Below are 49,630 nucleotides of genomic sequence, written 5' to 3' on the forward strand. Positions count from 1 at the left end.
AGGTACTCGGTGTAGACCGTGCGGAAGGGCGCCCAGGTCGGCTGTGAGAACTCGCAGATCACGACCCGGCCGCCGGGCTTGGTCACCCGGTACATCTCGCGCAGCGCGGCGTCCGTGTCGTGCACGTTGCGCAGCCCGAAGGAGATGGTGACCGCGTCGAAGACGTCGTCCCGGAACGGCAGCCGCGTCGCGTCGCCCGCCGTGAACGGCAGCCAGGTGTGCTTCCGCTTGCCGACCTGGAGCATGCCGAGGGAGAAGTCGCAGGGCACGACGTAGGCGCCGGTGCGGGCGAAGGGCAGGGAGGACGTGGCCGTGCCGGCGGCCAGGTCCAGGACCTTCTGGGCGGGGCGGGCGTCGACGGCGGCGGCCACCTCCCTGCGCCACACCCGGTCCTGGCCGAGCGACAGCACGTCGTTGGTCAGGTCGTACCGTTCCGCGACGTCGTCGAACATCGAGGCGACTTCGTGCGGCTGCTTGTTCAGGGAAGCGCGGGTCACGGGCCCATTGTTGCAGTACGTCCCCGGGCTTCCCGGCTCAGGGGAGCAGGCGCGGCCGCTTCTTCGCGGCCACGTCCTCCACCCAGCCGCACAGCAGGACGGACACCGCGATCAGGATCCAGCCGACGCCGAACATGAACCACTGGCTCTCCAGCGGCAGGTACGCCTCGAAGGCCGGCACCTTCCAGAACTGGTCGATCAGCGGGACCGCCAGGATCAGCGCGATCTGGTGCCAGAGGTAGATCGTCACGGCCCGCGCGTTGAACACCGTGACGATCCGGTCGAGGCGGCGGAAGCGGGCGAGCCCGGCGAAGTCGACGCGGAAGCGGGCCTTGGCCCACATCAGCAGCATGACGAACCCGGCCGACCAGAAGGCCTGCGCGAGGGGAATCTCGTCGAGGTCGTACGTACCGGACTCGGCCTGGTGGGACAGGGCGTACCAGCCGCCGTAGCCGAGCGCGGCGAGCGAGAGCACGACCACGACGGCCGGTTTCATCCGCTGGAGGACGCCGTCGCGGTGGGCGAAGCCGAGGATCCAGCAGAAGAGGTACGTCGACAGGTCCCACAGCGCGATGCCGAACCGGTTGTCCGGGCCCGGCCAGAGGAAGGTCAGGACCAGGATCGGGGCGAGGGACAGGAGCAGCACCGGGACCGGGGCGAGCCGGAACAGCCGCAGCAGGAGCGGGGAGAGCAGGACGAACCAGAGGTACGTCCTCAGGTACCAGAGGATCTCCCAGGCCTGGGTGCCCCACGCGTTGCCCGGCGGGTCGCCGAGCGGCACGATCCAGTAGACGATCTGCCAGCCCGGCATCCAGCCGTGGATCAGCATCGCGACGACCACGAAGACGCCCCAGAACCAGAACGGGGGCAGGAGCCGGCGGAGCCGGCTCCTCACCACCGTGTGCGCGGGACGCTCCAGGGACTTCGCCATCAGGGTCCCGGCCAGGCCGAACATGATGCCCATGGAGGGGAAGACGAGGCCGGCCCAGGCCCAGCCGAAGGTGTGGTAGGCGACGACCCGCACGAGCGCCACGGCCCGCAGGGTGTCGAAGTACCGGTCGCGGCCCGCGGGCCTCACCCGCGGCGGCGGAGCCGTGTCCGCGACGGGAGCCGGCCGCACCGCCCCCTTGCTGTGCGCCCCCATCAGCTCGCGCCCGCGGGAGTGCCGACCTCGCCCGTCCGCTTCAGCTTCTGCCAGCGCAGCCGGCCGCCGGTGAGGGCGGTGATGCAGGAGTGGATGAGGACGAGGTACATCATCTGGCGGTAGGCCAGCTGTTGCAGCGGCATCATCAGCAGGTAGCGGTACTTCTCGCGGTCGAGGCGGAAGGCGTATGCCGCGCAGGCCAGCTGGACGCCCAGCACCGCGCACCACGCCAGCAGGGCCGCCTCGAAGTCGACGAAGATCATCGAGTAGACGGTGAACACGTCGATCAGCGGGGCGAAGACCGGCGTGACGATCTGGAAGATCACCACCAGTGGCATGCCGACCCGGCCGAAGCGGCCCGAGGGGCCCGTGTCGGTCAGGGACTTGCGGTGCTTCCACAGCGCCTGCATCGTGCCGTAGGACCAGCGGTAGCGCTGCGACCACAGCTGCTTGAGGGAGCCCGGCGCCTCGGTCCAGGCGCGCGCGTGCTCCTGGTAGACGACCCGCCAGCCCTGCCGGTGCATGGCGATGGTGATGTCGGTGTCCTCGGCGAGGGTGTCCTCGCTCATCCCGCCGGCCTGGAGCACCGCCTCACGGCGGAACGCGCCGATCGCGCCGGGGATGGTCGGCATGCAGCGCAGCAGGTCGTACATCCGGCGGTCGAGGTTGAAGCCCATCACGTACTCGATGTGCTGCCAGGCACCGATGACCGTGTCGCGGTTGCCGACCTTGGCGTTGCCGGCGACCGCGCCCACCGCGGGGTCGGCGAACGGCTGCACCAGCCGGCGTACGGTGTCCGCCTCGAACACCGTGTCGCCGTCCATCATCACGACGATGTCGTGGCGCGCGCTGCGCACCCCGTTGTTGAGGGCGGCCGGCTTGCCCGCGTTCTCCTGGCGGATGACGCGGACGTTCGTCATGCCGAGCGAGGCGGCCGCGTCGCGCGCGATCTCGGACGTGCCGTCCGTCGAGCCGTCGTCCACGACGATGACCTCGATCGGGTGGGTGCTCAGCGCCAGCGACTTGAGGGTGTTGGCGATGCACTCCTTCTCGTTGTACGCCGGGACGATCACGCTCACCGGCCGGGTGACCGGCTCCCCCCAGCTGAACCGGCGTCTGTTGCGCTGCCGGTGGTGGCGGCGGGCGAGGATCACCATCATCCCGAAGCGGCCCAGGACCGCCACGCCGACCACGGCCAGTCCGACCGACAGCGTGGGCACCGCCCACTCGGCGACGGCGACGGCCATGACGAGGGCCTTGCCCTCGTAGAGGGTCGCGCCGGTGGCCTCGCGGTGCGCGGCCTGGAGCGGGGAGACGGCCGAGCCGCCGAGACCGCCGGCGGGCTGCTCCCCGGGGACAGGAACGGCGGACTGCTCCCCAGCCGCCTGCCCGCCGGTCCCGTTCGCGTCCGCGCTCCCGTTCCCGCTCCCGTTCCCGCTCGCGCTCCCGTTCGCGCTCGTGTCCGCCTGCCGCATGACCCCGCTGATGGTGGTGAAGGTGTACCCCTTCGCCTTCATCTTCTTGATGTACGTCGGCAGCGCCTCGACCGTCTGCTCGCGGTCGCCGCCCGCGTCGTGCATGAGGACCGACGCGCCCGTGGTCCCCTTCGGGGTGGCCCACTTGACGATGTTCGAGACGCCCGGCTTCTTCCAGTCGTCGCTGTCGGTGTCGACGAAGACGCTGGTGTAGCCGTCGGCGCCGAGCGCCTTGTAGACGGGCCAGCTGTAGTTGTCGATGGCGTCCGTCTGCGAGGAGTAGGGCGCCCGGAACAGCGTGGTCGTGATGCCGGCCGCGCCCGCCAGCGCGAGCTGGGTCTGGGTCATCTCGCGCCTGATCCGGGCGTCGCTCTGATAGGACAGGTCGACGTGGGTGAACGTGTGGATGCCCACCTCGTTGCCCTGCTCGACCATGTCCTGCACGATGTCCGGGTAGCGCGAGACCATCGACCCGACCAGGAAGAACGTGGCGGGGACGTCGTACTTCTCCAGGATCTTCAGGATGTCGGGCGTGTACGTCGGGTTCGGGCCGTCGTCGAAGGTGAGCGCGATCGTCTTGTCCGGGACGGAGATCGTGGTCGCCTGGCCGCTCCGGAAGGAGATGATCGGCCCGCCGTTGAGGATCTTGTCCGGCACCTTGCCGGCGCTGGCTCCGTCGCGCACTCGCTGGTCACCGCCGACCTCGGCGCGCAGATAGCCGTCCAGCAGCATGACGCTGGTCAGGGCGAGCAGGAGCAGCAGGGCGAGGATGACGCGCGGCTTCTGGAGCGCCGCGGCCCTGCCCGCCGCCCGTTCGATCCGGGAGGGGGCCCGCCTGCGGCGGCGCGAGGGGGGCGTCGTCGGGTTCATGAGGCCGCCGAGGCGGTGGGCGGCGCCGTGGGCAGCGCCGACGGGGTGCCGCTGGGGCGGACGGCCGGGTCGCCGACGCCGCCCAGCGGCTGGTAGCCGGCGGGGCCGCCGCCGCCCGGTCCGCCACCGCTTCCGCCGCCGAAGGGGACCAGCGAGGAGGGGTTGGCCGAGATGCCGATGCCCATGAACGCCATGCCGAGCACGACCGCGTACCCGAGACAGACGACACCGACGAGGAGACCGATCCGGCGCAGCAGCTTGGACCGGCGACCGGAGTTGTCAACGAACACGGGTCCCTCGACGGACCCGCTGCCGCGTTTGCGGCGGCGGCCGCGCTGAACGGCGGCGCGGTTTTCGATGGCAGGCTCGGAATGCATTCCCCGGATATTAGGGACTCTTTATGTGGCACAAACTCGGGCTTTCTTGTGAGAGGCCCATGAGAAACTCCCCAACCTGTCCTTCTCCTGAGAGATTCCAGGAAAGCCCGCACGACCCGGGGCCGAGGGAAAGGGGCTGAATGCCCGAATAGAACAGACTCTGCGCACCTTTTGACCGCTTCTGTCTGTGCGGTTTCCATGGGGTCGCTGTTCCCGCGCGGCACGTCCGCGTGTGAGACATTTCCACTCCGGAAACACTTTTTGTTTCCGTCCTGAGACAGAAATCACGAGAGAGGGTGTACACGCCATGCGGAGTCTCCTGAAGCCGGCGTCCGGGCTCGCCTGCCTGTTCCTGCTGGCCACCGCGGGCTGCTCCGCGGAGTCCGACGACACATCGGACGCGACCCCCGAGGCCTCCCGGCGGACGACCGCGTCCCCGGGCGAGGAGGCGTCCGCGGCCACCGCGTACGCCCCCTACGTCAGCGCCACGGAGGCGTCCGACCTCGACTCCACGGGCTCCCCCACGACCTACAACCTGGCCTTCGTGATCTCCGACGGCAGCGCCTGCACCCCGAAGTGGAACGGCACCACGGCCATCGGCGACACGTCGGTGGCGTCCCGGATCGCGCGGCTGAAGGAGGACGGCGCCACGGTCCGCGTCTCCTTCGGCGGGGCCTCGGGCGAGGAGCTGGCGGCGACCTGCGACAGCGCGGCCGAGCTGGCCGAGGCGTACGGGGAGGCACTGGACGCGGCCGGCTCCACCCGGGCCGACTTCGACATCGAGGGCGACGAACTGACCGACTCCGGCTCGGTGGACCTGCGCTCCGAGGCCATCGCCGCGTTGCAGGAGGAACGCGCCGGCCTCCAGGTCTCCTTCACCCTCCCGGTCATGCCCTCCGGCCTCGACGCCGACAGCCTCGCCCTCCTGGAGTCGGCCAACGCGCACGACGTACAGGTCTCCACCGTCAACCTCATGACGATGAACTACGGCGAGTCGTACGACGGCGACATGGGTGACTACGCCCTCACCTCCGCGAAGGCCGCCCACACCCAGCTCAAGGACGTGTTCGGGCTGTCCGGCGCGGACGCCTGGCGGGGCATGGCGCTCACCTCGATGGTCGGTGTCAACGACGTCGACGGCGAGACGTTCACCCTCTCCGACGCGGCCCAGGTGAGGAGGTTCGCCGAGGAGAAGGCGGTGGCCTGGGTGTCGATGTGGTCGACGTTCCGGGACCAGCAGTGCGAGGACGATGACTCCGCGTCCGACGATCCGTCCACCAACTGCAGTGGGGTGAGGCAGAGTTCGGGCGCGTTCGCGAAGGCGTTCGCGGGCTGAGCGGGCCGGGGCGTCACCGGCGCCGGTACACCAGGCGCCCGTCCGCCACCGTGGCCACGCACGTGCTCGCGCCGCGTTCCGCCAGCTCGGCCTCGTCCCGGACGTCGAACAGGGCGAACCGCGCGGCGGAGCCCCGTTCCCTCGGGGGCGCGAACTGCACCGGGAGGCCCGAGGCGCAGGGGTCGAGCGCGGGCGCCCCGCCGGGACGCCCGAGGCGGCCCACCACCGCGAGACCGGAGCGCCGCACGACGTCCCGCACCGCCCGGCTGCGCAGGTCCTCGCAGGCCGCCGCGACCGTGCCGTGCGCCAGCATCCGCTGCACCCCGCGCCGGGCACTCGCGCCCCGACGGGCCTCGTCCTCGAGGAGTGCCGCCGCCGCGTCCCCGGTGAGCGGCTCGATGCCCAGCTCGGCGGCCTCCCGCGGATCGGGGTGGTAGGTCTGCTCCAGCAGCTCCGTGCCGTGCGGGTTGACGAGTCCCGGCGTGAGGATGCCGGGCCACTCGCGCACCCGTGCCCCCGGGTGCGCGGCCACGAGCTCCGCCAGCGTCCCGGCGCCGGCGATCCACGCGCCCTCGACGACGAGCGCCCGCCCCCGCGCATCCGCGTGGATCGTCAGCACGGCGGCCCTAGTTGGACGCGAGCAGCTTCAGTTCGGGATGAGCCGTGCCGCCCTCGATCGCCGTGGACGAGATGTGGGACATCACCCGCTCGTCGACGGGGTCGTTCGCCGGGTCGTCGTGGACGACGAGGTGCTCGTACGTCGTCGCGCGCTGCGCCGGGACCCGTCCCGCCTTGCGGATCAGGTCGATGATCTCCATCCGGTTGGAGCGGTGCCTGGCACCGGCCGAGGAGACCACGTTCTCCTCCAGCATGATCGAGCCGAGGTCGTCGGCGCCGTAGTGCAGGGACAGCTGGCCGACCTCCTTGCCGGTGGTCAGCCACGAGCCCTGGATGTGGGCGATGTTGTCCATGAACAGCCGCGCGACGGCGATCATCCGCAGATACTCGAAGAGCGTCGCCTGCGTGCGGCCCTTGAGGTGGTTGTTCTCGGGCTGGTAGGTGTACGGGATGAAGGCACGGAAGCCGCCGGTGCGGTCCTGCACGTCACGGATCATGCGCAGGTGCTCGATGCGCTCGGCGTTGGTCTCGCCGGTGCCCATCAGCATGGTGGACGTGGACTCCACGCCCAGCCGGTGGGCGGCCTCCATGATCTCCAGCCAGCGCTCGCCGGACTCCTTCAGCGGCGCGATGGCCTTGCGCGGACGGGCCGGCAGCAGCTCGGCGCCGGCGCCCGCGAAGGAGTCGAGACCGGCGGCGTGGATGCGCTGGATCGCCTCCTCCACGCTCACCCGGGAGATCCGGGCCATGTGCTCGACCTCGCTCGCCCCCAGGCTGTGGATGACCAGCTGCGGGAAGGCCTGCTTGATGGCGGAGAAGTGCTTCTCGTAGTACTCGACGCCGTAGTCGGGGTGGTGGCCGCCCTGGAACATGATCTGCGTCCCGCCGAGCTCGACGGTCTCCGCGCAGCGGCGCAGGATGTCGTCCAGGTCGCGGGTCCAGCCCTTGGCGGTGTCCTTCGGCGGCGCGTAGAAGGCGCAGAACTTGCACGCCGTGACGCACACGTTGGTGTAGTTGATGTTCCGCTCGATGATGTACGTGGCGATGTGCTCGGTGCCCGCGTACCGGCGGCGGCGTACGGCGTCGGCGGCGGCGCCCAGCGCGTGCAGCGGGGCGTCGCGGTAGAGGTCGAGAGCCTCCTCGGGGGTGATCCGTCCGCCGTCGGCGGCACGGTCGAGCACAGACTGGAGGTCGGCCTTCTCGGTCACCGAAGCGTCCCTTTCGTCAAGGGTTGTGGACAGACCGAACCAGCCTACGCCAGGCCTGTTCCGGGAAAGACGTCAGGCCGCGTACGCACCGATCAGCAGTCCGGCGTACGCGCCCGCGAGCAGGAACGGCCCGAACGGGATGGCGGTCCTGCGGCCCGCGCGCCGCGCGACGACGAGGGCACCGGCGTACAGGACCCCGAACAGGAATCCGGCGAAGGTGCCCAGCATGACCGTCGGCCAGCCGTACCAGCCCAGCAGCGCGCCCGTCCCGAGCGCCAGCTTCACATCGCCGAAGCCCATGCCGCCGGGGTTGACGATCCACAGCACGAAGTAGCCGCCGCCGAGGGCCGGGGCGCCGAGCAGCGCGCTCCCCCAGTCCCCCGCGTGCTCCGGCACCAGCGCGGCCAGGCCGAGCAGCAGCAGCGCGGCGAGCGCGAGCGGCAGGGTCAGCACGTCGGGCAGCCGCCGCACCCGGAGGTCGACGGCGGCCAGCAGCACCCCGGCCGGCGCGAGCAGCAGCCAGACGACGACTTCGGGCCGTGGGCCGGTGGCGGCGGCGAGGCCGGCGCAGAGCAGGGCGGTGACGAGGGAGACGAGGGGGGTGCCGGGACCGTAGGCGGGCCGCGGTACGACGGTTCCGGCGTCGCGCGCGGCGACGGCCCCGCCCGCGCACTGCGGGCACCGCGCCCGCCCGATCCACCCCCGCGCCGGCCCCCGGAGCGGATGCCCGCCGGGGCACAGCCGGCGCCAGTGCTCCTCCTGCGGGACGGAGAACCGGTAGGCCGCGCGCGGGACCAGCGTCCCCGCCGCCGCACCCCACAGCGCGGCGAGGGCGATCAGCAGGCCGGTCATCCCGGGAGGTCCTTCATCCGACCTTCGACAGCCGTGCCCCGGGCCGCCCCGAACCCTCGCTGTCCGACTGGTAGTCGAGGTCGTCACCGACCGGCGTGAGGCGGACCGTGTGCGCGGCCTGGTTGCACACACTGCGGTTCGACTCGGCTCCGACGGCGGACGCGACGACCTGTTTTCCGGTCACCTGCTTGACGGTCAGGACGTCGTCGCAGACGCCGCCGAGCACGTCCGTGTGCCGGAGCGTGCCCAGTTCCCCGCCCACGGCGGCCCGGTGGACGGTCAGCCGGAAGGTGCCCATGGGCAGCGTGCCGTCGAGGGCGGCGGCCTGGCCCTCCCAGGTGCCGAGGTAGGCGGCGGGGACGGCGGCCGGGCCGCCCGGGGCCGTGTCCTGGCCCGTGCTGGTCGAGGCGCTCGGCGCCGGGGAGTACGCGCCGTCGTCGTCGGAGGCGCTCGGATCGTCACGGCCGTCGCCCGGCAGCAGGTCGGACAGGAACACCGACCCCAGGGTCACCGCCGCCATCGCCCCCGCGACCGCCAGCGCCACCGTGCAGCTCAGCCGGCGTCCCCGGGTACCGGGCCCGGTCTGCGAGGTCGCCGAGACGGAGACGGAGAGCCGGCCGGGGCCACGGCGGTCGGCGGACTCGGCGGGAGCGGCGGGAGCGGCGGGAGCGGCGGCGGGCTCGGTACCGGGCGGGCCCGCATGCGGACGCCGGTCGCGGGGCTCCGGGACGGGGACCGGCAGCACCCGGGGAGCCGGCGCACTCGGCGTCCCCGACCCGGCCATCACCGGCGGCGGCCCGAACTCCCCGAGCCCGGCGGCCGCCACCGAGGGGCTGCTGAACCCCACCGGCCCCGAGGGCGCCTCCCGCCCGCCCTGTCCCGCGTCCAGGTTCAGCAGCGACACGGCGCTCCGGCTCACCTGCTCCACCAGCGCCCCCGGCAGCCATCCGCCCGCCACCAGCCGGGCCGCCCCCTCGGGGGCCAGGCGCCGGGCCAGCTCGCCGGGGGTGGGCCGGGCGTCCGGGTCCTTGGCCAGGCACGCCGCCACCAGCTCGCGCGGCTCCCCGTCCAGCGGGCCGAGTTCGGGTTCCTCGTGGACGACCTTGTAGAGCAGGGCGGCCGAGGAGTCACCGGGGAAGGGGGCCGCGCCGGTCGCCGCGTACGCGAGCACCGCGCCCAGGGAGAAGACGTCCGCCGCTCCTGTCGCGCCCTTGCCCAGGATCTGTTCGGGAGACATGTAGCCGGGCGAGCCGATGGAGACGCCGGTGGAGGTCAGGGACGCCGTTCCGTCGGTGGCCCGCGCGATGCCGAAGTCGATCAGCAGGGGGCCGTCGAGGGTCAGCAGGACGTTGGACGGCTTCACGTCCCGGTGCACCAGCCCCAGGTCGTGCACCGCCGCCAGCGCTTCCGCGAGGCCCGCGCCCAGGGCTCGTACCGTGGGCGCCGGCAGCGGGCCGCCGTCCGTGACCGCGACCGACAGGGACGGGCCCGCCGCGTACCCCGTGGCCACCCACGGCACCGGCGCCTCGGGGTCCGCGTCCAGGACCGGCGCGGTCCAGGCGCCGCCGACCCGCCGGGCCGCCTCGACCTCGCGGCGGAAGCGGGCGCGGAACTCCTCGTCCAGCGCGAAGTGCGGGTGCACGATCTTGACCGCGACCGTGCGGCCACCGGCGCTGCGGCCGAGGTAGACCCGGCCCATACCGCCGGAGCCGAGCCGGCCGAGCAGCCGGTAGGGCCCCACGGTGGTGGGTTCGTCGATCCCGAGCGGCTGCATGGCGCCCCCTCCCCCGCGTCCCCCGCGCTCCCCGCGCTGCCCCATGTGGCTAGCCAGCAGCGTAGTGGGCCGGGGCGCCGGGATCACGGCTGCAGCAGATCGACCTTCACGTCCGCCGGGAAGCCGGTGGTGGGGCCGACGCGGCGGGCGAACTCCGCGACCGCCTCCAGCTGGGGCGCGCCGAAGCGGAAGTCGAGGGTGGTGAAGTACCGCTCCAGGACCTCCTCGTCGAAGTCCTCCCAGCGGGCCGCCTGCTCGGCGACCTTGCCGACCTCCTCCAGGGAGAGGTTGCGGGAGGCGAGGAAGGCCTCGTGGACCGTGCGGGTGATGACCGGCTCGCGCTCCAGGTAGTCGCGGCGGGCCGCCCACACCGCGAAGACGAAGGGCAGGCCGGTCCACTCCTTCCACAGCGCACCGAGGTCGTGCACTTCGAGGCCGTGCTTCGGCCCGTCGACCAGGTTCGCCCGCAGTGCCGCGTCTCCGATGAGTACGGCCGCCTCCGCCTCCTGCATCATCAGGCTGAGGTCGGGCGGGCAGGTGTAGTAGTCGGGCCGGACGCCGTAGCGGTCGGACAGCAGCAGCTGCGCCAGGCGTACGGAGGTGCGCGAGGTGGAGCCGAGGGCGACCCGGGCTCCGTCCAGCTCCTCCAGCGGGACCTGCGAGACGATCACACAGGACATCACCGGGCCGTCGCAGCCGACGGCGATGTCCGGGAAGGCGACCAGGCCGTCCGCGTTCCTGAGGAACTCGACGAGGGTGACGGGACCGATGTCGAGGTCCCCGCGCACCAGCTGCTCGCTCAGCTTCTCCGGCGTGTCCTTGGTGAGCTCGAAGTCGAGCAGCGTGCCGGTTCTCGCGAGCCCCCAGTACAGGGGCAGGCAGTTCAGGAACTGGATGTGGCCGACGCGCGGCCGGGTGCGAGAAATGTCCACATCGCGAGACTAGCTCCACTGGAGTAGGCTCCGGAGTCCACCCCCGAGGTCAACCTCCGCTCGGCCCTTCAAACATCCGGGTGACGTGATCTTGGCCTCTATCGCTTTCGGCTGCCCGCATGCTAGGCTCGCCGCAAGTTGCAGTTTGGTTTCCCTTGCAGTACAGAGCCTGCGGAGCATGTGACCGCGGGCTCCAGTCGTTTTCAGACGTATGCAGTTGTGCGGCATCTTGTTTTCACACTTGCAGGGTTCTGGAGCAGGGCAACCCTTTGGGCCCAAGGAGGGCTTATGGCTACCGGAACCGTGAAGTGGTTCAACGCCGAAAAGGGCTTTGGTTTCATCGCCCAAGAAGGCGGCGGCCCCGATGTCTTCGTCCACTACTCCGCGATCAACGCGAGCGGCTTCCGCTCGCTGGAGGAGAACCAGCAGGTTTCCTTCGACGTGACCCAGGGCCCGAAGGGCCCGCAGGCGGAGAACGTCACCCCTGTCTGAGTTCATGAGCCCGAAGCTCTGATCCGGAACCGACCGCAGTACCCAAGGAGCCCCGCGCCGCAAGGCGGCGGGGCTCCTGCCTTTCCCCGGGCCCGCTCCGGCGGTCGCGCCGGCACCGGCCCGTTGTCGGTGCGGGCCGATAGGGTCCGCGGCCATGACCGACATGGACTTCCTGAGCAGCACCCAGGTGTTCTACGACGCCATCGCCGAGGACTACGCCGCACTCTTCCGCGACCCGCTCACGGCCAGGCCGCTGGACCGGGCGATCCTCACCGCGTACGCGGAACTGGTGGCCGCGGGGACGGTCGCCGACCTGGGCTGCGGCCCCGGCCGGGTGACCGCCTACCTCGCCGCGCTGGGGCTGGACGTCTACGGCCTCGACCTGTCGGAGTCGATGCTGGCGATCGCCCGCCGGGAGAACCCGGGGCTGCGGTTCGAGCAGGGCTCGATGCTGGAGCTGGACCTTCCGGACGGGGCGCTGGGCGGGGTCGTCTCCTATTACTCCTCCATCCACACCCCGGTGGACCGGCTGCCCGCTCTCTTCGCCGAGTTCCACCGGGTGCTGGCCCCGGGCGGTCCGCTGCTCGTCGCCTTCCAGGTCGGGGACGAGCCCCGGCGCCATGAACGGCCCTTCGGCCACCCGGTCACGCTCGACTTCCAGCGGCGGCAGCCCGACCATGTCGCCGGCCTGCTGACGGCGGCCGGGTTCACCCTCGACTCCCGGACGGTACGGGCTCCGGACGAGGCACTCGGGGAGCCGACCCCGCAGGCGTTCCTGATCGCCCGCCGCCCCGCCTGAGCCCGGCCCGGTCCCCGGCCGGCGAGGCCGCCGGGGACCGGGCCGGCACCGTGTACGGCTCGGTGTCAGAGGGTTCCCGCCAGGTCCCGGGCCGCGATGTACCCGAACGTCATCGCCGGGCCGATCGTCGAGCCCGCGCCGGCGTAGCTGTGGCCCATCACGGCGGCGCTGGCGTTGCCTGCGGCGTACAGGCCGGGGATGACCGAGCCGTCGGGGCGCAGGACGCGGGCGCGGGCGTCGGTGCGCAGGCCGCCCTTGGTGCCGAGGTCGCCGGGGACGATCCGGAAGGCGTGGTACGGGGGCAGCCACAGGGGCGCCAGGCAGGAGTTCGGGCGGACGGCCGGGTCCGTGTAGTAGTGGTCGTACGCGCTGTCGCCGCGCCCGAAGTCGGTGTCGTCGCCCTTGGCCGCGAGGGAGTTGAAGCGGTCCACGGTGGTCCGCAGGGCGGGCCCGGGGACGCCGATGGCGGTGGCCAGGGCGTCGAGGGTCCAGGCCTGGTGGGCGGCGCCGGAGGTGTACCAGTCGTCCGGGAACGGGAAGGCCGGCGCCACGTCCTTGAAGAGGTAGCGGTTGCGGTAGTTCTGGTCGGTGATCAGCCAGGCCGGGATGTCGGGGTCGGTCGGGTTCCGCTCGTACATGGTGTGGACGACGTCGCCGTAGGGCGCGGCCTCGTTGACGAACCGGCGGCCGGCCGCGTTGACCAGCAGGCCGCCGGGGAGGGTGCGCTCGGCGAGGCAGAACCAGGGCTGGCCGGGGAGCGGGATCGCCGGGCCCCACCAGGCGTCGTCCATCAGGTCGAGGGCGGCGCCGAGGCTCGCGCCGGCGCGGATGCCGTCGCCGGTGTTCTCCTTGGCGCCGACGGTCCAGTCGGTGCCGATGGGCTGTCGCTGGTACCGGGCCCGCATGGCGGCGTTGTGCTCGAAGCCGCCGGAGCCGACGATCACCCCGCGCCGGGCGCGGACCAGGCCGGGGACACCGTCACGGGTGACCACGGCCCCGGTGACGGCGCCGCTCTCGACGTACAGCTCGGTGAGCGGGGTGCCGAGCCAGACCGGGACCCCGGCGGTGCGCAGCCCTATACGCAGGCCCGCGGCGAGCGACTGGCCCATGGTGAGCGGCTTCTGTCCCAGCGCGGCGGCCTTCGTGCCGCGGGCCAGGCACTCGGCGGCGACGGCGGCGCCCCTCGCGCTCACGGCGGCCAGGGCGAGCCACTTGTAGTCGGCGCTGAAGACGACCAGACCGGCGGGGACGTCCAGGTAGGGCGGGTTGAGGCGGGCGAGTTCGGCGCCGAGGAGGGTGCCGTCGAGCTGGTCGGGCTCGATGGAGCGGCCGTTCGCCAGACCGCCGGGGAGCTCGGGGTAGTAGTCGCTGTACCCCTCCATCCAGCGGAACGCAGCGGGCTGTGGGCCATGACGAAGGAGATCATCACCGGGCCGTGGGCGAGGAAGGCGCGCTGCCGGTCGGCGGGGACGTCCGGGCCGACGACGGCGGCGAGGTAGGCGGCGGCCTTGGCGGGGGTGTCGGGGACGCCGGCCGCGAGGATCACCGGGTTGTTCGGGACCCAGATCCCGGCGCCGGACCGGGCGGCCGAGCCGCCGAAGGTGGCCGCCTTCTCGACGACGACACAGCTCAGCCCCTGCCGGGCGGCGGTCAGCGCGGCGGTCAGGCCGGCGGCGCCGGACCCGATGACGACGACGTCGTACGTCCCGAGCGGGGGCAGGCCGGCGGCGTGGGCGCTGTGCCGCACCCCCGCCGCGACCGCGAGCCCGGCACCGGCCGCCCCCGCCAGCAGGCGTCTTCGGGACGGTGGTTCGCTGCGTCCTGCGGAGTCCGTGCTCGTGGTCATGGCAACTCCAGCCCACCGGGAACGAATGCGGGGACGGGAATGTCGCGCGGGGACCTTGGGAAGTCAAGGGCCGGCAGGGCTTCCCCTGCCTCTCGTCGAGTTCCCTACTTCTTCCCTACTTCTCGTACAGCCCCTCGACCGCGTCGGTGAAGTCCCGCAGCACCGTCTCCCGGCGCAGCTTCATCGACGGGGTGAGGTGGCCGGCCTCCTCCGTGAAGTCGGTGGGCAGGACGGTGAAGCGGCGGATGGACTCGGGGCGGGAGACGAGTTTGTTGGCCTCGTCGACGGCGCGTTGCAGGATGCCGCGCAACTCCTCGTCGTCGACCAGGAGTTCGGCGGGGACCGGGTGCTTGCCGTTCATCCGGCGCCAGTGCGAGACGCCCGCCATGTCCAGGGTGATCAGGGCGGAGATGTAGGGGCGGCGGTCGCCGAGGACCATGCAGTGGGAGATCAGGGGGTGGGAGCGCAGGTAGTTCTCCAGCGGGGCGGGGGCCACGTTCTTGCCGCCCGCGGTGATGAGGATCTCCTTCTTGCGGCCGGTGATCGTCAGATAGCCCTCGTCGTCGAGGCGGCCGATGTCACCCGTGGGGAACCAGTCGTCGGCCGACGCGGGGATCACTCCCCCGCCGTACGGGTCCCAGTAGCCGCGGAACACCTGGCCGCCGCTGAGCAGGATCTCGCCGTCCGACGCGATGCGGATCCTCGTCCCGGGCAGGGGCCAGCCGACGGTGCCGAGGCGGGGCTTGAGCGGGGGCGTGCACGTGGCCGCGCCGGTCGACTCGGTCAGGCCGTAGCCCTCGTAGATCTCCATGCCCGCGCCCGCGTAGAACGCGGCGAGCCGGCGGCCGAGGGGTGAGCCGCCGCAGATGATGTGGCGGACCCTGCCGCCCATGGCGTTGCGGATACGGCGGTAGACGAGGGAGTCGTAGAAGGCGCGGGACGTCTTCAGGGCGGCGCCGGGGCCGGAGCCGGTGCCGGACTGGCGGGCCTCCATCGCCTCGCCGTAGCGGATCGCCACGTTCGTCGCGCGGTCGAAGGCGCTCGCCCGGCCGCCGCTCTCCGCCTTGGCGCAGGCGCTGTTGAAGACCTTCTCCAGCATGTACGGGATGGCCAGCAGGAACGTCGGCCGGAACTCGCCGAGTTCGGCCACCAGGTCCTCCGCCTTCAGGCTCGGCGCGTGGCCCAGCCGGACCCGCGCGCGGACACAGGCGATCGCCACCATGCGGCCGAAGACGTGGGACATGGGGAGGAAGAGGAGGGTGGCGAGTTCCTCGTCCGACTTCGACCTGAAGACGGGGTGCAGGAGTTCGATCGCGTTGTCCACCTCGGCGAGGAAGTTGCCGTGCGTCAGGACGCAGCCCTTGGGGCGGCCGGTGGTGCCCGAGGTGTAGACGACGGTGGCGAGCGTGTCCGGGCCCAGCATCCCGCGCCGTACGGCGACCTCCTGGTCCGGGACCGGATCGCCGAGTTCCGCCAGGCGCTCCAGATGGTCCTTCTCGATGATCCACAGGTGGCGCAGGTCGGGCAGCCGGCTGAGTTCCGGGCCCAGCGCGGAGGCCTGGCCCACGTGCTCCGTCACCAGGGCCACCGCGCCGGAGTCCTGGAGGATCCACCGGGTCTGGAAGACCGAGGAGGTGGGGTAGATCGGCACGGTGACCAGGCCGGCGGCCCACGCGGCGAAGTCGAGGAGCGTCCACTCGTAGATCGTCCGGGCCATGACGGCGATCCGGTCGCCGGGCATGAGCCCCTCCGCGATCATGCCCTTCGCCAACTTCAGGACCTGGTCCGCGAACTGAGCCGCCGTCACATGCGTCCATGTCCCGTCCGGCGAGCGGCGGCTGAGCACCCGGTCCTCGGGCGCCGCGTCCGCGTTGTCGAAGGGCAGGTCCGCCAGGGAGCCGTGGGTCACCGGCGGGGCGATCGGCGGCACGGACACCTCCCGCACCTCTCCGTCCAGCCGCCGGATCTCCGGTTCCACCAGCACGGGCGCGCCGTCGTAGTCGTGGCCGGACGAGTAGGTCGGGGAGGACATGGGCAGCTCCTGAGGCGTGCGGCTCGGTTCCGCTCTGCTGCGTGTGGTACGCGCGGGACGTACCGGGACGTTCACCGGCGGGTGCGGCTGACGGGAATCTGTCGGACAAGTCCCTGGGTCACCGCAGGCGAGGGGGGTGATCGTACGGGGTTCACGTGGAAGGTTCGTGCGGGTTGGGAGGTGGTCCCGCGCTGGCCGTGTGCAACCTCGGAGGTTACGTGAGGAAGGTTCACGTCCGCTCCAGGACCGCCGTCACCCCCTGGCCGCCCGCCGCGCACACGGAGATCAGCCCGCGCCCCGGGGAGCCTCGTTCGGCGAGCAGCTTGGCCAGTGTCGCCACGATCCGCGCGCCGGTCGCCGCGAAGGGGTGTCCGGTCGCCAGGGAGGAGCCGGCCACGTTCAGACGGGCGCGGTCCACCGGGGGCAGGCCCCGCTTCTCCCAGGCGGCGAGCGTCGCCAGCACCTGGGACGCGAACGCCTCGTGCACTTCCAGCAGGTCGAAGTCCGCCAAGCCGAGTCCGGCCCGCTCCAGCATGCGCGGGACGGCGTACGCGGGCGCCATCAGGAGCCCGTCCTCGCCGCCCGCGACATCGCCCGCCACGAAGTCGACGGCCGCCGTCTCGTGGGCCGTGAGATACGCCAGCGGCTCCAGCCCGCGCGCCTCGGCCCATTTCTCCGACGCCAGCAGCACGACGGCGGCCCCGTCCGTCAGCGGCGTCGAATTGCCCGCCGTCATGGTCGGGTCGGGGCCGTCGAGCCCGAACACCGGCTTCAGCGTGGCCAGTTTCTCCGCCGTGGAGCCGGGGCGCAGGTTCTGGTCGCGGGCCAGCCCCCGGAACGGCACCACGAGGTCCTGGAAGAAGCCGCGTTCGTACGCCGCCGCCAGCCGCCGGTGACTGAGGGCGGCCAGCTCGTCCTGGGCCTGCCGGGTGATCCCCCAGGCCCGGGCGGTCACGGCCGCGTGCTCGCCCATGGACAGCCCGGTGCGCGGCTCGGCGTTGCGCGGGATGTCGGGGACCAGATGCGCGGGCCGGATGCGGGCCAGGGCCTTCGCCCGGCCGCTCAGCGACGTCGCCCGCCGCGCCGCCAGCAGGATCCGGCGCAGTTCGTCGTTGACGCCCAGCGGCGCGTCGCTCGCGGTGTCCGCGCCGCCCGCGACCGCCGACTCGGTCTGGCCGAGGGCGATCTTGTTGGCGGCGGCGATCACGGCCTGGAGTCCGGTCCCGCAGGCCTGCTGGACGTCGTACGCCGGGGTGCGGGCGTCCAGGGCCGAGCCGAGGACCGTCTCGCGAGCGAGGTTGAAGTCGCGGGCGTGCTTGAGGACGGCCCCGGCGACGAACTCGCCCACCGCGCCCGGCTCCTGGAGCCCGCACCGCTCGACCAGGCTGTCCAGCGCGGCGGTCAGCATCTGCTGGTTCGAGGCGGTGGCGTACGGCCCGTCGGAGCGGGCGAAGGGGACGCGGGCGCCGGCGACGACCGCCACCCGCCGGGCCACCGGCGGCTTCAAGGGGTTCATGTCGACCTGCTCCTCACCTGTGACGTAGTCTTACCTTCGGTAACCTTACTCCCGAGTAAGGAATCCGAGGAACATGCAAGGAAAGCAAGGAACAGGGACCGTTGCCGGGAGATGACATGGCCGACCGCTATCTGAGCTTCGCCGGCACCGCGCCCGGCCGTTTCCTGACCCGGCGTCTCGGTCTCCCCCGGCCCGCCCCGCTGAAGCGCTGGTCACCCGAGCACCCCACCCTCGGCGGCGACCTGCTCCACCTCACCGCGGGCCCGTCGGACCTGGACCTGGCCGCCACCGGCCTCACCCCGGCCCGCTCCGCCGAGCGCCCCGCCGCCGTCCTCCTCGACGCCACCGGCGTACGGACCGTCGACGGCCTCGCCGGCGTCCACGCGGCCCTGCACCCCGTGGTGGAGTCGGTCGCCGCGAGCGGCCGGGTGGTGGTGCTGGGCGCCCCGCTCGACCCCGCCGACCACCACCAGGCCGCCGCCCAGCAGGCCCTGGAGGGCTTCACCCGCTCGCTCGGCAAGGAGATCGGCCGGGGCAGGACCGTGAACCTGGTACGGCTGGCCGACGCGCTCGCCGCCGAGTCGACCCTGCGCTTCCTGCTCTCCCCCAGGTCGGCGTACATCAGCGGCCAGGTGATCGAGGTGGGCGTGGAGCAGGCCGGCGCCCCCGACGACTGGGACCACCCGCTGGCCGGCCGTACCGCGCTGGTCACCGGAGGCGCGCGCGGGATCGGCGCGGCGGTGGCCCGGACGCTGGCCAGGGACGGGGCGCGGGTCGTCGTCCTCGATGTACCGCAGGCCGAGGCGGCGGCCCGGCAGGTCGCCGACCGGATCGGCGGCAGCGCGCTCGCCCTCGACATCACGGCGCCGGACGCGGGCGAGCGGATCGCCGCCGCGCTGCCCGACGGTCTGGACGTCCTGGTCCACAACGCGGGCGTCACCCGTGACCGGCGGCTGGTCAACATGCCCGCCGAGCGCTGGAGTTCGGTGCTGGAGGTGAACCTGGCGAGCGTGCTGCGCACCACGGACGCGCTGCTCGCGGCGGGAACCCTCGGGCGGGGCGGCCGGATCGTGGCCACCGCCTCCATCGCCGGGCTGGCCGGCAACGCGGGCCAGACGAACTACGGCGCGAGCAAGGCCGGTGTGGCCGGCCTGGTCCGCGCTCTCGCGCCGCGCGCCCTCGCCGAGCACGGGGTGACGGTCAACGCGGTCGCGCCCGGGTTCATCGAGACGAGGATGACCGCGGCCGTCCCGCTGCTCATCCGTGAGGCGGGCCGCCGGATGAACTCCCTCGCGCAGGGCGGGCTGCCCGTCGACGTCGCCGAGACCGCCGCCTGGTTCGCCCATCCGGCCTCCGGGGCGGTCAACGGGCAGGTCGTACGGGTGTGCGGCCAGAGCCTGCTGGGGGCGTAGTGACGATCGCGCCGACCCCCACCACGCTCTCCGGCTCCCCCGCCCTCGCGCCCCTGCTCGCCCGCGGCGCCCTGCTGTCCCCGTTCAAACGGCCCCGCCCGGACGCGGACTTCCCGCGCACCCGGCTCGTCCTGCCCGGCCTGCGCGTCGACCTGGCGCGGCTGGCCGCCTACGAGCGGGTGTGCGGGTTCGCGACCGGGGAGGACGCGCTGCCGCCGACGTATCCGCACGTCCTCGGCTTCCCGCTGGCCATGCGGCTGATGAGCGGCCGGGACTTCCCGCTGCCGCTGCTCGGGCTCGTCCACACGTCGGTCGAGATCACCCGGCTGCGCCCCCTGACGGCGACCGGGACGTACGAACTCACGGTGTACGTCGACGAATTGGTGCCCCACCGGCGGGGCACCGAGGCGGCGGTGGTGACCGAGGTACGGGCCGGGGGCGAGGTGGTGTGGGAGTCGAGGAGCACATATCTGGCCCGGCACCGCACGGGCGCCGCCACGGGCGGCGCCCCCGTGGAGGACCGCGAGACCCTGCCCGCCGTCGCCCAGTGGCGGCTGGCCGGGGACATCGGGCGGCGGTACGGCGCGGCCTCCGGCGACCGCAACCCGATCCACCTGCACCCCCTCACCGCCCGCCTGTTCGGCTTCCGCCGGGCCATCGCCCACGGCATGTGGACCGTGGCCCGCTGCCTCGCCGCCCACGGCACCCCGACGGCCGTCCTGGTACGAGCCGACTTCCGCGCACCGGTGCTTCTCCCCGGATCGGTCACCTACGCCGCGACAGGCGGCCTCTTCGAACTCCGCGACGGGGCCCGCGTACACGTGACGGGGAGCGTGTATCCGCTGACGTCGTGAGGCGCGGGCGGGGCCGGGAAGCCGCGAGGCCGTGACCGGGCGTGCTACCCGGTCACCCCGTGCTCCGGGCCCGGCGGGGACCACGGGTGGCCCTGCATCAGGCTGCCCAGGCCGGCCCAGGCGAAGTTCATCAGGGTGGCCGCCGCCTGCCGGGCGGTGATGCCGGGGGTGGAGTTGGCCCAGGCGGCCAGGGACTCGGCGGCCCCGACCAGGGCCTCGGCGAGGCCGGCGACCTCCCGCTCGGGCAGGTCGGGGTCCCGGTGGGCCTCCCGGGCGGCGACGACGATCAGCTGGGTCACGAACGCGACGAGTTCCTCGCGCAGCGCGGCGACCTCGGCGGCGAAGGGCTCGCCGTGGGTGCGGGCCTGGAGGTGCAGGACCGACCAGCCCTCCGGGTTCCGCGCGGTGTGCGTGAAGAAGGCGCCCAGGCCCTCCCAGAGCTGGCGGTCGGCGGGCAGTCCGGGACGTACGCCGGCCCGGACCGCCTCGGTGAGCGCCCTCGCCTCACGGCGGATGCACGCGGTGAAGAGGTCTTCCTTCGAGTTCAGGTACAGGTACACCAACGGCTTGGACACGCCCGCGAGTTCGGCGATCTCGTCCATCGACGCGGCCATGTACCCACGCTGTCCGAAGGTCCGTACGGCGGCGTCCAGCATCTGCTGCTCACGGACCGCCCGCGGCATCCGCTTGCTCTTCACGGCACCCATGCGGCACAGGGTAGTTGGGTGCGGCGGGCAAGGGCCCGGCCCGCCGGGCGAGTGAGGCGGATCAGGCCGGGAAGCGGAGCCTAGGAAGTCTGGCCCTGGGCCGTCTGGCCCTGGGCCCGCGCCGTGTCGTCGGCCCCGTCCTCCTGGCTGCGGTTCGCCTCCAGGTTGGCCTTGACGCGTTCCACCTTCCGCACGACCTGGACCGAGGCGCGGTCGCGCTCCTTGCGCAGGACCACGAAGCTGATCGGCGCGGAGATCACCAGGGCCAGCAGGACGATCCACATGCCGTTGGAGCCGCCGACGCCGCGCGGGGCGGCACCGGAGTAGACGAGACCCCAGACGACCACGAGGCAGCCCACGAAGATCCCGAGGCGCATCAGCGTGTAGCGGAGCATCTCAATCCACTCTTCCGTTTCCGGTTCTTCCGTTTCCGGTACTTCTGATTCCGGTTCTTCTGTTTCCGGCCCGAACGGTCCCAAAGGAACACCGTCCAGTGAAGCACGCCCGCCGCCCGGTCCCGCACAGGGGGCACGGCTCGGACCGGCGGCTCAGGTCAGCGGCAGCAGCATGATGACGTCGTCCCGGTCGTCGCCCGGCGCGACCCGGATCGCGCCGGGTACCCGGCCGACCTCCTTGTAGCCGCAGGAGCCGTAGAACCGCTCCAGCCCCAGGCCGCCCCGGCAGGTGAGCCGGATCGCCTCGATGCCGTCGAGGGTGCGGGCCGCGTCCGCGGCGGCGGCCAGCAGGTCGCGGCCGTACCCCTTGCCCTGGTGCCGGGGATGGACCATCACCGTGTACAGCCACACCCAGTGCCTCATCAGCCGGTGCGTGTTGTGGGTGAGGAAGACCGCCGCGGCGACCCGCCCCGACGCGTCGTGCCCGACGAGCAGCCGGGTGCGCCCCTCGGACATCGCCACGAAGTGCTTCACCAGCTCCGGCCGGACCGTGTCCCGGGTCACCGGCGGCACGAAACCGACGGCGCCGCCCGCGTTGGAGACGTCCGTCCACAGGTCGAGGAGGCCGTCGCGGAGCGCGGGGGTCACGACCGGATCGAGGGTGAAGGTAAGGGTCATAGGGCGAGAGTAGCCATTACGCCCTGCCCGTCTCAAGTCTGCTCGGCGTCACGTGGGTCACGTAGGTCGCGTAGGCGAGTACGCCACGTACGCCCGTACGCCACGTACGCCACGACGTCACCCGAGTGTCCGCGCCGCCACCTTCAGGTCCGCGACCAGCCCCTGGTAGGCGGCCTCGCGGTCGTCCGAGCGCAGCACCGCGGACGGGTGCACGGTCGCCACCAGCCGCTCCGGGCGCCCGTGGATCTCCTCCTCCAGCACCGTCCCGCGCACCTGCGAGACCCGGAACGACGATCCCAGCAGCGCCTTCCCGGCGGTGGCGCCCAGCACCACGATCAGCTCGGGCTCCACGACGGCCAGCTCGGCGGCCAGCCACGGCCCGCACGCGGTCATCTCCCGCAGGGTCGGCGCCTTGTGGATCCGGCGCTTGCGCGGCTCGGCCCGCGTGAACTTGAAGTGCTTGACGGCGTTGGTCACGTACGCCTCGCCGGGATCGATGCCGGCTTCCGCGAGGGCACGGTCCAGCAGCTTGCCGGCCGGCCCGACGAAGGGCTCGCCCTGACGGTCCTCCTGGTCTCCGGGCTGCTCGCCCACGAGCATCACGCGGGCGCCGGTGCCGCCGGCGCCGAACACCGTCCGCGTCGCGTCCCGGTGCAGCGGGCAGCCCCGGCAGTCGGCGGCTGCCCTGCGCAGGGCGGGCAGGCCGCCGCGGTCAGGTACGAACGGCCCGGCGTCGTAGGCGTCCTCGGACGACTTCGTGACCACCATGCGGGGCGAGTACCCACGGACACGGAGGTGTCTCCCCGAGGGGCGCGGGGAACCGCGCGACCAGCTCCCGCACGCCCGCGGCCGACGGACGACGGACGACCGCGAGCCCCCTCACACCCGCATCGGCTGCGGCGACTCCCGGCGGGCCGGGTCCGGGCCGTCGTACTCGCGGATGATCTCGTAGCGGGTGTTCCGCTCGACAGGGCGGAAGCCGGCGTCGCGGATGAGGTCGAGGAGGTCCTCGCGGGTGAGCTTGTTCGGGGTGCCGTAGTTGTCGGCGTCGTGCGTGATCTTGTACTCGACGACCGAGCCGTCCATGTCGTCGGCGCCGTGCTGGAGCGCGAGCTGCGCGGTCTGCACGCCGTGCATGACCCAGAAGACCTTGACGTGCGGAACGTTGTCGAACAGCAGGCGGGAGACCGCGAAGGTCTTCAGGGCCTCCGCGCCGGTCGCCATCTGGGTGCGGGCCTGGAGCCGGTTGCGGACCTTGCCGTCCTTCACGTCCACGAAGTCGTGCTGGTAGCGCAGCGGGATGAAGACCTGGAAGCCGCCGGTCTCGTCCTGGAGTTCACGGAGCCTGAGGACGTGGTCCACGCGGTGGCGGGGCTCCTCGATGTGGCCGTAGAGCATGGTGCACGGGGTCTTGAGGCCCTTCTCGTGCGCGAGGCGGTGGATGCGCGACCAGTCCTCCCAGTGGGTGCGGTGGTCGACGATGTGCTGCCGGACCTCCCAGTCGAAGATCTCCGCGCCGCCGCCGGTCAGGGACTCCAGGCCCGCGTCGATCAGCTCGTCGAGGATCTCGGAGGCGGACAGCCCGGAGATGGTCTCGAAGTGGTGGATCTCCGTGGCCGTGAACGCCTTCAGCGAGACGTGCGGCAGGGCCTTCTTCAGCTCGCTCAGTGACCGCGGGTAGTAGCGCCACGGCAGGTTCGGGTGCAGCCCGTTGACGATGTGCAGCTCGGTGAGGCTCTCGCCCTCCATCGCCTTGGCGAGCTTGACCGCCTCCTCGATGCGCATCGTGTACGCGTCCTTCTCGCCCGGCTTGCGCTGGAAGGAGCAGTAGGCGCAGGACGCGGTGCACACGTTCGTCATGTTGAGGTGACGGTTGACGTTGAAGTGGACCACGTCACCGTTCTTGCGGGTGCGCACCTCGTGCGCGAGGCCGCCCAGCCAGGCCAGGTCGTCCGACGCGTACAGCGCGATGCCGTCCTCACGGGTCAGCCGCTCACCGGCCCGGACCTTGTCCTCCAGCTCGCGCTTGAGCCCGGCGTCCATGCGTTACCTCTTCCTGCTCGTCCTGGGACAGACTCCGTAAACCGTACGCCTAGGCCTCTTCCGGCAGCTCACCCACCCGGTTCTCCCACTTGGTGGACAGCACGATGGTGGTCCGGGTGCGGGAGACGCCCTTCGTCCCGGACAGCCGCCGGATGATCTTCTCCAGTCCGTCGACGTTGGTCGCCCGCACCTTGAGCATGAACGAGTCGTCGCCCGCGATGAACCAGCAGTCCTCGATCTCGGTGAGGTCCTTCAGCCGGGCGGCCACGTCCTCGTGGTCGGCGGCGTCGGAGAGCGAGATGCCGATCAGGGCGATGACGCCGAGGCCGAGGGAGGCGGCGTCCACGGTGGCGCGGTAGCCGGTGATGACCCCGGCCGCCTCCAGCCGGTTGATGCGGTCGGTGACGCTGGGTCCCGACAGTCCGACGAGGCGTCCCAGCTCCGCGTAGGAGGCCCGGCCGTTCTCCCTCAGGGCCTGGATGAGCTGCCTGTCCACCGCGTCCATGCGATTGAAGCCTTCCGCTGAAGAGTCTGAGGTTGTGAACGGTCTGATCTGAACGGTCTGATGTGAACGGTCTGATCTGAACGGCTGGAAGTGCTGGACCCGTTCAGGAGGTACGGGAGCCGCCGCCGAGGTCGCCCTTCCAGCGGCGGTAGAGCCGGTGCTCGACGCCCGCCGCGTCCAGGACCCGCCCCGCGACGAAGTCGACGAGGTCCTGGATGTGCGTGGCGCCCGCGTAGAACGCGGGCGAGGCCGGCACCACGCTGGCGCCCGCGTCGTCCAGGGCGACCAGCTGCCGCAGCGTCTGTCCGCCCAGCGGGGTCTCCCGCACGGCCACGACCAGCGTGCGCCGCTCCTTCAGGGTCACGCTCGCGGCCCGCTGCAGCAGGTCCTTCGACAGCCCCAGCGCGACACCGGCGACACAGGCCGTGGAGGCGGGCACGATGAGCATGCCCTTGGCGGGATACGACCCCGAGGACGGCCCGGCCGCCAGGTCCCCGGCGCTCCAGTGCCGTACGCGGTCCAGCTTCACGGAGAAGCTGCCGGGCTTGCCGTCGGCCCCCCTGGACAGCCATTCCCGCAGGTCGTCCTGCCAGTGCGCGTCCCGGAAGGAGATCCCGGTCTCGTCGAGCAGGGTGAGCCGCGAGGCCCTGCTGACGACCAGGTCGACACTCTCCCCCGCGTCCAGCAACGCACGCAGCACAGCAGCCGCGTACGGCGTACCGGACGCTCCCGACACCCCCACGATCCAAGGCGTGCGCCGCGTTTCTCCTGCGTTCACACCCCGAGCCTACCGGCGGGCGGGGAGATGCTCAGGACCGGTGGGCCAGGTTCGTCTCGATACGGCGGATTTCGGCGAGGCCGAACAGCGGCGAAGACCCCCGTGCCCGGACGGGACGCAGCGCCACCGGCGTCTCGCCGGGGCGCCGGCACGGTCACCGCGCCCCCTGCCGCGCGCCGTGCACGACCAGCACTTTCGGACCGCCACGCCCGGCAGGCGCCGACCGCCGCACCCGGCAGGCGCCGCCCGTCTCAGACCGTCAGTCCCCGCACCAGCAGATCCAGCAGCGCGCACCCGAACAGGGCGATCCCGATGAAGCCGTTGACGCTGAAGAAGGCGCGGTCGAGGCGGGACAGGTCGTGCGGCCGGACGATCGAGTGCTCGTAGACGAAGGCGCCCGCCACGATCACCAGGCCCAGCCAGAAGAAGGCGCCGGCCCCCGTCTGGACCGCGTACCAGACGAACAGTCCGGTCGTCACCGCGTGGCAGGCCCGCGCCCCCCAGACCGCCGCCGGGATGCCGAAGCGGGCCGGGACCGACATGACGCCGATCTCCCGGTCGGTCTTCACGTCCTGGCAGGCGTAGATCAGGTCGAAGCCGCCGATCCAGACGCCGACCGCGAGGCCCAGGATCACCGCGTCCCAGGACCACTCCCCGGAGATCGCCAGCCAGCCGCCGATGGGGCCCATGGCCTGGGCGATGCCGAGTATGGCCTGGGGGAAGTTCGTGAACCGCTTGCCGTACGGGTAGACCACCATCGGGATGACCGCGATGGGCGCCAGCGCCAGGCACAGCGGGTTCAGCAGGGCCGCCGCACCCAGGAAGACCACCAGCGCGATCAGCGCGCCCGTCCAGGCGTGCTTCACCGACATCGCGCCCGTCACCAGCTCGCGGTGCGCGGTGCGCGGGTTCCGGGCGTCGATCTCGCGGTCGATGATCCGGTTGACCGCCATCGCGAAGGTGCGCAGGCCCACCATGCAGACGGTGACCAGCAGCAGGCGGCCCCAGTGGATGTTCCGGTCCCACTGGAACATCGCGGTGAGCGCGGCGATGTAGGCGAAGGGCAGGGCGAAGACCGAGTGCTCGATCATCACCAGCCGCAGGAACGCCTTGGTGCGCCCGGGCTGCGGAAGGGCGGCTGACGCGCTGCTCACAGTCCGTACTCCTTCCAGCGGCGGTCGACCTTCGCCGCCGTCTGCGGGTCGGACTCCACCATGTCGGGCCAGCCGCCGTCGCGGGTGTAGCCCTCCTCGGGCCACTTCCTGGTCGCGTCGATGCCCGCCTTGCCGCCCCAGAACTGCTGGTAGGAGGCGTGGTCGAGGTGGTCGACGGGGCCCTCGACGAGGGAGAGGTCACGGGCGTAGTCCGTGTTGCCGAGCGCCCGCCACGCGACCTCGTGCAGATCGTGCACGTCGCAGTCGGCGTCGACGACCACGATCAGTTTGGTGAGCGACATCATGTGGGCGCCCCAGACCGCGTGCATCACCTTCTGCGCGTGCTTGGGGTACTTCTTGTCGATCGAGATGATCGCGCAGTTGTGGAAGCCGCCGGCCTCGGGCAGGTGGTAGTCCACGATGTCCGGGATGATGATCTTGAGGAGCGGGAGGAAGAAACGCTCCGTCGCGCGGCCCAGCGGTCCGTCCTCCGTCGGGGGGCGGCCCACGACGATCGACTGGAGCAGCGGCCGCTTCCGCATCGTCACGCAGTCGATCGTCAGCGCGGGGAAGGGCTCCTGCGGCGTGTAGAAGCCGGTGTGGTCGCCGAAGGGCCCCTCGGGCAGCATCTCGCCGGGCTCCAGCCAGCCCTCGATCACGACCTCCGCCTGCGCCGGGACCTGGAGCGGGACGGTCTTGCAGTCGACCATCTCGATCCGCTTGCCGGCGAGGAACCCGGCGAACAGGTACTCGTCGATGTCGCCGGGGAGCGGGGCCGTGGAGGCGTAGGTGACGGCGGGCGGACAGCCGAAGGCGATGGCGACCGGGAGGCGCTCGCCCCGCCGCGCGGCGACCTGGTAGTGGTTGCGGCTGTCCTTGTGGATCTGCCAGTGCATGCCGATGGTGCGCTTGTCGTGGCGCTGGAGGCGGTAGAGCCCGAGGTTGCGGATCCCGCTCTCCGGGTCCTTGGTGTGGGTGAGCCCCAGGTTGAAGAAGGAGCCGCCGTCCTTCGGCCAGGTGAACAGGGCGGGCAGCCGGTCGAGGTCGACGTCGTCGCCGTGCAGCACGACCTCCTGCACGGGCGCGTCGGCGGACTTCACCTTCTTCGGCGGTACGTGCGTCATCGCGCCGAGCTTCCCGAAGGCCTCCCGCACGCCGATGAACCCCTGCGGCAGCTCGGGGCGGAGCAGCCCGCCGATCTTCTCGGAGATCTCGGCGTACGACTTCAGGCCCAGCGCCTTCAGCAGCCGCCGGTCGGTCCCGAAGACGTTCATCGCGAGGGGCATGGCGGAGCCCTTCACGTTCTCGAAGAGGAGCGCGGGGCCGCCGGACTTCTGGACGCGGTCGACGATCTCCCCGACCTCCAGATACGGGTCCACCTCGGCCTTGACGCGCTTGAGGTCGCCCTCGCGCTCCAGGGCCCTGAGCAGGGAACGAAGATCGTCGTAAGCCATGCGGTCAAGTATCCCCGAGCCGCTACTCTGGCCAGGTACCTGGGGTCCGTGCTCGTGGCCCCGACGACCGTTCCCCTGGAAAGGCCCCCATGCTCCGGGTACTGATGTTCCTCGTGCCACTGGCACTGAGCGTCTACGCGTTCATCGACTGCATCAGCACGAAGGACGACGACGTCCGCTACATGCCCAAGCCGCTGTGGGCGATCCTCGTGCTGGTGTTCCCGCTCGCCGGATCGATCTCCTGGCTCATCGCCGGGAAGAAGCGGCACCCGGCCGGCGCGGGCGGCTCCGCCGGCTCACCGTGGAGCCGGGGCGGCGGGCAGCGGTGGGTGGCGCCCGACGACAACCCCGAGTTCCTCAAGTCCCTCAAGGACGAGGACAAGAAGGACGGCGGCGAGGACCCGAAGGACGGCTGACGGAACCGCCCCGCGTCAACGCGGCGCCCGCAGCCCCTCCGTGAACGCCGCCCAGGCGCGACGGCTGACGACCAGCACCGGACCGTCAGGGCTTTTGCTGTCGCGGACGGGGACGCTGACGGGGAAACCGGGGGCGACTTCGATGCAGTTGCCGCCGTTGGCGTCGCTGTAGCTGCTCTTGATCCAGGTCGCCACGGTGAGCTCGTGCCTGTTCATCGTGCTCGTACCTCTCCATCGCATCGCTGATCAGAGCGGCGGCCGATGCTCCCCCGCGTCAACGCGGCGCCCGCAGCCCCTCCGTGAACGCCGCCCACGCGTGACGGCTGACGACCAGCACCGGGCCGTCAGGCGTCTTGCTGTCGCGGACGGGGACGCTGACGGGGAAGCCGGGGGCTATTTCGATGCAGTCGCCGCCGTTTGTGCCGCTGTAACTGCTCTTGATCCAGGTTGCCGCGCTGAGTTGGTAGCTGCTCATCGTGCTCGTACCCCTTTATCAAGTCGCTGATCAGAGCGGCTGATTGGCGGCCGGACAGCGCGTCAGCCCTGAGCACATCATAGGTGTGGCGGTGCTTCGCAAAGAGAGTCGGATTGTCGGTGAAGTGGCCCTGATCCAGCGACTCTGAGTACACCCACTGGTGCCCGTCCGGCAGCGTGATCAGTGACATGGACGTGTTGGGTCGGTCGATGCAGGGGTCGTCGGCCGGTACCACCTGGATGCGGATGTTGGGGCGCTGTCCCGCCTCCAGCAGGTGGGTGAACTGGTCGCGCATGATCGCCGGGGTGCCCACCATGGTGCGCAGGCAGCTCTCGTCGACTACGACCACGAACAGGGGACCGTCCGGGGCGAGGAAGCGTCGCTGTCGACTCAGCCGCGCCTTGACACGCTCTGTCACTTCGTCCTGATCGACGATGTGTCGGGCGAACAGCGCCCATGCGTAATCCTGTGTCTGCAACAAGCCCGGAACCACGTTGGCTTGGTACGACAACAGTGAGACGGCCTCCGCGTCCATGCGCACTCGTCGCTCGAACCAATCCGGATGCTCCACCTGCGGGTACCAGTCGATCCGCCCCCACAAGCGCGACAACACTCCGCCTGTTCCGAGAAGTTCGTCGCACTTCTTCGCGAACGTGTCCTGCGGAACGCGCACCCCGGCCTCGACGCGTGCCACGTGCGACCGGTCGCAGGGGATCTCCTTGGCCAGCCCTTCCTGCGTGAGCGGGGCCGCCTCGCGGAAGTGCCTCAGCACCTCACCGAACACGGCGGCCGTACTCGTGCTCAGCCCCGATCCCGCGTCCGCGTTGCGCCGGCTCATGACCTCCCCCTCCGTGACAGTGCACCACTCGCACGCGCCACACGTTGATCCGGCCCATTCCCCTGCGCGACGCTCATTACACCCAGAGTGACGGAGGTTGGGCAATGGAACCGGGAACGCTCGTCTACGACCCGCAGACGCGCAAGGTGGGCGAGTACCAGGACAGGGCGGGCCCGTACGTGATGCTGCGTCCCGTCGGCGGCGGCCGGGAGTGGCAGGCGGACCCGGCGCGGATCCGGGCGGCGACCCGGGAGGAGCGGCTGAGCGCGGGCGTACGGGCGGCCAACGACCGTTCCAGGGAGGGGTTCGCGGGACCGCGCGTGCTGGAGGGCGAGGCGGACCGGCCGCCGGTCGCGGTCCCCGGTTGCGCGGCGTGCGAGGAGTTCGCCGCCCGCCGGGACGAGGCGCGGGCGGCGTTCGACGGCACCGCGGAGACGGACGCGAACGTGCTGCTGCGCCGGCACCAGCAGCGGGAGCACGGCGGGACACCGGCCGCCGGGCGGCGGATCTTCCGGTACGTGCCGTACTCGATCGTGCAGGACGCCTCGGCGCAGCCGGAGTACGAGGCGTACTGCGTCTCGGGCGACGAGGCGGACTGCGGGGCCGGTTCGGGCCCGTGCGGGACGCCGGGCGAGGTGGAGGAGTGGCAGCGCCGGCACACCCAGGAGACCCGGCACCCGCGCTACCGCCGCAGCTTCGCCGACTACGCGGTGCTGGAACGGCAGTGACGCCGGGGCGGGGCTAGCGGCCGCGCGCCTACAGGAATCCCCCCGTCCGGGACGCCCCGTTCACCGCCACCTCCCCCGGGGTGCCCTCCGCGACCACCGTGCCTCCGACGCTGCCCCCGCCGGGGCCCAGGTCGATCAGCCGGTCCGAGGCGCGCATGACGTCGAGGTTGTGCCGATGGTGACGACGCAGTGGCCCGCTCGCACGCCCGGCTGGTCCACACCCTGCGCCGCAGCCACTACCTGTTCGACCACATCAGGCCGGTGCTGGAAGGGCTGCGGCGGGAGGGCGGCAGTGAGGCGCTGCGGGCGGCGATCGTGGCGCGGGCAGAAGCCCTCACCGCCCGGACGCGGTCCATGCTCGCCTGCGCCGGCGCCCTGGACGACTACCTGAGCGGGTTCGGTTCGGTCACCGCAGCCGCGACGACGACAGGATCGACAGCAGGTGGGCCGGGACCATCACCCACGTGATGACGGCCAGCGCGCCCAGCGCCCAGCGGGTCGGCTCGATGCCGCCGGTCACCTGGTCGGCGACGGCGGCCACCAGCAGGACCAGGGACGCCTCGATGCCGTTCGTGACCCGGTGGATCTTGAAGGCGGCCGCGAGCCGCCGTACCGCCGCCACGCCCTGCGAGCGCGGCCGGGTCGACTCGTCGTCGACGACACCCAGCCCGCGCCGGGCCCGGGCCACGTCGACGAGGTCGGTGGAGGCCTTCAGCAGCACCACGCCGAGGGCGGTCGCGATCCCGACCGACAGCCAGCCGCCCACGCCCGACTCGGCGGCCCGGTAGCCGGCGCCCGCCAGCAGCGCGGCGTCCGCCAGGTAGGCGCCCAGCCGGTCGACGTATATCCCGGCCGCGCTGTTCTGCCCCTTCCAGCGGGCGACCTCGCCGTCCACGCAGTCGAAGAGGAGGAACAGCTGCATCAGGACGACGGCCAGCACGGCACCGGTCAGCCCCGGGATCATCAGCGCGGCCCCGGAGGCGACACCGCACACGACCATCGTCCAGGTCAGCTGGTCCGGGGTGACCGGCGTGCGCACCAACTGCCGGGTGAACCGCAGCGACACGCGCCGCATGTACAGCCGCCCCGCCCAGTGCTCGCCGTTACGGCTCGCCAGTTTGGCCTGCGGCTGGCAGACCTCCCGCAGCTCCTCCAGAACCGGAGCAGCAACCATGACCGTTCCTCCACACACCCGGGGCTCAACTGCCGCACGCGCGGCGGTGATCGGCACAGGTTACCTGCCTGGTTCCCGAACATTTTCCCGGGGATTCAGCCCGATGAGGCACGCCGTACGACGGGACGAGCCGCGTCACCCCGCGCCGAGCGCGTCAGGCCGTGCGGGTGGGTGGACGAGCCTCGCCGCCGCTCCCGTCCGGCCACAGGAGAATGAGGGGCATGCAGCACATCGACCAGCTCGACCCGGACCGGGCCCGCGCCTGGCTCGCCACCGCCGTCGAGGAGGCCCGCACCGGCCTCGCCGAGGGCGGCATCCCGATCGGCGCCGCCCTCTACGGCCCCGACGGCACCCTCCTCGGCCGCGGCCGCAACCGCCGCGTCCAGGACGACGACCCCTCCCTGCACGCGGAGACGGCCGCCTTCCGCGCGGCGGGACGGCAGCGGTCGTACCGCGGTACGACGATGGTGACCACCCTCTCCCCGTGCTGGTACTGCTCCGGCCTGGTCCGCCAGTTCGGCATCTCACGGGTGCTGATCGGCGAGGCGGCCACCTTCCACGGCGGCCACGACTGGCTGGCGGAACACGGCGTGCGGATCGTGCTGCTCGACGACCCCGAGTGCGCCGCGATGATGCGCGACTTCACCCAGAACAACCCGGCCCTGTGGAACGAGGACATCGGCGCCTGACCCGGGCCCGCCCCGCATCTCCGCGAGCGGTACGACACAGGCCGGTTCCCGGGACTCACGTCACGGGAACCGGCCTCGGTGCGCTGCGGGTCACACGCCCGCGTACGAGTGCTTGCCGGAGACGAAGATGTTCACGCCGTAGTAGTTGAACAGCCAGCAGCCGAACGCGATCAGGGCGAGGTAGGCGGCCTTGCGGCCCTTCCAGCCGGCCGTGGCGCGGGCGTGCAGGTAGCAGGCGTAGGCGACCCAGGTGATGAACGACCAGGTCTCCTTCGGGTCCCAGCCCCAGTAGCGGCCCCAGGCGTCGCCCGCCCAGATCGCGCCCGCGATGATCGTGAACGTCCACAGCGGGAAGACGGCCGCGTTGACGCGGTAGGCGAACTTGTCGAGCGAGGCCGAGGCGGGCAGGCGCTCCAGGACCGAGGTCGCGAAGCGGCCGGGCCGCCCGCCGTTCGCCAGCTTGTTCTCGTACGTGTCGCGGAACAGGTAGAGCAGCGTGGCGACCGCGCCGACGTAGAACACCGCGCCGCAGAAGATCGCCGTGGAGACGTGGATGTACAGCCAGTACGAGTGGAGGGCGGGAACCAGCTGGTCGCTGGCCGTGTACAAGACAGTGACGGCGAGGCCGAGGTCGAGGAGGACCGTGGTGATCAGGGGCAGGCCGAGCCAGCGGACGTTCTTCCTCAGGACGAGCAGCGCGAGGTACACACCGACGGCGACCGTGGAGAAGGTGATGTTGAACTCGTACATGTTGCCCCACGGCGCCCGCCGCACCGAGGCCGCGCGGGCGACGACCCCGGCGAACTCCACCAGGAAGGCGAGCACGGTGAGGGACACGGCGATACGGCCGTAGAGGTCGCCCTGCTCGTCCCCGCCGTGCGCCCCGGGCCCGTCCGGCACGTCACGGGCACCGGCGGCGGACCGCACGACGACCTTCGGCCGCTCCAGCACGGCGGTGGTGCCGGCCTTCTTCACGGTGACGGCCGGTGCCGTCGCCTTCTGCTCGGCGGTGAGCGCGGCGGCCGTGCGGGCGACCTTGCTGCGACTGCCGAAGAGCCATTCCGCGATGTAGGCGAAAAAGGCCAGGGTGTAGACGGCCATCGCGGAGTAGATCAGCGTGTTGCTGAGCTGCGCGAGGCTTTCGTTGGTTGCGGCGGCGAGATTCACTTCTTCTCAGCCCCTTCGGCAGGTACGGCTTCGGAGTCGGGGGTGGGGGTGCGGGTGGGCGTGGGAGTGGGAGTGGCGTCGGAGGAGTCTTCCGGGTCGGGCGCGCCCGGTGCCCGCTCGTACAGGATCCCGGCGAGGTCGCCGAGTTCCTCGGGCACCTTGGCGGACTCGCTGCGGCCGAGGCCCGCCATCTCGACGACGGTGACGCCGTCGGCGCCCCTGACCGCCCGCACCCACACACGGCGGCGCTGGATGAACAGGGAGGCGGCGAGGCCGAAGATGGCGACGACGGCTCCGCCGAGCGCCCAGCCGGCGGCGGGCTGGCGGGTGACCTGGAAGTTCGCCCACTCCTTGATCTCCTTCTCGAAGGTGACCGAGCCGGCGCCGTTCGGGAGTTGCATGGTCTCGCCGGGCTTGAGGTTCTCCCGCAGCGCCTTGCCCTTGGAGTCCTTGAACGCCTTCAGGTTGCCCTTGTCGAGCTGATACACGCTCTGCGGGATGCCCGCGTCGACACCGAGGTCGCCGTGGAAGGCCTCCAGGTTCAGCACCGGGTTCAGCAGCGCCGGGAACTGGGAGACCACCGCGGTGCCGTCCCCGCCGTACGCCGGCAGGAAGAACGCCTGGAAGCCGAGCTGTTCCTTCTCGCCCCGGGCGTCGCGGTAGCCGTCCATGACCTTGACCGCGCCGGAGGAGGTGACGTTGGAGTCCAGCGGCAGAAGGGGAACGGCCTGGCTGTAGACGACGTCGCCCTTGCCGTCGCGGACGGTGATGACGGGCGCGTAGCCGTGGGCGGTGAGGTAGACCTTGGAGTCGCCGACCCGCAGCGGCTCGTTGACCTTGATGGTGGTCCTGCGGTCCTTGCCGTAGGCGCCGACGCTGTAGTCGACGGTCGCCTGGTAGGTGCGCGGGGTGCCCCGGTTCGGGCCGCTGGGCTCGTAGGTGCCCGTGAAGTCGTCCAGGGTGAAGCTGAACGGATCCAGGTCGTCCTGCGTGAAGAGGGTGCCGGACTTGAAGTCGTCGTACTGGGTGAGGGTGTTGGAGAAGCCGTCGCCCTCCACGATCAGCTTGTTGCCCTCGGACTTGAACAACTGGCCCCAGGCGAAGGCGACCAGCATCACGATCAGCGCGATGTGGAAGGCCAGGTTGCCGAACTCCCGCAGATAGCCCTTCTCCGCGGTGACGGCGTCCCCCGCGACATGGGCCCGGAAGCGGCGCTTGCGCAACAGCACGAGCGCGGCCTCACGGATCTCGTCGGGGCCGGTCTCGGTGCGCCAGCTGGTGTAGGCGGGCAGCCGGGTCAGCCGCCGGGGCGCGCCCGGCGGGCGTCCGCGCAGCTGGCCCACGAACTGCCAGGTGCGGGGCACGATGCAGCCGATGAGGGAGACGAACAGCAGGATGTAGATCGCCGAGAACCACACCGAGCTGTAGACGTGGAAGAGGCCGAGCTTGTCGTAGACGTCAGCGAGGGTGGGGTTCGCGTCGCGGAAGTCGGCGACCTTCGTCTCGTCGGTCCCGCTCTGCGGGATCAGCGAGCCGGGGATCGCGCCGAGCGACAGCAGCAGCAGGAGCAGCAGCGCGACCCGCATGGAGGTGAGCTGGCGCCAGAACCAGCGGGCCCAGCCGACGACGCCGAGGGCGGGCAGGTGGGGGGCGTCCTCCTGGGGGGCGGTGGACAACTGGGATCCGGCCGCGCCCAGGTCCTGGTCCTCGGTGGCGTCCGGGGTCTTGTCGGTTGTGGTCTTGCTCATCGATCAGATCCCCACAGTGAAGCCGTTGGACCAGGTCTGCATCTCGGAGACGATGTGGTCCCACGCGCCGGTGAGCAGCAGCACACCGGTCACGATCATCATGGTCCCGCCCAGGCGCATCACCCAGACATAGTGGCGCTTGACCCAGCCGAAGGCGCCCAGCGCCTTGCGGAAGGCGACCGCGGCGAGCACGAACGGTATGCCCAGACCCAGGCAGTACGCGACCGTCAGTATGGCCCCCCGGCCGGCGCTGGCCTGGTTGGCGGAGAGCGCCACCACGGAGGCGAGGGTCGGGCCGATGCAGGGCGTCCAGCCGATCCCGAACAGGGCGCCCAGCACGGGGGCGCCGACGAGTCCGGCGACCGGCCGCTTGTGGAAGCGGAACTCGCGCTGGGTGAGCCAGGGCATCATGCCCATGAAGAAGACGCCCATGAGGATCATGAGCGCGCCGAGCACCTTGGTGAGGACGCCCTTCTCTTCCTGCAACGTCGCGCCGAAGTACCCGAACAGGGCCCCGCCGGAGACGAACACGGCGGTGAAACCGAGCACGAACAGCGAGGCGCCGGCGACCATCCGCCCCCGGCGGGCTTCCGCCAGGTCGGTGCCGGTGACGCCGGTGACGTAGGAGAGGTAGCCGGGGACCAGGGGCAGGACGCAGGGCGAGAAGAAGGAGACGAGTCCGCCGAGCAGGGCGATGGGCAGGGCCACGATCAGGGCTCCGCTGAGCACGGTCTCGTTGCGGCCCGTCGCCTCGGCGAGGGTGACGAGTGCGCTCACGTCACGTCTCCGCGAGGACGGGCTTCATCATGCCGAGCAGGTCCTCCTCGCTCAGGGCCTGCAGCGCCCGTGCCGCGATCCTGCCGTCCTTGTCGATCACCAGGGTGGTGGGAATCAGCTGCGGGTTGAGCGTGCCCTTCTTGAAGCGGAGCATCAGCTTGCCCGTCGGGTCGTACAGGCTGGGGTAGGTGATGCCGAAGTCCTTCTCGAAGGCGACCGCGACGCCGGTGGTGGCGTCCCGGGTGTTGAGGCCGACGAACTGCACGCCCTTGCCCTGGTACTCCTTGGACACCTTGGAGAAGTACTTGGCCTCCGCGCGGCACGGACTGCACCACGAGCCCCAGATGTTCAGGACGACGACCTGGCCCTTGAAGTCGGCGACGTCGAGCTGCTTCCCGGTGATCGTCTCGCCGGACAGATCGGGTGCCGGGGTCCGCTCGCCCTTGGCGACGGTGTCGATGCCGTTGTTGCCGGTGATGAAGTTGGTGTCGCCGCCTCCGCCGGACGTACCACCGGCACCGCACGCGGACAGGGTCAGCGCGGCGGCCGCGGCCGTGGCGGTGACGAGGATGGCACGGCGAGGGGTGCGACTAGGGCTGGCGGCACTCATGTGAAAAGTTTCGCATGCCCGTTCTGGGGATCTTGCGCACCCCCCTTGCGGGTGGATACCCGCATTTCAGGCGGCCTGTCCGGAGCCCGTCGAGGCGGTCGAGGCCGTCGAGCCAGTTGAAGCGGTGGAGTGCGCGTCCTTCAGGAACTCCTGCCAGCCGCCGGAGGGCCGCTGTCCGACGTCGAGCGTGCGGAGCCTGGCGAGCACCTCGGGCCGCTGCACGTCCATCCAGTCCACGAACTGCCGGAACGAGACCAGGCGTACGTCCTCGCCCTTCTCCTTCTCGCGCGCGATGTGGCGGAACGCCTCCTCGACGGCGTCCATGTAGATGCCGCCGTTCCACTGCTCGAAGTGGTTCCCGATGAAGAACGGGGCGCGGTTTGTCTCGTATGCCCGCTTGAAGCCCGATATGTAGGCCTGGGCAGACTGCTCGCGCCAGGCCGGGTGGTGGTGGGCGGGCGCGTTGGTGGAGTTGATCGACTGGTTCGCGAGCATGTTGTAGTCCATCGACAGGACCTCGAAGCCGCGGCCGGGGAAAGGTATCGCCTGAAGCGGCAGGTCCCACAGGCCCGCCCGCTTCCGCGGCCAGACCTGACGTCCGCCGGGCGAGGAGGCGTCGTAACGCCAGCCGAGCTCGCGGGCGGTGGGCAGCAGGTTGTCCTGGCCGAGCAGACAGGGCGTGCGTCCGCCGACCAGTTCCTTGTCGTAGTCGAAGGGCAGCGCGGGCAGGTCGGTCCACCCGGAGTTGGTGCGCCACTCCTTGACGAAGGACGTGGCCTGGTCGATCTCGCTGCGCCACTGCTGGGGCGTCCAGTTGCCGACCGTGCCGTTCCCGGAGCAGAAGTGGCCGTTGAAGTGGGTGCCGATCTCGTGGCCCTCCAGCCAGGCACGCCGGACGTTCTTCAGGGTCTCCCTGATGTGGTCGTCGGTGAGGTAGCCGATGTCGGAGGCGCCGCGCGGGTTGTTCGGCGGGTGGTAGAGCCGCTTCTTCGACTCGGGCAGGAGATAGATCCCGGAGAGGAAGAAGGTCATGCTCGCGCCGTGCTCCTTGGCGAGGTCCAGGAAGCGCGGGAAGAGGCCGTTGCCGACCTCGCCCGCGCCGTCCCAGGAGAAGACGACGAACTGCGGCGGCTTCTGGCCCGGCCGCAACGGCTCGGGCCTGCCGGGCTGGCGGGGCTGCCGGCCGGTGAAGGCGGTGGACCCGTCGCCGAGGGGGCGGGCGGTGGGCTTCGGGCTGCCGGTCGGGTTCTTCCCGGAACCCCCGGCACGGCTGGACCCGTCCGACACGTTGAGCGAGCCGCAGCCCGCCAGTCCGACGGCCGCCGCGGCTCCGGCGCCGAGTCCGAGTGCTCCCCTGCGGGTGTGAGTGCGCATGGCATCCCCGTTCGTCACGTGCTCTGCTGGTCACCCGGTCAGAGGACGTGACGAACGGGGAGGTTCCTCCGGTATTTACGGATTCCGTAACAGAGGTGACAGAGGCTCCCCGGAACGGGCTGACGCTCCGCGGGCGCCGGGCCCGCCGGACCTACGCCCCGAAGGCCTTGCCCTTCCCCTTCACCGGCCTGGCACCGGCGCGGAGGTGGACGGGGACGAGGTCACGGGCCGGCTCGCTGTAACCGACCGAGACGATCTTGTCGCCCTGGTACGTGAACGTCGTCAGGGAGGCGAGCGTGCACTGCCGCTTGCGCGGGTCGTGCCACAGCCGCCGCTTCTCCACGTACGACCGCACGGTCCAGATCGGCAGCTGGTGACTGACGAGCACGGCCTCGTGCCCCCGCGCCCGGTCCTTCGCCGCGTCCAGCGCGCCCATCATGCGCACGACCTGATCGACGTACGGCTCGCCCCACGACGGCCGCATCGGGTTGACCAGGTGCTTCCAGTTCTCCGGCCGCCGCAGCGCCCCGTCGCCGACCCCGAACGTCTTGCCCTGGAAGACGTTCTCGGCCTCGATCAGCCGCTCGTCGGTGGCGAGGTCCAGCCCGTGCGCCTTGGCGATCGGCGTGGCCGTCTCCTGGGCCCGCTCCAGCGGGGAGGCGCAGACGTACGCGATGTCACGGGGGGCGAGGTGCTCGGCGACCCGGTCGGCCATCTGCCGGCCCAGCTCGGAGAGGTGGTAGCCCGCGAGACGGCCGTAGAGGACGCCGTCGGGGTTGGCGACCTCGCCGTGCCGCATCAGGTGGACGACGGTGATGTCGGGGTGCTCGGACGTGCTGCTCACGCGGTGGCCTCCGCAGCCGCTCGGGCCGCCGCCGGGAGGGCGTCGGCGATCCGCTGGATGGCCCGCTCGTCGTGGGCCGTGGACACGAACCAGGACTCGAAGGACGACGGCGGCAGATAGACGCCGTTCGCCAGCAGCGAGTGGAAGAAGGCGGTGAAGCGGTACGACTCCTGCGCCCTGGCGTCCTCGTAGTTGCGCACCGGCCGGTCGGTGAAGAAGACGCTGAACATGTTGGAGGCGTTCTGCACGGTGTGCGCGACGCCCTCCTTGGCGAGCGCGTCCGCCACCAGCTCCCGGACCTGCGCGGAGACGGCGTCGACCTTCTCGTACGCGGCGTCGTCGAGGAGCCTGAGCTGGGCGAGGCCGGCGGCGGTGGCGACCGGGTTCCCGGAGAGGGTGCCGGCCTGGTACACGGGCCCGGCGGGCGCGAGGTGCTCCATCACATCGGCGCGACCGCCGAAGGCCGCCGCCGGGAAGCCGCCGCCCATGACCTTGCCGAAGGTCATCAGGTCGGGCCGGACCCCGTCGACGCCGTACCAGCCGGCCTTGCTGGTCCGGAAGCCGGTCATGACCTCGTCGGAGACGTAGAGGGCGCCGTTCTCGGCGCACGCGTCCTTCAGCCCCTGGTTGAAGCCGGGCAGGGGCGGTACGACACCCATGTTGCCCGGGGAGGCCTCGGTGATCACGCAGGCGATCTCGCCGGGGTGGGCCCGGAAGGCGGCGTGCACCGCGTCGAGGTCGTTGTAGGGCAGGACGATGGTGTCGCCGGCCTGCGCACCGGTGACGCCGGGGGTGTCCGGAAGGGCGAACGTCGCCACCCCGCTGCCCGCCGCCGCCAGCAGCGAGTCGACGTGACCGTGGTAACACCCGGCGAACTTGACCACCTTGGACCGCTGGGTGAACCCGCGTGCCAGCCGGATCGCCGACATGGTGGCCTCGGTCCCGCTCGACACGAGCCGCACCTGCTCCAGCGGCTCGATCCGCGCGACCATCTCCTCGGCGAGCGCGACCTCGCCCTCACCGGGCGTACCGAAGGAGGTTCCGCGGGAGACGGCGTCCTGGACCGCGGCGATGACCTCGGGGTGCGCGTGCCCGAGGATCATGGGCCCCCAGGAGCAGACGAGGTCGACGTACTCCCGTCCGTCCGCGTCCGTCAGGTACGGGCCGGTGCCGGACACCATGAACCGGGGCGTTCCGCCCACGGCACCGAAGGCACGCACCGGGGAGTTCACACCGCCCGGCGTGACGGCGGCCGCACGGTCGAACAGGGCCTGCGAGACAGGCGCATCGTATGCATAGGGATATTCGCTCATGACCTGCGACTTCTCCGACGTTCTCGACTTCTCGGACTCCGGCTGCCAGTGACCTCCTCAGGGTAGGCCAGCGGACGGCGGCGACCGCGGGCCGCCGCCGCGCCGCGCTCAGACCCACCGCCGGGCCCCCGCCGGGCCGCTGCTGACCGGGCGGACAGCTATGGAAGCCCCCCGGCCCGCCGCGATCTGCGAAACTGGCTCTGATACACACAGCTCACACGGCCCTGGCGTACGTAAAGATGCACAGAAGCTTGCACACAGGCATGCACAAAGGCATGTTCAGGGGCTGCGAAGATCCTGCGGACAGGTGTTTCAGCGCACGTTTCGGCGGGCGGCCGTGGGGGAGGTCACTGACACGATGATCGGGTTGCGCGGCGGGGGCCACGCGTCCTAGAAAAGCAGTCGGGTGGAGATATGCATCGCGGTGGCGGACTGGGCGAGGGGACTGACGACCTGGGTCCTCGACGTGCCCGGCGGGGAAGGCACCGACGCGACGCGGAGGAATCGAACGAAGCACGTCACGGACACGTTGTACCGGGTGTACCCGGCGGACCGGGTGAGGAGCCGGAGCGGGCCGACCGACGGGTCGACCGGCTGAGGGCGGGGAGCAGGAATGGTGGTCGGGTGGGGGTGACGTACAAGTACTTCGGCGCGCCGGACGGCGCGACCGCGGCCCGCGTCCCGATCTCGATGCGCCCCGAGGAACTCGGCGGCGACGAGCTCGGGATGAACGGCATGTTCACCAAGATCAAGCCGGAGACGATGGCGGCGATGGTCCTCACCGGCATCGAGGGCGTCCCGCTGCACAAGGTCCCGCCGCTGGAACTCGTCGTCCTGCACCCCGACTACGCGGTGGTCAAGCTCCCCATGACCGTCGTCGACCCACTCCGCGGCATCGGCGAGGAAGCGGTCGGCGCGGCCGCCTTCATCTGGTCGACGGTCCCGGACCGGGGCGGACCGCGGGACGCCTTCAACGTGTACCAACTGCTGCACGAGTGGCAGGACTTCAGCCATCGGTTGCATGAGGCGGGGCATCAGCCGTACTGCCTGGTGTGGCCGTGAGCTGAGGTTTCGCCGGGTGCGGGCGGGGTTCTCGGACCCCGCTTTTTTCAGTGCCGGCGGTCTGCCGTCCCGGCCGGGGCGCGTGCCACCGAGACGACGAGCTCCCGCAGCCTCTCGACGTACAGCCGCATGTTCTTGTGGGCGACGTCGGTGTCCGGGTAGCGGCTGGCGAACTGCAGGCCCTCGTGGAGTCTGGTGAGGAACACGCACACCTGGTCGCCGTACGAGACCCGCATCAGCCCTCGCGCCTTGAGTTCCTGCCAGCGCTCCGAGCCCGGGATGCCGCGTGTGTCGACGAGCGAGATGATCGAGTACAGGTCCGGGGAGGTGGGCCGGAAGTCGGAGCCCAGCAGACTGAGCACGCGGGCGAGCGGCATCCGGGACAGCGGCCGGTTCTTCCGCAGGTCGGCGCGGACCATCGTCAGCGCGCTGTCGAAGTCCGCGGCCCGCGCCACCGGGATGTCGATCGGCGCGCCGCCCACGTACCAGCCCACCGAGTCCGACCACTGGGACTTCGCCCTGGTGTGGAACGGCAGGACGGTGCGGTAGTCCTGCAACCCGCCGATCTCGCGGACGATGAGGCCGGTGGCGGCGAGGATGCCGGTCAGGCTGCCTCCGTGCGGGCGGCAGTACGCCTCGAAGGCCGCCGCGTCCGCGTCGTCCACGAGCATCTCGTGCATCAGCTTCTGGGCGGGCAGCGGCCCCGCCGGGTCGAGGCCGAGGTCCACGGGGAAGTTCGGCAGCTTCCCGTCGCACCGGGCGATGAACTCCCGCCAGCGGGTGACGATCTCGTGGGTGCCGTCGATCTCGTCGGCGTCCGCGCGCTCGATCGCGCAGAAGTCGACGTAGCTGGCGACCGGCGGCGTGCGCACGACGCGGCCTTCGAGGCCGGCCGCGTAGAGGTCGTGGATCTCGCCGGGGATGCGCTGGATCGAGTACGAGTCGACGTTGCTGTGGTCGAACGCCATGTAGACGCTCGTGCCGTCGTCCCGGGTGACGGTGGCGAACATGAAGTTCGGCCAGGTGAGCGCGTCCGCCGTGACGTCGAAACGGTCCCGCAGGTGGTGGGCCAGCGCCTGCGCGTCGGGGAAGTCGCCGAGGTCCTCGCGGTGCAGGACGACGGCCTCGGCGTCCAGCGTGAAGCGCCGCATCTCCTCACCCGCCCAGCGGAACCCGCTGCGCAGCGTCTCGTGCCGGAGTGTCCAGGCCCGCAGCGCGCCCTCCAGGACGTCGAGATCGACCTGTCCCGGGATGTCGAACGCCACGCCGATCCAGGTCGGCAGGAACAGGCCGTCCTCGCGTACGGACCGCGACGTCCGGATGTGGGCCTCCTGGACGTACGCGGGCGGGCGGGAGTCGTCCGGCAGACTCATCGCGGTCTCGACGGCCGTGGGATGCAACGTCCACTCCACGAGGCGTCCGGGACGGATCTCGCAACGCTGGATGTCGGTGATGCGCAAGGGACTCTCCGTTCGCGGCATCGCTCGATGCCCACATCAGCCCAACGAGGGACCGATCCGGAAGAGACGCTGGGGCGGATTCCACGGATTCCGGTGGGGGTGTCCAAAGAGGGCCCTCGGACCGGTCGTTGCCCGTCGCCGGAAGCGAGCAGCTGGTGGCATCCGGTCGTCCGGCGCGGCGCGGGCGCCGGGGGTCACCGCAGCGGGACGGTCTCCAGGAGCGCGCGGGCCATCCGCTGTGCGGGATCCGCGGTCTGCTCGGCGACGCGCCGGAAGGTCTCCTGGGCGGGGCGGGCCGGCCAGTCGGGGGGAAGGTGGCGGGCCGGGAGTCTCGGGTCCGCGCGGATGGTCCACAGCCATTCGCTGACCAGCCGCAGCCGGGTGCCGATCGGGTCGTCCCCGGACCCGGCGTCCAGATGGGCGGTCCAGCGCTTGTCGAAGGAGACGTAACGGGCGGCGATGCTCTCCAGGTCCCAGGTGTCGCGGACCATGAGGCCGATGTCGGTGGCCTCGTCGGCCTGGGCGTGGAAGATCTTGACGTGGGCGGCGAGACCCAGCTCCGCGACGATGCCGGCGACGTCGACCTTGCCGGGGGCGATCCACAGCCCGCTGTACAGCGCCCCGAATCCGGACCAGGCGAGCTGCGACCTGAGGTCGTGCCGCTGGCGCTGCCAGGACTCCGGGAGCGAGAACCCCAGCAGGGTCCAGGATCCGTCCCAGTCGTCGTTGACCGCGCCGTTCTCCCAGACCCGGCTCCCGCCGTCCCGCAGCACCCGCGTCGCCTGCGGGGTCAGGCCGAAGTACATCCTGCGGCCCTCCCGCTGCCGCCGCAGCAGGCCCCGGTTGACCATGCGGGTCAGCGTGGACCGTACGGCCTGTTCACCGACCCCGACCCGGCCGAGGACGTCGATGATGCTGCCCGAGTAGACGCAGAGGTCGCCCTCCCCCAGGACGTGGTTGCCGAAGAAGGCGAGCATGAGCGACTGCGGGCGCAACTGCGGGGTGCCGTGCGAGGTGTCCAGGGTGTCGTCGTCCTCCACGGTGGCAAGCGTACGGCCGCCCGCCTGGGGTGCGGCGGGCGGCTGCCGTACGGCTCGGACGTCGCCGGCGGGGACGTCGGCGGGATCGGTGCGGCAGCCACGGCCGGGAGGCGGCCGTGGCTGCCGCCGCGGCCGTCGATGGCCGGCGGTGGCCGGCGGTCGGTGGCCGGGACCGGCTGCCGCCCACCGGCTACCGGCTACCAACCACCAGCCACCACGAACTGCTGCCGCGGCTAAGAGGCGATCTCCTGCGTGGCGGGAGCCCCGGTGCGCTTCCCGGCTTCGGCGGCTTCGGCGGCTTCGGCGGCCTCAACGGCCCCGGCGGCCCCCGTGACGGCCCCGTCGGCCCCCGTGACGGCCCCGTCGGCCCCCGTGACGGCCCCGTCGGCCCCCGTGACGGCCCCGTCGGCCCCCGTGACGGCCCCGTCGGCCTCCCCCGTCTCCCCCGCCTCCCCACCGGTCGCCGCGAGAGACACCCGGTTCGTCTCGCGCAGGAACCCGACGGTCAGCGCCGTGACGGCCGCGCCCGCGCACAGCAGCAGGGCGACGGGCGTACCGCTCCCGCCGTTCGCGGCCACCAGGCTGCCGGCGATCATCGGGGAGAAGCCGGCGCCGATGAGGGTGGCGCCCTGGTAGCCGAGGGAGGCGCCGGTGTAGCGGACCCGGGTGCCGAACATCTCGGTGAGCAGGGCGCCCAGCGGCCCGTACATCGTGGACTGGGCGATGCCGTGGCCGAGGACGACGGCGAGGATCAGCAGTCCGGGCGACTCCGAGTCGACCAGCGCGAGGACGGGGAAGGCGAGCGCCGCCGAGGCGAGGGCCCCGGCGAGGACGACCGGGCGGCGGCCGACCCGGTCGGACAGCGCGGAGGCGCACGGCAGCACGACGAGGGCGACGCAGGCGGAGACGGTGAGCGCGGTGAGCACCTGCGGGCGGGTGTAGCCGATGCCGGTGGCGTACGCGATCAGGTAACCGGTCAGCAGCGACTGGGCGGTGAAGGCGCCGATGCCGACGCAGCAGGCCAGCACCAGCGGGCGCGGTCGGCGCAGCACGTCGAGGATCGGCAGCCGCGACTCGGCGCGGTCCTTCCTCACCTCGGCGAAGAGCGGGCTCTCGACGACCTTGAGGCGGACGAAGAGTCCGACGCCGAGCAGCACCACGCTCAGCAGGAACGGCACCCGCCAGCCCCAGGCCGCGAACTGGTCGTCGGGCAGGGCGACGACGAGCGCGACGACGGCGGTGGAGAGCAGGGAGCCGAGCGGGGCTCCCATCTGCGTGAAGCTGGACCACAGGCCGCGGCGCCGCTCCCCGGCGTGCTCGACGACCATCAGGGTGGCGCCGCCCCACTCGCCGCCGATGGCGATGCCCTGCACCACGCGCAGGGTGATCAGCAGGACCGGCGCCCACACGCCGATGGCGTCGTACGTGGGCAGCAGGCCGACGAGGAAGCTGGCGCCGCCCATCAGGCCCATGGTGAGCAGCAGCATCGACTTGCGGCCGAGCCGGTCGCCGAAGTGCCCGAAGAGGATGCCGCCGAGCGGCCGGGCGACATAGCCGGCGGCGAAGGTGCCGAACGCGGCGATGGTGCCGACGGCGGGGTCGGCGCCGGGGAAGAACAGTTCGCCGAAGACGAGGGCGGCGACGGTTCCGTAGACGAGGAAGTCGTAGAACTCGACGGCGGTCCCGAGCAGCCCGGAGAGGGCGACGCGGCGCAGCTGGCGGGTGTGTTCGGGGGACGGGGCCGTGGACGGTGATGCGACGGGGGACGAGGGCATCGCGGTCTCCCTTGACCGGGGGAAGGACACCGCGAAGTTAGGCTCTCTTTCCACCTCCGTCAATAAAGTGCACAACATTCGCCGCCGCGGAGGTCATCCCGGTCTGCCCGGTCAGCCCCCGCCCACCGTGAACCCGATCACCGCCCCGCCCCCCTCCCGCCGGAGGGCGAACGGCGCTCCCCCGTGCGCGAGTGCCACCTCCCGCACGATGGACAGGCCCAGCCCCGAACCCGGGAGGGAGCGGGCGTCGGCGGCGCGGTAGAAGCGGTCGAAGACGCGGATCAGGTCGCCCTCGTCGACCCCGGGGCCGCGGTCGAGGACCTCGACGCGGACCGTCCCCGGCCGGGCGGGACCGGCGACGTTTATCTCGATGGGCGCGGTGCCGTCGCGGTCGAACTTGGCCGCGTTCTCCACGAGGTTGGACAGGGCGCGGGTGAGCATCACCGGGCGGCCGTCGGTCGACGTGTCCCCGCTCGCGCGGACGACGATCCGCCGCCCGGTGCGGCGGCGGGCGACCCCGGCGACGTCCTCGGCGATGTCGGCGAGATCGACCCGCTGCGGCGGCTCGGTGTCGGACTGCCCGGCCGCGAGGTCCACCAACTCGTTGACCAGGTCGGTGAGTTCGCGGGCCTCCTGGCCCAGGTCGGCGACCAGGTCCTCCCGCGCGGCGGGCGGCAGTTCGTCGATCCGCCGGAGCAGCGAGATGTTCGTCCGCAGGGAGGTGAGCGGGGTACGCAGCTCGTGCCCCGCGTCCTGTACGAGCCGCCGCTGGTCCTCCTCGGACTGGGCGAGGCGGCCCAGCATGCGGTCGAAGGCGCGGCCGAGGCGGCCGACCTCGTCGTAGCCGGTGACGGGGACCTGGATGCCCAGCCGGCGGGTGCGGGCGACGTCCTCGGCGGCCGAGGTGAGGACGACCAGGCGGCGGGTGATGCGGCGGGCCAGCCACCAGCCGAACAGGCCCGCCGCGAGCACGACCGCGGCCATCAGGATCAGCGTCCGCCGCTGAAGGGCCCGCAGCAGGTCCTCGGTGTCGCTGAACTCCTGCGCGACCTGCACCGCGCCCCGTCCGCCGCCGAGCGAGACGGTCGCGACGCGGTAGACGTCGTCGCCGACGCCGACGTCCTTGTGCTCGACCATCCGTCCGGCCACCGCGACGGCCGCGATCGCGCGGTCGCCGCCGGTGACCGGCAGGCCCGGACTGCCGGGGTCCAGGACCGCGCCGTCCGGCCCCAGCACCTGCACGTCGGTGCGGGCCGGCCGGACCAGATCGTGACCGGGCGCGGACGAGGAGAAGTCCTGCGGCGCCATGCTCTGCTGCCGTACCTCGTCCCGCAGGTCCTCCACGACCTGGTCGAACACGGTTTCCTGGTCCACCCGGACCAGCCGGGCGGCGGCACTGTAGGACAGCACGCCGACCAGGACGGTGACGGCGGCGGTCACGGCCGCGAAGGACACCGCGAAGGTGGCCCGCAGCGACAGCAGCCGGGGCCGCCGGAGCGGCCGAGGCAGCGGCAGCGGCAGCGGCCGCGGCAGCCCGGGACGGCCCACTCAGTCCTCCCGCAGCACGTAACCCACGCCGCGGACCGTGTGGATCAGCTGGGACGCGCCCGGCTCGTCCAGCTTGCGGCGCAGGTAGCCGACGTAGACGGCGAGGTTCTTGGAGCCGGGGCCGAAGTCGTAGCCCCAGATGCGGTCGTAGATCGTGGAGTGGTCGAGCACGATCCCCGCGTTGCGGACCAGCAGCTCCAGCAGTTCGAACTCGGTGCGGGTCAGCTCCAGTTCGCGCGTCCCGCGCCATGCGCGGCGGGCCTGCACGTCCACGCGCAGTCCGGCCGCCTCGATCTGCCCCTCGGGGGCCGGCGGCGGCTTCGGCGCGCCGGCCGGGGCGCCGGCCGGGGCACCGGCCGGGCTGGTGCGGCGCAGCAGGGCGCGCAGCCGGGCGAAGACCTCCTCGACGTCGAAGGGCTTGACCACGTAGTCGTCGGCGCCCGCGTCCAGGCCGGCGATCCGGTCCTGGGTCTCCACCAGCGCCGTCAGCATCAGGATCGGCGTGCGGTCGCCCTCGGCGCGCAGCACCCGGCAGACCTGGAGGCCGTCGATGCCGGGCATCATCACGTCCAGGACGAGCACGTCCGGCGAGGTCCGGTGGGCCTGTGCCAGCGCCTCGACGCCGTCGGCGACCGCGGTGACCCGGTAGCCCTCCAGGGTCAGGGCGCGCTCCAGGGCGTGACGGATGGCGCGGTCGTCTTCGGCGAGCAGCACGGTTGGGGGCACCAGGCCAGTGTGCCCCGGCCGTCGGCGGTGTGGCCGTGCGAACGGTCGTACGGTCACCCTTCTTACTGGGATCTCACCGTCACACGGCCCCGCCTCACGCCCCGGACGGGCCGGACAGCGCGGCCAGCTGCTCGGCGAAGGGCACGACCTCGAACTCGTTCCTGACCGGCTTGCCGGCCGCGAGGCCCGTCATCAGCCCCGCCAGTTCCCCCGCCGCCCGCTCGATCCGCCCGTCGAGGCCTTCGGCGCCCCAGTCCTCCGAGGCCGCGTACACCCCGGTCGGCACAACGACGGCCCGCAGGTACGCGAACAGCGGACGCAGCGCGTGCTCCAGCACCAGCGAGTGCCGGGCCGTGCCGCCGGTGGCCGCGATCAGCACCGGCGTGCCCGCCAGCGCGTCCTTGTCGATCACGTCGAAGAACGACTTGAACAGCCCGCTGTACGACGCCGAGAACACCGGCGTGACGACGATCAGCCCGTCCGCCTCCGTGACCGCGTCGAGGGCGGCGGACAGCTTCCTCCCCGGGAACCCGTTGGTGAAGTGGTGCGCGATCTCCACGGCGAGGTCGCGCAGCTCCACGACCTGGACCTCCACCGGTGTCTCGCGGGCCACGGCGGCGGCCAGCCGGTCGGCCAGCAGCCGGGTGGACGACGGAACGCTCAGCCCGGCCGAGACGACGACGAGCCTCATCGGACGGTCACCTCCTGGGCGGCCTTGAGAGAAGCGTGCACCGGGGCCTCGGGCACCCCGGCCGGACGGCCCTTGGCGAACTCCTCGCGCAGCACCGGCACGACCTCCTCGCCCAGCAGGTCCAGCTGCTCCAGCACGGTCTTCAGCGGCAGCCCCGCGTGGTCGAGCAGGAACAGCTGGCGCTGGTAGTCGCCGGCGTACTCGCGGAAGCCCAGCGTCTTCTCGATCACCTGCTGCGGCGAGCCCACGGTCAGCGGGGTCTGCTCGGTGAACTCCTCCAGCGTCGGCCCGTGACCGTAGACGGGCGCCACGTCGAAGTAGGGGCGGAACTCACGCACCGCGTCCTGCGAGGTGCGCCGCATGAACACCTGGCCGCCCAGACCGACGATCGCCTGCTCGGGCGTGCCGTGTCCGTAGTGGGCGTACCGGGTCCGGTACAGCTCGACCATCCGCCTGGTGTGGTCGGCCGGCCAGAAGATGTTGTTGTGGAAGAACCCGTCGCCGTAGTACGCGGCCTGCTCGGCGATCTCCGGGGAGCGGATGGAGCCGTGCCAGACGAACGGCGGCACGCCGTCCAGCGGGCGGGGCGTGGAGGTGAAGCCCTGGAGCGGGGTGCGGAACTTCCCCTCCCAGTCCACGACGTCCTCGCGCCACAGCCGGCGGAGCAGGGCGTAGTTCTCGACGGCGAGGTTGATGCCCTGCCGGATGTCCTTGCCGAACCAGGGGTAGACCGGGCCGGTGTTGCCGCGCCCCATCATCAGGTCGACGCGCCCGTCGGCCAGGTGCTGGAGCATCGCGAAGTCCTCCGCGATCTTCACCGGGTCGTTGGTGGTGATCAGGGTCGTGGAGGTGGAGAGGATCAGCCTCTCCGTCCGCGCGGCCACGTATCCGAGCATGGTCGTCGGGGACGACGGCACGAAGGGCGGGTTGTGGTGCTCGCCGGTCGCGAAGACGTCGAGACCGACCTCCTCGGCCTTCAGCGCGATGGCGACCATGGCCTTGATGCGCTCGCGCTCGGTCGGCGTACGGCCCGTGGTCGGGTCCGGCGTGACGTCGCCGACGCTGAAGATCCCGAACTGCATGGTCGCTCAACCTCCAAGTTGTTGACCGTTCAACTATACCGGTGAACGGTCGCGCCCTCCCCTGTATTCCGATTCCGTCCGCCTCCTCCGTAATCCGGGTCCCGGGTCCCCCGTGTCCCGGGTCCCGCCCTCGCACGTGGTCCCGCACCCGGCCGTCCGCATCGTCGTCCAGCGGCTCCCCCATCGAGGAGGTCCGCGACGCACGGGACCGCTACGACGCCGAAGCCGCCACGAGCTGGGCCCACTCCGGCACTCCGGCACTCCGGCACTCCGGCACTCCGGCACTCCGGCACTCCGGCACTCCGGCACTCCGGCACTCCGGCACTCCGGCACTCCGGCACTCCG

At 71.8% G+C, this 49,630-nt stretch carries 50 protein-coding genes and 1 pseudogene (1 of these 51 only partly in view); 10 read left to right on the top strand and 41 right to left on the bottom strand.

Annotation, left to right across the window (positions count from 1 at the left end; translation table 11 throughout):
• The 4 genes in view from ACWD0J_RS10715 to ACWD0J_RS10730 are tightly spaced (at most 37 nt apart) and all read right to left on the bottom strand, a layout consistent with a single transcriptional unit that may run on beyond the window.
• Positions 1–497, bottom strand: the 5' portion of a protein-coding gene (locus tag ACWD0J_RS10715; RefSeq protein WP_451495412.1) for a demethylmenaquinone methyltransferase. The gene continues 199 nt to the left of window position 1, outside the view; 497 of the gene's 696 nt are visible here — the first part of the coding sequence; it begins with the start codon at positions 495–497; its stop codon lies off the left edge, out of view.
• 37 nt (positions 498–534) lie between these two features.
• Positions 535–1,641, bottom strand: a complete 1,107-nt coding sequence (locus ACWD0J_RS10720; RefSeq protein ID WP_451495413.1) for an acyltransferase family protein — start codon at positions 1,639–1,641, stop codon at positions 535–537.
• On the bottom strand, positions 1,641–3,986 hold the full coding sequence (locus ACWD0J_RS10725; protein WP_451495414.1) for a bifunctional polysaccharide deacetylase/glycosyltransferase family 2 protein: 2,346 nt from the start codon (positions 3,984–3,986) through the stop codon (positions 1,641–1,643). The genes ACWD0J_RS10720 and ACWD0J_RS10725 overlap by 1 nt, the downstream gene beginning before the upstream one ends.
• Positions 3,983–4,363 (bottom strand): hypothetical protein, encoded by a 381-nt coding sequence (locus tag ACWD0J_RS10730; RefSeq protein WP_451495415.1) that lies wholly within the window; start codon positions 4,361–4,363, stop codon positions 3,983–3,985. The genes ACWD0J_RS10725 and ACWD0J_RS10730 overlap by 4 nt, the downstream gene beginning before the upstream one ends.
• Positions 4,364–4,670: 307 nt before the next feature.
• On the opposite strand from ACWD0J_RS10730, the gene ACWD0J_RS10735 reads away from it, so the two are divergent.
• Positions 4,671–5,699 carry a chitinase gene (locus ACWD0J_RS10735; protein WP_451495416.1) on the top strand — a complete coding sequence of 343 codons (1,029 nt, stop codon included), beginning with the start codon at positions 4,671–4,673 and terminating at the stop codon, positions 5,697–5,699.
• Between the two features lie 13 nt (positions 5,700–5,712).
• Here the strand turns inward: ACWD0J_RS10735 and ACWD0J_RS10740 are convergent, their stop codons facing one another.
• The 5 genes from ACWD0J_RS10740 to ACWD0J_RS10760 all read right to left on the bottom strand — a co-directional run bounded on the left by ACWD0J_RS10740 (position 5,713) and on the right by ACWD0J_RS10760 (position 11,083).
• Positions 5,713–6,318, bottom strand: coding sequence for a hypothetical protein (locus ACWD0J_RS10740; RefSeq protein ID WP_451495417.1), 606 nt, complete (start codon positions 6,316–6,318; stop codon positions 5,713–5,715).
• 7 nt (positions 6,319–6,325) lie between these two features.
• Complete coding sequence (gene mqnC / locus ACWD0J_RS10745) at positions 6,326–7,525, bottom strand: cyclic dehypoxanthinyl futalosine synthase (protein WP_451495418.1); 1,200 nt, start codon at positions 7,523–7,525, stop codon at positions 6,326–6,328.
• A 72-nt stretch (positions 7,526–7,597) separates the two neighbouring features.
• The gene (locus tag ACWD0J_RS10750; protein ID WP_451495419.1) at positions 7,598–8,377 is read right to left on the bottom strand and encodes a prepilin peptidase; all 780 of its coding nucleotides are present in this window, start codon (positions 8,375–8,377) and stop codon (positions 7,598–7,600) included.
• A 13-nt stretch (positions 8,378–8,390) separates the two neighbouring features.
• Positions 8,391–10,151, bottom strand: coding sequence for a protein kinase domain-containing protein (locus ACWD0J_RS10755; protein ID WP_451495420.1), 1,761 nt, complete (start codon positions 10,149–10,151; stop codon positions 8,391–8,393).
• 83 nt (positions 10,152–10,234) lie between these two features.
• Positions 10,235–11,083, bottom strand: coding sequence for a menaquinone biosynthetic enzyme MqnA/MqnD family protein (locus ACWD0J_RS10760; RefSeq protein WP_451495421.1), 849 nt, complete (start codon positions 11,081–11,083; stop codon positions 10,235–10,237).
• 288 nt (positions 11,084–11,371) lie between these two features.
• On the opposite strand from ACWD0J_RS10760, the gene ACWD0J_RS10765 reads away from it, so the two are divergent.
• Both ACWD0J_RS10765 and ACWD0J_RS10770 read left to right on the top strand, forming a co-directional pair.
• Positions 11,372–11,575, top strand: a complete 204-nt coding sequence (locus ACWD0J_RS10765) for a cold-shock protein (protein ID WP_003992177.1) — start codon at positions 11,372–11,374, stop codon at positions 11,573–11,575.
• Positions 11,576–11,729: 154 nt separating this feature from the next.
• Entirely contained in the window at positions 11,730–12,374 is a 645-nt protein-coding gene (locus ACWD0J_RS10770) for a class I SAM-dependent methyltransferase (RefSeq protein ID WP_451495422.1), read from the top strand.
• 65 nt (positions 12,375–12,439) lie between these two features.
• Here ACWD0J_RS10770 and ACWD0J_RS10775 read toward each other — a convergent pair whose 3' ends face one another.
• The 4 genes from ACWD0J_RS10775 to ACWD0J_RS10790 all read right to left on the bottom strand — a co-directional run bounded on the left by ACWD0J_RS10775 (position 12,440) and on the right by ACWD0J_RS10790 (position 17,768).
• Positions 12,440–13,630, bottom strand: coding sequence for an FAD-binding protein (locus ACWD0J_RS10775; protein ID WP_451495465.1), 1,191 nt, complete (start codon positions 13,628–13,630; stop codon positions 12,440–12,442).
• The gene (locus ACWD0J_RS10780; RefSeq protein WP_451495423.1) at positions 13,564–14,220 is read right to left on the bottom strand and encodes an FAD-dependent oxidoreductase; all 657 of its coding nucleotides are present in this window, start codon (positions 14,218–14,220) and stop codon (positions 13,564–13,566) included. The genes ACWD0J_RS10775 and ACWD0J_RS10780 overlap by 67 nt, the downstream gene beginning before the upstream one ends.
• 115 nt (positions 14,221–14,335) lie before the next feature.
• Positions 14,336–16,252 (bottom strand): AMP-dependent synthetase/ligase, encoded by a 1,917-nt coding sequence (locus tag ACWD0J_RS10785; RefSeq protein WP_451495424.1) that lies wholly within the window; start codon positions 16,250–16,252, stop codon positions 14,336–14,338.
• A gap of 229 nt (positions 16,253–16,481) precedes the next feature.
• A complete protein-coding gene (locus tag ACWD0J_RS10790) occupies positions 16,482–17,768 on the bottom strand; it encodes an acetyl-CoA C-acetyltransferase (RefSeq protein ID WP_451495425.1) in 1,287 nt (428 codons plus the stop codon).
• A gap of 116 nt (positions 17,769–17,884) precedes the next feature.
• Between ACWD0J_RS10790 and ACWD0J_RS10795 the strand changes: the two genes are divergently transcribed.
• Positions 17,885–19,180, top strand: coding sequence for a 3-oxoacyl-ACP reductase (locus ACWD0J_RS10795; protein ID WP_451495426.1), 1,296 nt, complete (start codon positions 17,885–17,887; stop codon positions 19,178–19,180).
• On the top strand, positions 19,180–20,034 hold the full coding sequence (locus tag ACWD0J_RS10800) for a MaoC family dehydratase (protein ID WP_451495427.1): 855 nt from the start codon (positions 19,180–19,182) through the stop codon (positions 20,032–20,034). Before ACWD0J_RS10795 ends, ACWD0J_RS10800 begins: the two co-directional genes overlap by 1 nt.
• 44 nt (positions 20,035–20,078) lie before the next feature.
• Here ACWD0J_RS10800 and ACWD0J_RS10805 read toward each other — a convergent pair whose 3' ends face one another.
• The 9 genes from ACWD0J_RS10805 to ACWD0J_RS10845 form a co-directional block, all read right to left on the bottom strand.
• Positions 20,079–20,741 carry a TetR/AcrR family transcriptional regulator gene (locus ACWD0J_RS10805; protein WP_451495428.1) on the bottom strand — a complete coding sequence of 221 codons (663 nt, stop codon included), beginning with the start codon at positions 20,739–20,741 and terminating at the stop codon, positions 20,079–20,081.
• An 80-nt stretch (positions 20,742–20,821) separates the two neighbouring features.
• Complete coding sequence (locus tag ACWD0J_RS10810; protein WP_451495429.1) at positions 20,822–21,136, bottom strand: DUF4229 domain-containing protein; 315 nt, start codon at positions 21,134–21,136, stop codon at positions 20,822–20,824.
• 153 nt (positions 21,137–21,289) lie between these two features.
• The gene (locus ACWD0J_RS10815) at positions 21,290–21,814 is read right to left on the bottom strand and encodes an N-acetyltransferase family protein (protein WP_451495430.1); all 525 of its coding nucleotides are present in this window, start codon (positions 21,812–21,814) and stop codon (positions 21,290–21,292) included.
• A 117-nt stretch (positions 21,815–21,931) separates the two neighbouring features.
• Positions 21,932–22,582 (bottom strand): UdgX family uracil-DNA binding protein, encoded by a 651-nt coding sequence (locus ACWD0J_RS10820; RefSeq protein ID WP_451495431.1) that lies wholly within the window; start codon positions 22,580–22,582, stop codon positions 21,932–21,934.
• Positions 22,583–22,693: 111 nt separating this feature from the next.
• On the bottom strand, positions 22,694–23,857 hold the full coding sequence (gene mqnE / locus ACWD0J_RS10825) for an aminofutalosine synthase MqnE (protein ID WP_451495432.1): 1,164 nt from the start codon (positions 23,855–23,857) through the stop codon (positions 22,694–22,696).
• Positions 23,858–23,906: 49 nt separating this feature from the next.
• A complete protein-coding gene (locus tag ACWD0J_RS10830) occupies positions 23,907–24,362 on the bottom strand; it encodes an Lrp/AsnC family transcriptional regulator (RefSeq protein WP_451495433.1) in 456 nt (151 codons plus the stop codon).
• A 103-nt stretch (positions 24,363–24,465) separates the two neighbouring features.
• Complete coding sequence (locus ACWD0J_RS10835; protein ID WP_451495434.1) at positions 24,466–25,140, bottom strand: UbiX family flavin prenyltransferase; 675 nt, start codon at positions 25,138–25,140, stop codon at positions 24,466–24,468.
• 251 nt (positions 25,141–25,391) lie between these two features.
• The gene (mqnP, locus tag ACWD0J_RS10840; protein ID WP_451495435.1) at positions 25,392–26,294 is read right to left on the bottom strand and encodes a menaquinone biosynthesis prenyltransferase MqnP; all 903 of its coding nucleotides are present in this window, start codon (positions 26,292–26,294) and stop codon (positions 25,392–25,394) included.
• On the bottom strand, positions 26,291–27,748 hold the full coding sequence (locus ACWD0J_RS10845; RefSeq protein ID WP_451495436.1) for a menaquinone biosynthesis decarboxylase: 1,458 nt from the start codon (positions 27,746–27,748) through the stop codon (positions 26,291–26,293). Before ACWD0J_RS10845 ends, mqnP begins: the two co-directional genes overlap by 4 nt.
• A gap of 89 nt (positions 27,749–27,837) precedes the next feature.
• Here ACWD0J_RS10845 and ACWD0J_RS10850 point away from each other — a divergent pair, with 89 nt between their 5' ends.
• The gene (locus ACWD0J_RS10850) at positions 27,838–28,164 is read left to right on the top strand and encodes a PLD nuclease N-terminal domain-containing protein (protein ID WP_451495437.1); all 327 of its coding nucleotides are present in this window, start codon (positions 27,838–27,840) and stop codon (positions 28,162–28,164) included.
• A gap of 15 nt (positions 28,165–28,179) precedes the next feature.
• On the opposite strand, the gene ACWD0J_RS10855 is transcribed toward ACWD0J_RS10850, so the two are convergent.
• Genes ACWD0J_RS10855 through ACWD0J_RS10865 form a run of 3 tightly spaced genes read right to left on the bottom strand, consistent with a single transcriptional unit; the run spans position 28,180 to position 29,477 of the window.
• A complete protein-coding gene (locus ACWD0J_RS10855; protein ID WP_451495438.1) occupies positions 28,180–28,380 on the bottom strand; it encodes a DUF397 domain-containing protein in 201 nt (66 codons plus the stop codon).
• A 58-nt stretch (positions 28,381–28,438) separates the two neighbouring features.
• A complete protein-coding gene (locus ACWD0J_RS10860; protein WP_451495466.1) occupies positions 28,439–28,567 on the bottom strand; it encodes a DUF397 domain-containing protein in 129 nt (42 codons plus the stop codon).
• Complete coding sequence (locus tag ACWD0J_RS10865; protein WP_451495439.1) at positions 28,509–29,477, bottom strand: helix-turn-helix domain-containing protein; 969 nt, start codon at positions 29,475–29,477, stop codon at positions 28,509–28,511. Before ACWD0J_RS10865 ends, ACWD0J_RS10860 begins: the two co-directional genes overlap by 59 nt.
• Before the next feature lie 104 nt (positions 29,478–29,581).
• Here ACWD0J_RS10865 and ACWD0J_RS10870 point away from each other — a divergent pair, with 104 nt between their 5' ends.
• Positions 29,582–30,205, top strand: coding sequence for a DUF7848 domain-containing protein (locus tag ACWD0J_RS10870; protein ID WP_451495440.1), 624 nt, complete (start codon positions 29,582–29,584; stop codon positions 30,203–30,205).
• A 28-nt stretch (positions 30,206–30,233) separates the two neighbouring features.
• On the opposite strand, the gene ACWD0J_RS10875 is transcribed toward ACWD0J_RS10870, so the two are convergent.
• Entirely contained in the window at positions 30,234–30,362 is a 129-nt protein-coding gene (locus ACWD0J_RS10875; RefSeq protein ID WP_451495441.1) for a hypothetical protein, read from the bottom strand.
• 47 nt (positions 30,363–30,409) lie between these two features.
• Here ACWD0J_RS10875 and ACWD0J_RS10880 point away from each other — a divergent pair.
• Positions 30,410–30,673: pseudogene (locus tag ACWD0J_RS10880) on the top strand (MerR family transcriptional regulator); the annotation flags it as partial.
• Here the strand turns inward: ACWD0J_RS10880 and ACWD0J_RS10885 are convergent.
• Positions 30,612–31,379 carry a CDP-alcohol phosphatidyltransferase family protein gene (locus ACWD0J_RS10885; RefSeq protein WP_286063928.1) on the bottom strand — a complete coding sequence of 256 codons (768 nt, stop codon included), beginning with the start codon at positions 31,377–31,379 and terminating at the stop codon, positions 30,612–30,614. The pseudogene ACWD0J_RS10880 and the gene ACWD0J_RS10885 overlap by 62 nt on opposite strands.
• Before the next feature lie 221 nt (positions 31,380–31,600).
• On the opposite strand from ACWD0J_RS10885, the gene ACWD0J_RS10890 reads away from it, so the two are divergent.
• Positions 31,601–32,068 (top strand): nucleoside deaminase, encoded by a 468-nt coding sequence (locus tag ACWD0J_RS10890; protein WP_451495442.1) that lies wholly within the window; start codon positions 31,601–31,603, stop codon positions 32,066–32,068.
• Positions 32,069–32,158: 90 nt separating this feature from the next.
• Here ACWD0J_RS10890 and ccsB read toward each other — a convergent pair whose 3' ends face one another.
• The 7 genes from ccsB to hemL all read right to left on the bottom strand — a co-directional run bounded on the left by ccsB (position 32,159) and on the right by hemL (position 39,901).
• Positions 32,159–33,235 (bottom strand): c-type cytochrome biogenesis protein CcsB, encoded by a 1,077-nt coding sequence (ccsB, locus tag ACWD0J_RS10895; protein WP_451495443.1) that lies wholly within the window; start codon positions 33,233–33,235, stop codon positions 32,159–32,161.
• On the bottom strand, positions 33,232–34,983 hold the full coding sequence (resB, locus tag ACWD0J_RS10900) for a cytochrome c biogenesis protein ResB (protein WP_451495444.1): 1,752 nt from the start codon (positions 34,981–34,983) through the stop codon (positions 33,232–33,234). Before resB ends, ccsB begins: the two co-directional genes overlap by 4 nt.
• 3 nt (positions 34,984–34,986) lie before the next feature.
• Positions 34,987–35,760, bottom strand: a complete 774-nt coding sequence (locus tag ACWD0J_RS10905) for a cytochrome c biogenesis CcdA family protein (protein WP_451495445.1) — start codon at positions 35,758–35,760, stop codon at positions 34,987–34,989.
• Position 35,761: 1 nt separating this feature from the next.
• Positions 35,762–36,370, bottom strand: a complete 609-nt coding sequence (locus ACWD0J_RS10910) for a TlpA family protein disulfide reductase (RefSeq protein ID WP_451495446.1) — start codon at positions 36,368–36,370, stop codon at positions 35,762–35,764.
• 66 nt (positions 36,371–36,436) lie between these two features.
• Positions 36,437–37,744 carry a hypothetical protein gene (locus ACWD0J_RS10915; RefSeq protein WP_451495447.1) on the bottom strand — a complete coding sequence of 436 codons (1,308 nt, stop codon included), beginning with the start codon at positions 37,742–37,744 and terminating at the stop codon, positions 36,437–36,439.
• A 151-nt stretch (positions 37,745–37,895) separates the two neighbouring features.
• Positions 37,896–38,543, bottom strand: coding sequence for a histidine phosphatase family protein (locus ACWD0J_RS10920; RefSeq protein ID WP_451495467.1), 648 nt, complete (start codon positions 38,541–38,543; stop codon positions 37,896–37,898).
• A gap of 41 nt (positions 38,544–38,584) precedes the next feature.
• Positions 38,585–39,901 carry a glutamate-1-semialdehyde 2,1-aminomutase gene (hemL, locus tag ACWD0J_RS10925; RefSeq protein ID WP_451495448.1) on the bottom strand — a complete coding sequence of 439 codons (1,317 nt, stop codon included), beginning with the start codon at positions 39,899–39,901 and terminating at the stop codon, positions 38,585–38,587.
• 414 nt (positions 39,902–40,315) lie between these two features.
• Here hemL and ACWD0J_RS10930 point away from each other — a divergent pair, with 414 nt between their 5' ends.
• A complete protein-coding gene (locus ACWD0J_RS10930) occupies positions 40,316–40,963 on the top strand; it encodes a hypothetical protein (RefSeq protein WP_451495449.1) in 648 nt (215 codons plus the stop codon).
• Positions 40,964–41,010: 47 nt separating this feature from the next.
• On the opposite strand, the gene ACWD0J_RS10935 is transcribed toward ACWD0J_RS10930, so the two are convergent.
• The 7 genes from ACWD0J_RS10935 to ACWD0J_RS10965 form a co-directional block, all read right to left on the bottom strand.
• Complete coding sequence (locus ACWD0J_RS10935) at positions 41,011–42,423, bottom strand: condensation domain-containing protein (RefSeq protein WP_451495450.1); 1,413 nt, start codon at positions 42,421–42,423, stop codon at positions 41,011–41,013.
• A gap of 194 nt (positions 42,424–42,617) precedes the next feature.
• Entirely contained in the window at positions 42,618–43,463 is an 846-nt protein-coding gene (locus ACWD0J_RS10940) for a PaaX family transcriptional regulator (RefSeq protein WP_451495451.1), read from the bottom strand.
• A 233-nt stretch (positions 43,464–43,696) separates the two neighbouring features.
• Positions 43,697–45,238, bottom strand: coding sequence for an MFS transporter (locus tag ACWD0J_RS10945; protein WP_451495452.1), 1,542 nt, complete (start codon positions 45,236–45,238; stop codon positions 43,697–43,699).
• Between the two features lie 111 nt (positions 45,239–45,349).
• Positions 45,350–46,786 (bottom strand): ATP-binding protein, encoded by a 1,437-nt coding sequence (locus ACWD0J_RS10950; RefSeq protein WP_451495453.1) that lies wholly within the window; start codon positions 46,784–46,786, stop codon positions 45,350–45,352.
• A complete protein-coding gene (locus tag ACWD0J_RS10955) occupies positions 46,787–47,512 on the bottom strand; it encodes a response regulator transcription factor (RefSeq protein WP_451495454.1) in 726 nt (241 codons plus the stop codon).
• A gap of 94 nt (positions 47,513–47,606) precedes the next feature.
• Entirely contained in the window at positions 47,607–48,203 is a 597-nt protein-coding gene (locus tag ACWD0J_RS10960) for an FMN reductase (protein ID WP_451495455.1), read from the bottom strand.
• On the bottom strand, positions 48,200–49,285 hold the full coding sequence (locus tag ACWD0J_RS10965; RefSeq protein WP_451495456.1) for an LLM class flavin-dependent oxidoreductase: 1,086 nt from the start codon (positions 49,283–49,285) through the stop codon (positions 48,200–48,202). Before ACWD0J_RS10965 ends, ACWD0J_RS10960 begins: the two co-directional genes overlap by 4 nt.
• Positions 49,286–49,630 lie beyond the last annotated feature (345 nt).

This window comes from Streptomyces sp. NPDC003011 (genome assembly GCF_053591515.1).

What these genes read in the sequence shown, in the direction of transcription:
- ACWD0J_RS10720 (WP_451495413.1), bottom strand. Translation starts at nt 1,641, where the DNA reads ATGGGGGCGCACAGCAAGGGGGCGGTGCGGCCGGCTCCCGTCGCGGAC.
- ACWD0J_RS10725 (WP_451495414.1), bottom strand. Translation starts at nt 3,986, where the DNA reads ATGAACCCGACGACGCCCCCCTCGCGCCGCCGCAGGCGGGCCCCCTCC.
- ACWD0J_RS10730 (WP_451495415.1), bottom strand. Translation starts at nt 4,363, where the DNA reads ATGCATTCCGAGCCTGCCATCGAAAACCGCGCCGCCGTTCAGCGCGGC.
- ACWD0J_RS10735 (WP_451495416.1), top strand. Translation starts at nt 4,671, where the DNA reads ATGCGGAGTCTCCTGAAGCCGGCGTCCGGGCTCGCCTGCCTGTTCCTG.
- ACWD0J_RS10750 (WP_451495419.1), bottom strand. Translation starts at nt 8,377, where the DNA reads ATGACCGGCCTGCTGATCGCCCTCGCCGCGCTGTGGGGTGCGGCGGCG.
- ACWD0J_RS10755 (WP_451495420.1), bottom strand. Translation starts at nt 10,151, where the DNA reads ATGCAGCCGCTCGGGATCGACGAACCCACCACCGTGGGGCCCTACCGG.
- ACWD0J_RS10765 (WP_003992177.1), top strand. Translation starts at nt 11,372, where the DNA reads ATGGCTACCGGAACCGTGAAGTGGTTCAACGCCGAAAAGGGCTTTGGT.
- ACWD0J_RS10770 (WP_451495422.1), top strand. Translation starts at nt 11,730, where the DNA reads ATGACCGACATGGACTTCCTGAGCAGCACCCAGGTGTTCTACGACGCC.
- ACWD0J_RS10780 (WP_451495423.1), bottom strand. Translation starts at nt 14,220, where the DNA reads ATGACCACGAGCACGGACTCCGCAGGACGCAGCGAACCACCGTCCCGA.
- ACWD0J_RS10785 (WP_451495424.1), bottom strand. Translation starts at nt 16,252, where the DNA reads ATGTCCTCCCCGACCTACTCGTCCGGCCACGACTACGACGGCGCGCCC.
- ACWD0J_RS10790 (WP_451495425.1), bottom strand. Translation starts at nt 17,768, where the DNA reads ATGAACCCCTTGAAGCCGCCGGTGGCCCGGCGGGTGGCGGTCGTCGCC.
- ACWD0J_RS10795 (WP_451495426.1), top strand. Translation starts at nt 17,885, where the DNA reads ATGGCCGACCGCTATCTGAGCTTCGCCGGCACCGCGCCCGGCCGTTTC.
- ACWD0J_RS10805 (WP_451495428.1), bottom strand. Translation starts at nt 20,741, where the DNA reads ATGGGTGCCGTGAAGAGCAAGCGGATGCCGCGGGCGGTCCGTGAGCAG.
- ACWD0J_RS10810 (WP_451495429.1), bottom strand. Translation starts at nt 21,136, where the DNA reads ATGCTCCGCTACACGCTGATGCGCCTCGGGATCTTCGTGGGCTGCCTC.
- ACWD0J_RS10815 (WP_451495430.1), bottom strand. Translation starts at nt 21,814, where the DNA reads ATGACCCTTACCTTCACCCTCGATCCGGTCGTGACCCCCGCGCTCCGC.
- ACWD0J_RS10820 (WP_451495431.1), bottom strand. Translation starts at nt 22,582, where the DNA reads ATGGTGGTCACGAAGTCGTCCGAGGACGCCTACGACGCCGGGCCGTTC.
- mqnE (WP_451495432.1), bottom strand. Translation starts at nt 23,857, where the DNA reads ATGGACGCCGGGCTCAAGCGCGAGCTGGAGGACAAGGTCCGGGCCGGT.
- ACWD0J_RS10830 (WP_451495433.1), bottom strand. Translation starts at nt 24,362, where the DNA reads ATGGACGCGGTGGACAGGCAGCTCATCCAGGCCCTGAGGGAGAACGGC.
- ACWD0J_RS10845 (WP_451495436.1), bottom strand. Translation starts at nt 27,748, where the DNA reads ATGGCTTACGACGATCTTCGTTCCCTGCTCAGGGCCCTGGAGCGCGAG.
- ACWD0J_RS10850 (WP_451495437.1), top strand. Translation starts at nt 27,838, where the DNA reads ATGCTCCGGGTACTGATGTTCCTCGTGCCACTGGCACTGAGCGTCTAC.
- ACWD0J_RS10855 (WP_451495438.1), bottom strand. Translation starts at nt 28,380, where the DNA reads ATGAACAGGCACGAGCTCACCGTGGCGACCTGGATCAAGAGCAGCTAC.
- ACWD0J_RS10865 (WP_451495439.1), bottom strand. Translation starts at nt 29,477, where the DNA reads ATGAGCCGGCGCAACGCGGACGCGGGATCGGGGCTGAGCACGAGTACG.
- ACWD0J_RS10870 (WP_451495440.1), top strand. Translation starts at nt 29,582, where the DNA reads ATGGAACCGGGAACGCTCGTCTACGACCCGCAGACGCGCAAGGTGGGC.
- ACWD0J_RS10875 (WP_451495441.1), bottom strand. Translation starts at nt 30,362, where the DNA reads ATGCGCGCCTCGGACCGGCTGATCGACCTGGGCCCCGGCGGGGGCAGC.
- ACWD0J_RS10885 (WP_286063928.1), bottom strand. Translation starts at nt 31,379, where the DNA reads ATGGTTGCTGCTCCGGTTCTGGAGGAGCTGCGGGAGGTCTGCCAGCCG.
- ACWD0J_RS10890 (WP_451495442.1), top strand. Translation starts at nt 31,601, where the DNA reads ATGCAGCACATCGACCAGCTCGACCCGGACCGGGCCCGCGCCTGGCTC.
- resB (WP_451495444.1), bottom strand. Translation starts at nt 34,983, where the DNA reads ATGAGCAAGACCACAACCGACAAGACCCCGGACGCCACCGAGGACCAG.
- ACWD0J_RS10910 (WP_451495446.1), bottom strand. Translation starts at nt 36,370, where the DNA reads ATGAGTGCCGCCAGCCCTAGTCGCACCCCTCGCCGTGCCATCCTCGTC.
- ACWD0J_RS10915 (WP_451495447.1), bottom strand. Translation starts at nt 37,744, where the DNA reads ATGCGCACTCACACCCGCAGGGGAGCACTCGGACTCGGCGCCGGAGCC.
- ACWD0J_RS10920 (WP_451495467.1), bottom strand. Translation starts at nt 38,543, where the DNA reads ATGCGGCACGGCGAGGTCGCCAACCCCGACGGCGTCCTCTACGGCCGT.
- hemL (WP_451495448.1), bottom strand. Translation starts at nt 39,901, where the DNA reads ATGAGCGAATATCCCTATGCATACGATGCGCCTGTCTCGCAGGCCCTG.
- ACWD0J_RS10930 (WP_451495449.1), top strand. Translation starts at nt 40,316, where the DNA reads ATGCATCGCGGTGGCGGACTGGGCGAGGGGACTGACGACCTGGGTCCT.
- ACWD0J_RS10945 (WP_451495452.1), bottom strand. Translation starts at nt 45,238, where the DNA reads ATGCCCTCGTCCCCCGTCGCATCACCGTCCACGGCCCCGTCCCCCGAA.
- ACWD0J_RS10960 (WP_451495455.1), bottom strand. Translation starts at nt 48,203, where the DNA reads ATGAGGCTCGTCGTCGTCTCGGCCGGGCTGAGCGTTCCGTCGTCCACC.
- ACWD0J_RS10965 (WP_451495456.1), bottom strand. Translation starts at nt 49,285, where the DNA reads ATGCAGTTCGGGATCTTCAGCGTCGGCGACGTCACGCCGGACCCGACC.